At 68.9% G+C, this 57285-nt stretch carries 52 protein-coding genes (2 of these 52 only partly in view); 25 read left to right on the forward strand and 27 right to left on the reverse strand.

The annotated features are described in order from the left end of the window. The 3 genes in view from mtnA to mtnC are tightly spaced (each overlapping or abutting the next) and all read left to right on the forward strand, a layout consistent with a single transcriptional unit that may run on beyond the window. On the forward strand, window positions 1-481 hold the 3' portion of the coding sequence (gene mtnA, locus NM2_RS47495) for an S-methyl-5-thioribose-1-phosphate isomerase (RefSeq protein ID WP_084531046.1). 1430 nt of this gene lie to the left of the window's left edge; the window shows 481 of its 1911 coding nt (coding positions 1431-1911); the start codon falls outside the window, past its left edge; the stop codon is at window positions 479-481. After that, entirely contained in the window at window positions 478-1047 is a 570-nt protein-coding gene (locus NM2_RS15890) for a 1,2-dihydroxy-3-keto-5-methylthiopentene dioxygenase (RefSeq protein ID WP_067669241.1), read from the forward strand. The genes mtnA and NM2_RS15890 overlap by 4 nt, the downstream gene beginning before the upstream one ends. Continuing rightward, a complete protein-coding gene (gene mtnC / locus NM2_RS15895) occupies window positions 1044-1733 on the forward strand; it encodes an acireductone synthase (RefSeq protein WP_067669243.1) in 690 nt (229 codons plus the stop codon). Before NM2_RS15890 ends, mtnC begins: the two co-directional genes overlap by 4 nt. Window positions 1734-1839: 106 nt before the next feature. Here mtnC and NM2_RS15900 read toward each other — a convergent pair whose 3' ends face one another. The 3 genes from NM2_RS15900 to NM2_RS15910 are packed head-to-tail and all read right to left on the reverse strand — an operon-like array spanning window position 1840 to window position 3210. Further along, the gene (locus NM2_RS15900; RefSeq protein ID WP_067669245.1) at window positions 1840-2415 is read right to left on the reverse strand and encodes a GTP-binding protein; all 576 of its coding nucleotides are present in this window, start codon (window positions 2413-2415) and stop codon (window positions 1840-1842) included. 4 nt (window positions 2416-2419) lie between these two features. Next, the gene (locus NM2_RS15905) at window positions 2420-2794 is read right to left on the reverse strand and encodes a DUF742 domain-containing protein (protein WP_067669247.1); all 375 of its coding nucleotides are present in this window, start codon (window positions 2792-2794) and stop codon (window positions 2420-2422) included. Further along, window positions 2791-3210, reverse strand: coding sequence for a roadblock/LC7 domain-containing protein (locus tag NM2_RS15910; RefSeq protein ID WP_067669249.1), 420 nt, complete (start codon window positions 3208-3210; stop codon window positions 2791-2793). Before NM2_RS15910 ends, NM2_RS15905 begins: the two co-directional genes overlap by 4 nt. A gap of 164 nt (window positions 3211-3374) precedes the next feature. On the opposite strand from NM2_RS15910, the gene NM2_RS15915 reads away from it, so the two are divergent. Both NM2_RS15915 and NM2_RS15920 read left to right on the forward strand, forming a co-directional pair. Continuing rightward, window positions 3375-4004 (forward strand): LysE family translocator, encoded by a 630-nt coding sequence (locus NM2_RS15915; RefSeq protein WP_067669251.1) that lies wholly within the window; start codon window positions 3375-3377, stop codon window positions 4002-4004. Between the two features lie 136 nt (window positions 4005-4140). Continuing rightward, the gene (locus NM2_RS15920; RefSeq protein WP_067669253.1) at window positions 4141-5694 is read left to right on the forward strand and encodes a succinic semialdehyde dehydrogenase; all 1554 of its coding nucleotides are present in this window, start codon (window positions 4141-4143) and stop codon (window positions 5692-5694) included. 164 nt (window positions 5695-5858) lie between these two features. On the opposite strand, the gene NM2_RS15925 is transcribed toward NM2_RS15920, so the two are convergent. The 3 genes from NM2_RS15925 to NM2_RS15935 all read right to left on the reverse strand — a co-directional run bounded on the left by NM2_RS15925 (window position 5859) and on the right by NM2_RS15935 (window position 9207). Further along, a complete protein-coding gene (locus NM2_RS15925) occupies window positions 5859-6293 on the reverse strand; it encodes a DUF779 domain-containing protein (protein WP_067669255.1) in 435 nt (144 codons plus the stop codon). Next, a complete protein-coding gene (exaC, locus tag NM2_RS15930; protein WP_281182443.1) occupies window positions 6293-7813 on the reverse strand; it encodes an acetaldehyde dehydrogenase ExaC in 1521 nt (506 codons plus the stop codon). Before exaC ends, NM2_RS15925 begins: the two co-directional genes overlap by 1 nt. A 158-nt stretch (window positions 7814-7971) precedes the next feature. Next, complete coding sequence (locus NM2_RS15935; RefSeq protein WP_174575640.1) at window positions 7972-9207, reverse strand: helix-turn-helix domain-containing protein; 1236 nt, start codon at window positions 9205-9207, stop codon at window positions 7972-7974. Between the two features lie 108 nt (window positions 9208-9315). Here NM2_RS15935 and NM2_RS15940 point away from each other — a divergent pair, with 108 nt between their 5' ends. Further along, window positions 9316-10191 (forward strand): TIGR03621 family F420-dependent LLM class oxidoreductase, encoded by an 876-nt coding sequence (locus NM2_RS15940; RefSeq protein WP_067669259.1) that lies wholly within the window; start codon window positions 9316-9318, stop codon window positions 10189-10191. A gap of 18 nt (window positions 10192-10209) precedes the next feature. On the opposite strand, the gene NM2_RS15945 is transcribed toward NM2_RS15940, so the two are convergent. After that, window positions 10210-10530, reverse strand: coding sequence for a hypothetical protein (locus NM2_RS15945; RefSeq protein ID WP_067669261.1), 321 nt, complete (start codon window positions 10528-10530; stop codon window positions 10210-10212). A 104-nt stretch (window positions 10531-10634) separates the two neighbouring features. On the opposite strand from NM2_RS15945, the gene NM2_RS15950 reads away from it, so the two are divergent. Beyond that, window positions 10635-11378 (forward strand): M50 family metallopeptidase, encoded by a 744-nt coding sequence (locus NM2_RS15950; protein WP_084531048.1) that lies wholly within the window; start codon window positions 10635-10637, stop codon window positions 11376-11378. 9 nt (window positions 11379-11387) lie between these two features. Here NM2_RS15950 and NM2_RS15955 read toward each other — a convergent pair whose 3' ends face one another. Next, window positions 11388-12203 (reverse strand): SEL1-like repeat protein, encoded by an 816-nt coding sequence (locus NM2_RS15955; protein ID WP_067669263.1) that lies wholly within the window; start codon window positions 12201-12203, stop codon window positions 11388-11390. 302 nt (window positions 12204-12505) lie between these two features. Here NM2_RS15955 and NM2_RS15960 point away from each other — a divergent pair, with 302 nt between their 5' ends. Both NM2_RS15960 and NM2_RS15965 read left to right on the forward strand, forming a co-directional pair. Next, the gene (locus NM2_RS15960) at window positions 12506-14008 is read left to right on the forward strand and encodes an FAD-dependent monooxygenase (protein WP_067669265.1); all 1503 of its coding nucleotides are present in this window, start codon (window positions 12506-12508) and stop codon (window positions 14006-14008) included. A 132-nt stretch (window positions 14009-14140) separates the two neighbouring features. After that, window positions 14141-14692: a carboxymuconolactone decarboxylase family protein gene (locus tag NM2_RS15965; protein ID WP_067669268.1), complete on the forward strand. Its 552-nt coding sequence runs from the start codon at window positions 14141-14143 to the stop codon at window positions 14690-14692. Window positions 14693-14800: 108 nt separating this feature from the next. Here NM2_RS15965 and katG read toward each other — a convergent pair whose 3' ends face one another. Together katG and NM2_RS15975 are read right to left on the reverse strand one after the other, a co-directional pair. Continuing rightward, window positions 14801-17035 (reverse strand): catalase/peroxidase HPI, encoded by a 2235-nt coding sequence (gene katG, locus NM2_RS15970; RefSeq protein WP_067669270.1) that lies wholly within the window; start codon window positions 17033-17035, stop codon window positions 14801-14803. A gap of 37 nt (window positions 17036-17072) precedes the next feature. Then, window positions 17073-17492, reverse strand: a complete 420-nt coding sequence (locus NM2_RS15975; RefSeq protein ID WP_439956878.1) for a Fur family transcriptional regulator — start codon at window positions 17490-17492, stop codon at window positions 17073-17075. A gap of 313 nt (window positions 17493-17805) precedes the next feature. Here NM2_RS15975 and NM2_RS15980 point away from each other — a divergent pair, with 313 nt between their 5' ends. After that, window positions 17806-18846, forward strand: coding sequence for a fused (3R)-hydroxyacyl-ACP dehydratase subunits HadA/HadB (locus NM2_RS15980; RefSeq protein ID WP_067669272.1), 1041 nt, complete (start codon window positions 17806-17808; stop codon window positions 18844-18846). A 294-nt stretch (window positions 18847-19140) separates the two neighbouring features. Here NM2_RS15980 and NM2_RS15985 read toward each other — a convergent pair whose 3' ends face one another. Further along, on the reverse strand, window positions 19141-20037 hold the full coding sequence (locus tag NM2_RS15985) for an RNA polymerase sigma-70 factor (RefSeq protein ID WP_067669275.1): 897 nt from the start codon (window positions 20035-20037) through the stop codon (window positions 19141-19143). A gap of 163 nt (window positions 20038-20200) precedes the next feature. Between NM2_RS15985 and NM2_RS15990 the strand changes: the two genes are divergently transcribed. Then, window positions 20201-20896, forward strand: coding sequence for an NAD(P)-dependent oxidoreductase (locus tag NM2_RS15990; protein ID WP_067669277.1), 696 nt, complete (start codon window positions 20201-20203; stop codon window positions 20894-20896). A gap of 153 nt (window positions 20897-21049) precedes the next feature. On the opposite strand, the gene NM2_RS15995 is transcribed toward NM2_RS15990, so the two are convergent. Both NM2_RS15995 and NM2_RS49050 read right to left on the reverse strand, forming a co-directional pair. After that, window positions 21050-24484 carry a serine/threonine-protein kinase gene (locus tag NM2_RS15995; RefSeq protein WP_067669279.1) on the reverse strand — a complete coding sequence of 1145 codons (3435 nt, stop codon included), beginning with the start codon at window positions 24482-24484 and terminating at the stop codon, window positions 21050-21052. A 637-nt stretch (window positions 24485-25121) separates the two neighbouring features. After that, window positions 25122-25280 carry a hypothetical protein gene (locus tag NM2_RS49050; protein ID WP_157121118.1) on the reverse strand — a complete coding sequence of 53 codons (159 nt, stop codon included), beginning with the start codon at window positions 25278-25280 and terminating at the stop codon, window positions 25122-25124. 129 nt (window positions 25281-25409) lie between these two features. Here NM2_RS49050 and NM2_RS16005 point away from each other — a divergent pair, with 129 nt between their 5' ends. Further along, window positions 25410-26264, forward strand: coding sequence for a hypothetical protein (locus NM2_RS16005; protein ID WP_218025923.1), 855 nt, complete (start codon window positions 25410-25412; stop codon window positions 26262-26264). 296 nt (window positions 26265-26560) lie between these two features. On the opposite strand, the gene NM2_RS16010 is transcribed toward NM2_RS16005, so the two are convergent. Continuing rightward, window positions 26561-27127, reverse strand: a complete 567-nt coding sequence (locus NM2_RS16010; protein ID WP_245718056.1) for a hypothetical protein — start codon at window positions 27125-27127, stop codon at window positions 26561-26563. Between the two features lie 328 nt (window positions 27128-27455). Here NM2_RS16010 and NM2_RS49055 point away from each other — a divergent pair, with 328 nt between their 5' ends. Continuing rightward, window positions 27456-27818: an alpha/beta hydrolase gene (locus NM2_RS49055; protein ID WP_157121119.1), complete on the forward strand. Its 363-nt coding sequence runs from the start codon at window positions 27456-27458 to the stop codon at window positions 27816-27818. A gap of 140 nt (window positions 27819-27958) precedes the next feature. Here NM2_RS49055 and NM2_RS16020 read toward each other — a convergent pair whose 3' ends face one another. Next, complete coding sequence (locus tag NM2_RS16020) at window positions 27959-29227, reverse strand: MFS transporter (RefSeq protein ID WP_067669287.1); 1269 nt, start codon at window positions 29225-29227, stop codon at window positions 27959-27961. 424 nt (window positions 29228-29651) lie between these two features. On the opposite strand from NM2_RS16020, the gene NM2_RS16025 reads away from it, so the two are divergent. Continuing rightward, a complete protein-coding gene (locus tag NM2_RS16025; RefSeq protein ID WP_439956875.1) occupies window positions 29652-31643 on the forward strand; it encodes an APC family permease in 1992 nt (663 codons plus the stop codon). Between the two features lie 346 nt (window positions 31644-31989). Here the strand turns inward: NM2_RS16025 and NM2_RS16030 are convergent, their stop codons facing one another. From NM2_RS16030 to NM2_RS16055, 6 genes are all read right to left on the reverse strand, one after another. Continuing rightward, on the reverse strand, window positions 31990-32742 hold the full coding sequence (locus NM2_RS16030; RefSeq protein WP_067669289.1) for a class I SAM-dependent methyltransferase: 753 nt from the start codon (window positions 32740-32742) through the stop codon (window positions 31990-31992). A 55-nt stretch (window positions 32743-32797) separates the two neighbouring features. Continuing rightward, on the reverse strand, window positions 32798-35794 hold the full coding sequence (locus NM2_RS16035) for a crotonase/enoyl-CoA hydratase family protein (protein ID WP_067669291.1): 2997 nt from the start codon (window positions 35792-35794) through the stop codon (window positions 32798-32800). Between the two features lie 270 nt (window positions 35795-36064). Further along, on the reverse strand, window positions 36065-37303 hold the full coding sequence (gene mshC / locus NM2_RS16040; protein ID WP_067669387.1) for a cysteine--1-D-myo-inosityl 2-amino-2-deoxy-alpha-D-glucopyranoside ligase: 1239 nt from the start codon (window positions 37301-37303) through the stop codon (window positions 36065-36067). Between the two features lie 158 nt (window positions 37304-37461). Further along, entirely contained in the window at window positions 37462-38301 is an 840-nt protein-coding gene (locus tag NM2_RS16045; RefSeq protein ID WP_067669293.1) for an SCO1664 family protein, read from the reverse strand. A gap of 3 nt (window positions 38302-38304) precedes the next feature. Continuing rightward, entirely contained in the window at window positions 38305-38889 is a 585-nt protein-coding gene (locus NM2_RS16050) for a DUF3090 domain-containing protein (RefSeq protein ID WP_067669389.1), read from the reverse strand. 32 nt (window positions 38890-38921) lie between these two features. Then, on the reverse strand, window positions 38922-39695 hold the full coding sequence (locus NM2_RS16055; RefSeq protein ID WP_067669295.1) for a histidine phosphatase family protein: 774 nt from the start codon (window positions 39693-39695) through the stop codon (window positions 38922-38924). 291 nt (window positions 39696-39986) lie between these two features. Here NM2_RS16055 and NM2_RS16060 point away from each other — a divergent pair, with 291 nt between their 5' ends. The 4 genes from NM2_RS16060 (at window position 39987) to NM2_RS16075 (ending at window position 44921) form a co-directional block, all read left to right on the forward strand. Further along, window positions 39987-40946: an aldo/keto reductase gene (locus tag NM2_RS16060; protein ID WP_067669391.1), complete on the forward strand. Its 960-nt coding sequence runs from the start codon at window positions 39987-39989 to the stop codon at window positions 40944-40946. A 264-nt stretch (window positions 40947-41210) separates the two neighbouring features. After that, the gene (locus NM2_RS16065) at window positions 41211-42272 is read left to right on the forward strand and encodes a heme/hemin ABC transporter substrate-binding protein (protein ID WP_067669297.1); all 1062 of its coding nucleotides are present in this window, start codon (window positions 41211-41213) and stop codon (window positions 42270-42272) included. 647 nt (window positions 42273-42919) lie between these two features. Next, window positions 42920-44011 carry a FecCD family ABC transporter permease gene (locus tag NM2_RS16070; RefSeq protein ID WP_084531061.1) on the forward strand — a complete coding sequence of 364 codons (1092 nt, stop codon included), beginning with the start codon at window positions 42920-42922 and terminating at the stop codon, window positions 44009-44011. A gap of 73 nt (window positions 44012-44084) precedes the next feature. Next, entirely contained in the window at window positions 44085-44921 is an 837-nt protein-coding gene (locus NM2_RS16075; RefSeq protein ID WP_084531050.1) for a heme ABC transporter ATP-binding protein, read from the forward strand. A gap of 18 nt (window positions 44922-44939) precedes the next feature. On the opposite strand, the gene NM2_RS16080 is transcribed toward NM2_RS16075, so the two are convergent. From NM2_RS16080 to NM2_RS16090, 3 genes are all read right to left on the reverse strand, one after another. Further along, window positions 44940-47108 (reverse strand): MMPL family transporter, encoded by a 2169-nt coding sequence (locus NM2_RS16080; RefSeq protein ID WP_245718057.1) that lies wholly within the window; start codon window positions 47106-47108, stop codon window positions 44940-44942. A gap of 40 nt (window positions 47109-47148) precedes the next feature. Then, the gene (locus NM2_RS16085; protein ID WP_067669397.1) at window positions 47149-47691 is read right to left on the reverse strand and encodes a WKL family lipoprotein; all 543 of its coding nucleotides are present in this window, start codon (window positions 47689-47691) and stop codon (window positions 47149-47151) included. 245 nt (window positions 47692-47936) lie between these two features. Beyond that, window positions 47937-48302 (reverse strand): hypothetical protein, encoded by a 366-nt coding sequence (locus tag NM2_RS16090; protein ID WP_067669301.1) that lies wholly within the window; start codon window positions 48300-48302, stop codon window positions 47937-47939. 268 nt (window positions 48303-48570) lie between these two features. Between NM2_RS16090 and NM2_RS16095 the strand changes: the two genes are divergently transcribed. From NM2_RS16095 to NM2_RS16105, 3 genes are read left to right on the forward strand one after another with little or no spacing between them, the layout of a single operon-like run. Continuing rightward, a complete protein-coding gene (locus tag NM2_RS16095; RefSeq protein ID WP_067669303.1) occupies window positions 48571-49596 on the forward strand; it encodes a hypothetical protein in 1026 nt (341 codons plus the stop codon). Next, entirely contained in the window at window positions 49596-49862 is a 267-nt protein-coding gene (locus tag NM2_RS16100; protein WP_067669305.1) for a DUF5703 family protein, read from the forward strand. The genes NM2_RS16095 and NM2_RS16100 overlap by 1 nt, the downstream gene beginning before the upstream one ends. Window positions 49863-49867: 5 nt before the next feature. After that, the gene (locus tag NM2_RS16105) at window positions 49868-50968 is read left to right on the forward strand and encodes a quinone-dependent dihydroorotate dehydrogenase (RefSeq protein ID WP_067669307.1); all 1101 of its coding nucleotides are present in this window, start codon (window positions 49868-49870) and stop codon (window positions 50966-50968) included. Window positions 50969-50987: 19 nt separating this feature from the next. On the opposite strand, the gene NM2_RS16110 is transcribed toward NM2_RS16105, so the two are convergent. Further along, complete coding sequence (locus NM2_RS16110) at window positions 50988-51350, reverse strand: hypothetical protein (protein WP_067669309.1); 363 nt, start codon at window positions 51348-51350, stop codon at window positions 50988-50990. Window positions 51351-51935: 585 nt separating this feature from the next. Between NM2_RS16110 and NM2_RS16115 the strand changes: the two genes are divergently transcribed. The 4 genes from NM2_RS16115 to NM2_RS49060 all read left to right on the forward strand — a co-directional run bounded on the left by NM2_RS16115 (window position 51936) and on the right by NM2_RS49060 (window position 56472). Next, entirely contained in the window at window positions 51936-53393 is a 1458-nt protein-coding gene (locus NM2_RS16115) for a PfkB family carbohydrate kinase (protein ID WP_067669399.1), read from the forward strand. Then, window positions 53390-54043, forward strand: coding sequence for a GTP cyclohydrolase II (locus NM2_RS16120; protein WP_067669311.1), 654 nt, complete (start codon window positions 53390-53392; stop codon window positions 54041-54043). The genes NM2_RS16115 and NM2_RS16120 overlap by 4 nt, the downstream gene beginning before the upstream one ends. 171 nt (window positions 54044-54214) lie before the next feature. Continuing rightward, window positions 54215-56041: an AMP-dependent synthetase/ligase gene (locus tag NM2_RS16125; protein WP_067669401.1), complete on the forward strand. Its 1827-nt coding sequence runs from the start codon at window positions 54215-54217 to the stop codon at window positions 56039-56041. Window positions 56042-56280: 239 nt separating this feature from the next. Beyond that, window positions 56281-56472, forward strand: a complete 192-nt coding sequence (locus NM2_RS49060) for a hypothetical protein (RefSeq protein WP_157121120.1) — start codon at window positions 56281-56283, stop codon at window positions 56470-56472. A 194-nt stretch (window positions 56473-56666) separates the two neighbouring features. Here NM2_RS49060 and NM2_RS16135 read toward each other — a convergent pair whose 3' ends face one another. Beyond that, entirely contained in the window at window positions 56667-57209 is a 543-nt protein-coding gene (locus tag NM2_RS16135; protein ID WP_067669315.1) for a YbhB/YbcL family Raf kinase inhibitor-like protein, read from the reverse strand. Window positions 57210-57278: 69 nt separating this feature from the next. Continuing rightward, a protein-coding gene (locus NM2_RS16140; RefSeq protein ID WP_067669317.1) for a M20/M25/M40 family metallo-hydrolase crosses the window boundary here: on the reverse strand, window positions 57279-57285 show its 3' end. The gene runs 1334 nt beyond the window's last position; only the last 7 of its 1341 coding nucleotides appear in the window; its start codon lies beyond the right edge, outside the window; the stop codon is at window positions 57279-57281.

A 57285-nucleotide genomic window follows, 5' to 3' on the forward strand; every position in this document is an offset into this window, starting at 1 on the left:
CGATATGGTGTCGGTGCGGATCGCCGATTCGGTTCGCCTGCACGGGGATCGGCGCGCGTCGGCGGAGACCGCGATCCACACCGCGATCTACCGGGCGACCGATGCGGCGGCGGTGGTGCACGTGCATCCCGCACATGCGACCGCGTTGTCGATCGGCGCGGGCGAGGCGCGGGATGTGTTGCGGTTCAGCGGCTATGAGCTGATCAAGGGGCTCGGGGCGACCGAATCCGTGCGGGTGCCGGTATTGTCCAATCATGCCGACGTCACGCGGATCGGCGCGGAGGTGGAACGTCGTCTGCTCGCGGATCCGCAGTCCCCGCCGGTGTTGTTCATCGCCGGGCACGGCATCACCGCCTGGGGTGCGAGCCTGGCCCAGGCCCGTGATCGCGCCGAATGCCTCGAGGCGATGTGTGAGCTGGTGACGTTGACCGGCCGCCGGGAGATCGGTGTGCCGTCCGGTTTCGAGGAGGATCAGAAATGACTGTGCTGCAGGTGATGTCCGATGCCGACGCCGAACAGGTCGTGTTGCGTACCACCGACCCCGAGGTGATCGGTGCGGAATTGGCGCGGCGCGGCATCGTGTTCGACAGGTGGCCGCTGCCGGCCGATCAGCACGCGGCCACCGAGGACATCCTGGCCGACTATGCCTCGCGCATCGGCGATCTGAACGCCGAGGGCCGCTACCGGCACATCGACGTCGCGCGCATCCACCCCGACGAGGACGACCCGGCCTGGCCCGACACCGCGGCCGCCGCGCGCGGGAAGTTCCTGGCCGAACATCGGCACGCCGAGGACGAGGTGCGTTTCTTCGCCGGCGGGCGCGGCTGCTTCTACCTGCACCTGGACGGTGAGGTGGTCGCGGTGGTGTGCGAGGCGGGGGACCTGGTGTCGGTCCCGGCGGGCACGAAGCACTGGTTCGACATGGGCGTGCGCCCGGATTTCCTGGCGATCCGGTTCTTCGAGGAGGCCGACGGCTGGGTCGGCGATTTCACCGGTGACCGGATCGGGGAGAGTTTCCCGACGTTGGATGAGCTGCTCGCCGCGTGAACACCGCGATCGTCCTGGACATCGAGGGCACCACGAGCCCGACCCGCGCGGTGCGCGAGGACCTGTACGGCTACACCCGCGAGCGGCTGCCGCAGTGGCTCGCCGAACATCGCGACGATGCGGCCGCGCCGGTGCTGGCCGGGGTGCGGGAGCTGTCCGGGCGCGCGGCCGCGGGCTCCGGTGAGATCGCCGAGATCCTTTGCGGCTGGCTCGATTCGGACGTCAAGGCCGCACCCTTGAAGACCGCGCAGGGGCTGATCTGCGGGGAGGGATTCCGCACGGGCGCGTTGCACGGGGAGTTCTTCCCCGACGTGCCCGCGGCATTGTGGGCCTGGCATGCCGCCGACGCGAAGCTGTACGTGTATTCCTCGGGTTCGGTTCGCAATCAACGCGATTGGTTCACCTTCGCCCGTGGCGGGGATCTGTCCGGGCTGATCAGCGGCTGGTTCGATCTGGCGAACGCGGGCCCCAAACGCGAGCCCGGGTCGTACACGGCGATCGCCGCGGCGATCGGGGTTCGGGCGCAACGGATCCTGTTCGTGTCCGATCATCCCGACGAACTCGACGCCGCCGTGGCGGCGGGCTGGCGCGTGGTGGGTCTGACGCGGGCGGGGGAACCGAATTCGCCACGCCCGCCGCATCATTGGGTCGGTTCGTTCGCCGAGATCGATATCGAGGACCGGTAGTCGCGGGCGAGCAGGCCGGGTCGCGGCGGCAGCTGCCGGTCGTCGGATTCATCGAATATCATGCGCCACAGCCGGATACGGGACACATCTCGGCCGGGACCCCGCCTCAGCGCACGCCTGCGGCGGTGGCGCGGTGGATCAGGTGCTCGACCAGTGTCATCAGCACGGTTTTGCTCGACGCGCGGTCGCGCGCGTCGCACAGCACCACCGGCACCTGTGCGTCGAGGTCCAGGGCCTCGCGGACCTCGTCGGGCGTATAGACCGGGGCACTGTCGAAACAGTTGACCGCGACGGCGAAGACGAGTCCGCGGCGTTCGAAGTAGTCGATCGCGGCGAAGGAGTTCTCCAGCCTGCGGGTGTCGGCGATGACGATCGCGCCCAGGGCACCGCGCGCCAATTCGTCCCACAGGAACCAGAACCGGTCCTGTCCGGGGGTGCCGAACAGATACAGCACCAGGTTGTGGTCGATGGTGATGCGGCCGAAGTCCAGCGCGACGGTGGTGGTGGTCTTGGCTTCCACCCCGGACAGATCGTCCACGCCGCTGGACATCTCGGTGATCAGTTCCTCGGTGCGCAGCGGGGTGACCTCGCTCAGCGAGCCGACCATGGTGGTCTTGCCGACGCCGAACCCACCGGCGACGAGGATTTTGACCGAGGCGGCCAGGGCATTGGTATCGGGCACGGGTTCAGAGCTTTCGGATTCCGGCGAGGACCGCTCGCAGGATGGTCAGGTCGCCGGGGCCGGCATCGGTGTGAACCGGCGCCCGGAAGGTCAGGTGTCCCTCGGCGATGAGGTCCCCGACGAGGATCTTGGTCACCGCCAGAGGCAGTTTCAGCAGTGCGGAGACCTCGGCTACCGATTGCGGAGCGTGACACAGCCGCACGATGGCCGCGTATTCCGGTTCGCTGCGCCGCAGCCGGGGTGCGGCGTCGGCGGTGACCACGAGGGTGAGCATGTCCAGGTCGTGTCCGGCGCCGACGGTGCGGCCGCGGGTGACCGCGTAGGGGCGCACCAGCGGCCCGGCGTCGTCGTCGAACCAGGACTGACCGTGACGGGTCATGACGAGCGCTGCGGCGCGTGCATGGCGCCGCGGGTGCCGGTGGACAGGTAGCCGCCGAGGCGCTGCACCGTCAGGTTCATCTCGTAGGCGACCATGCCGAGGTTGGCGTCCTCGGTGGCCTGCAGCGCGATGCACGCGTTGTCCCCGGCGGCGGTGACGAACAGTACCGCGCGGTCGAGTTCGATCACCGCCTGGCGGACCCCGCCGCCGTCGAACCGGCTCCCGGCGCTGCGCGCCAGGCCGTAGAGGGTGGCGGACATGGCGGCGAAGTGTTCGGCGTCCTCGCGGCTCATCGTGGTCGACCGGCCGAGCACCAGCCCGTCGGTGGAGTGCACCACCGCGTATCGCACACCGGCCAGACGGTCCACGAGGTCGTCCAGCAGCCAGTTGAGATCCCCTGCGTTGGATATGCTCATCCTCGGCCTTCCTGACTCATGCAACTCGCCACAACATTACCGTTGTATGACGAAGTTGCGCCCCGTGCACGGACAATGGCCGACACGGGCCGCGTACTTGACAGCAAATGTCGAATATGCCTGGGGCGCTGCGGCGTTACAACGATTCGTATACTTCTTCGGTGATGTCGATTGCGCAGGTCTCGGGTGTCGGTGGAGCGATGCTGCTGGGCGCGATGTCCCCGGGCCCGGATTTCCTGATCGTCACCCGCAACGCGATGCTGTCGGGTCGCCGCGCGGGGGTGGCCTCGGGTGCCGGAGTCGCGCTGGGGGTGTTCGTGTGGGCGATGCTGAGCGGGCTGGGGGTGGCCGGGTTGCTGGCGGCCTCGGCCGTGGCGTTCACCGTGGTGAAACTCGCCGGTGCGGTGTACCTCTGCTATCTGGGAATCCGGGCGCTGCTGGCCGCGCGGCGCGGGGCCTACGACCTTGCCGCCGAGCGGGTTTCGGCGGATCCGGTGGGTGCGCGCGTCGGCTTTCGGCAGGGCCTGCTGAACAATCTGCTCAATCCGAAGGCGGCGGTGTTCTTCGTGGCGCTGCTCCCGCAGTTCCTGCCCGCGTCCCCGACGCTCGCGGACACCGCGCAGGTCGCGGTGTCGGCCACGACGGTGACGCTGGCGTGGTTCGTGGTGCTCGCGGTGGGGATCGCGACGTTGCGGCGGGTGTTCACCCGCCGCCGGGTTCGACAGGTGATCGATGCGGCGATGGGCACGCTGCTGGTCGGAGTGGGCGTTCGAATAGCGTTGCAGAGCAACTGAATCCGGTAATCCTCCGGGAGCTTCCCGGCGTCCGGCCCGAACCCGGGGCGGGTGCGGGCGGGCGATGGGCCGTGCGGCGGCGCGGCGCGCGGTAGATTGTGCGTATCGCGCGGTTACTCGTAAGTAGGAGGTTGTCATGCCCGTACCGGATCCCGCCGAATTCGCCCGCCTGTCCGGCTTCGCCGCGGTCGACTCCGCCGGGGTCCACGCGACGCGCACGATCACCGAGGTGTTCACCGGTCAGCCCCTGGGCGAGGTCCCGGTCGGCGCCGCCGACGACGTGACCGCCGCGGTGGAGCGCGCCCGCATCGCGCAGGCGCAGTGGGCCGCGCGTCCGGTCGCCGAGCGGGCCAAGGTGCTGGACCGGTATCGCGAGCTGGTGGTGCGGCAGCGCGAACAGCTGATGGACGTGATCCAGGCCGAGACCGGCAAGGCCCGCTGGGCCGCGCAGGAGGAGATCATGGGCCTGATGTTCGCCGCCCGCTACTTCTCCCGCGTCGCTCCCAAACTGCTTGCCCCGCAACGGGTTCGGGGTGCGTTCCCGCTGCTGAACCGCGCGTCGGTGCAGGCCCGGCCCAAGGGCGTGGTCGGGGTGATCGCGCCGTGGAACTATCCGATGCTGCTGTCGATCGGTGATGCGCTGCCCGCGCTGGCGGCCGGTAACGCGGTGATCGTCAAACCCGACAGCCAGACCCCGTACTCGGCGCTGGCGAATGTGGAGTTGCTGTGGCAGGCGGGGCTGCCGCGCGATGTGCTGCAGGTGATTCCGGGTCCGGGCGCGGTGGTGGGCACCCAGATCGTGCGGTCGTGTGACTATCTGATGTTCACCGGTTCCTCGGAGACCGGCCGCACACTCGCGCGCCAGTGCGGGGACCGGCTGATCGGGTTCTCCGCGGAACTGGGCGGTAAGAACCCGATGATCGTGGCGCGCGGCGCGGATCTGGCCAAGGCCGCCCGCGCGGCGGTGCGGGCGTGCTTCTCCAATGCCGGGCAGCTGTGCATCTCGATCGAACGTCTCTACGTGGACTCCACCGTCGCCGCCGAGTTCACCGATCTGTTCACCGCCGCGGTGCGGTCGGCGAGTCTCGGTGCGGCATACGACTTCTCGACCGATATCGGCAGCCTGATCTCCGCCGCGCAACTCGAGACGGTGACCAAACACGTCGCCGACGCGGTGTCCAAGGGCGCGACGGTCCTGGCGGGCGGGACCGCGCGCCCGGATCTGGGCCCGCTGTTCTTCGAGCCGACGGTGTTGTCCGGGGTGACCGACGAGATGGAGTGCGGCCGCAACGAGACCTTCGGCCCGCTGGTATCGATCTACCCGGTCTCGGGTGTCGAGGAGGCCATCGCGCGCGCCAACGACACCGAGTACGGCCTCAATGCCAGCGTGTGGGCCGCGAGCATCGCGGACGGTCAGCGCATCGCCGAACGCCTGCACGCGGGCACGGTCTGCATCGATGAGGGGTACGCCCCGGCGTGGGGCACCACGGCCGCGCCGATGGGCGGGATGGGCATCTCCGGGGTCGGCCGCCGCCACGGCCCCGACGGGCTGCTGAAATTCACCGAACCGCAGAGTGTGGTGGCCACCCGCTGGATGAATCTGGATCCGCCGTTCGGACTGCCGCAGAGCACCTGGCAGCCCGCGCTGATGACGCTCGCCCGCAGCATCCGGTTCCTGCCCGGACGCTGACCCGGGATCCGTGCGACCCGGCGGTCGCGCCCGTCCGGCCCCGGGAGGGTGAGTCCGGGGCCGGACGGGCAAGCCGTGGCTGCCGCACCCTCGCGACGTGCGAAAGAGCGGCAGCCACGGGCGGGTTCCGGCCCGGAGTGGACGCCGGTCCGGAACCACCGGAATCAGGATCGTGCGCCCGGCTCGCCGGACGGTTCCGCGCCCGTGCGCGGCGGATCCGCCTCGAGCTGTTCGACTTCGGCGTCGGTGAGCAGCCGGGAGCGGATCAGGAACCGCACCCCCTCGGGCGCCTCGAGGGAGAATCCGCTGCCGCGTCCGGGGACCACGTCCACGGTGAGGTGGGTGTGCCGCCAGTAGTCGAACTGGTCCGCGCTCATCCAGAACGGGGTCTGCCCGGGTAGTTCGCCCAGCAGCACATCGGCCGCACCGACCCGGAACTCCCCGCGCGGGTAGCACATCGGGGAACTGCCGTCGCAGCAGCCGCCGGACTGATGGAACATCACCGGACCGTGCCGGCCCACCAGCTCGTCGAGCAATTCGGCCGCGGCGTCGGTGATCCCGATCCGGTGCACCGGCGCCGCGTCGCCCGGATCGGGCATCAGAAGAATCCCTGCTTGTTCGGCGAGTAGTTGACCAGCAGGTTCTTGGTCTGCTGGTAGTGGTCGAGCATCATCTTGTGGTTCTCGCGGCCGATGCCGGACTTCTTGTATCCGCCGAACGCCGCGTGCGCGGGGTAGGCGTGATAGCAGTTCGTCCACACCCGGCCGGCCTTGATCGCCCGTCCGAGCCGGTACGCGGTGTTCATATCGCGCGTCCACACGCCCGCGCCCAGCCCGTACAGGGTGTCGTTGGCGATGCCGATCGCCTCGTCGACGGTGTCGTACGGGGCCACCGAGACCACCGGGCCGAAGATCTCCTCCTGGAAGATCCGCATGTCGTTGCGTCCCTCGAAGATGGTCGGCTCGATGTAGAACCCGTTCGGGTAGCCCTCCACCTTGCGCGCCTGACCGCCGGTGAGCACCTTCGCGCCCTCCTGACGGCCGATGTCCAGGTAGGACAGGATCTTCTCGTACTGGTCGTTGCTGGCCTGCGCGCCGATCATGGTGTCGGTGTCCAGCGGGTCGCCGCCGGTGATCGCGCGCGTGCGCTCGATGCAGCGGGCGATGAACTCGTCGTAGATCGAGGAGTGGATCAGTGCCCGCGACGGGCACGTGCACACCTCGCCCTGGTTCAGCGCGAACATCACGAAACCCTCGACGGCCTTGTCCAGGAACGCGTCGTCCTGCGCGGCGACGTCGGGCAGGAAGATGTTCGGGCTCTTACCGCCCAGCTCCAGGGTGACCGGAATGATGTTCTCGCTGGCGTACTGCATGATCAGCCGTCCGGTGGTGGTCTCGCCGGTGAACGCGACCTTGGCCACCTTCGGGCTCGAGGCCAGCGGTTTGCCCGCCTCGACGCCGAATCCGTTGACCACGTTGACCACTCCGGGCGGCAGCAGATCCGCGATCAGATCGATCACCAGCAGCAGCGAGGACGGGGTCTGCTCGGCCGGTTTGATGACCACGCAGTTGCCCGCCGCCAGCGCGGGGGCCAGTTTCCAGGCGGCCATCAGGATCGGGAAGTTCCACGGGATGATCTGGCCGACCACGCCGAGCGGTTCGTGGAAGTGGTAGGCGATGGTGTCCTGGTCGATCTCGGAGATCCCGCCCTCCTGCCCGCGCACCGCACCGGCGAAATACCGGAAGTGATCCACGGTCAGCGGCAGATCCGCGGCCAGGGTCTCGCGCACGGCCTTGCCGTTCTCCCACGTCTCGGCCACCGCGAGGCGTTCGAGGTTCGCTTCGATCCGGTCCGCGATGCGGTTCAGGACGTTGGCGCGTTCCCCAGCCGGGGTGGCGCCCCAGCCCGGCGCGGCGGCGTGCGCGGCGTCCAGTGCCGCGTCGATGTCCGCGGCGGTGGATCTCGCGACCTCACAGAAGGTTTCGCCGTCGATGGGGGAGGGGTTCTCGAAATACCGTCCCTCGGCGGGCGCCTTCCAGTCTCCGCCGATGAAATTGTCGTAGCGGCGGGCGAATTCGACGATGCTGCCCTCGGTTCCGGGCTTGGCGTAGATCATGATGCTCGCTTCGTGGTCGTCCGTCGCACGCGCAGGCCCTCATGCCGCTCACGCGGGTGCGATGCCCGCGCGAGCCGACGCGCGTACCACGGGAGTGATCCGGACGGCGTCAGTGTGGAACAGCATGGTTGGCAACAGGTTGGCGTCGCCCGGCCTTCTGCTCAGTCGGCCAGGGCGGCGTGCAGGCGAGCGGTCACCTCGGGACGGCGCGGATCTCCAGGCCGCAACAGCGCCAGCGCGTGCTCGTGTACCTGCACGTCCTCGGGGCAGCGGATGCCGAATTGCACCGCGTGCCCCGCGCGCGGGCTCTCGAGTACCGCGGTGCGCACCCTGACCGCGAGGTTCTCGCGCCACCGCACGATCCCGGGAGTGTCCGATCCGGGCAGCAGCGGCCCGCGATACATCCGCAGCGCCGCGGCCAGGTCCCCGGCGGCCAGCGCGCCCAGCAGATCCACCGCGTCGCAGGAGATCGGCCGGGTGAGCAGGTAGCGGCGGCTGGCGATCTCCCCGCCGGTGGCGTGGCGCAGATGTGACACATCGGCTTTGAGGGTGCCCGCGCCCACCGGCCGATCCCCGTAGATCGCGGTCTGCAACCGTTGCGGGGTGAACCCGTCGGGTTCGAGCGCGAGCAGGGTGAGGATCTCGAGTTGGCGGGGCCGCAGCCGCACCGGGCAACCCGCTCGCGACAGACGCGCCCCGCCCAGGCATTCCAGGCGGATGCCGGATTGTCCGGCGGGCAGATCCGGCGGCAGCTGCGATCGGATCGCCGTCGCCAGGGCCCGCACGGTGGACAACGCCAGCGGATGCGAGCGCTCCCAGCTGGTGGACAGGTCGATCACGCCAAGGCGGCGGCCGTCGGGGGCGTGGATCGGCGCGCTGTAACACACCCAGCTGTGCAGGGCGGCGATGAGATGTTCGGCGGAGAACACCGTGGCGGGCTGTCCGGTGCACAGGGCCAGCGACATCGCGTTGGTGCCCATGTGCGGCTCGTCCCAGCGGCCGCCGGGGGCGAAGTTGAGCTGTTCGGCGCGCCTGCGCAGGACCCGCCCGCCCGACACCCACAAGATGGTGCCGCGCTCGTCGGTGACGCACGCGGTGAACCCGGAATCGTCGGTGATGCTGTGCAATTCGTCGGCCAGCGCGGTCACCGGCGCGCGCAGCGGCGAATCCGCCCAGCGGATGGCGATCTCGGCGTCGTCGGCGGGTGCGGCGCGACGTTCGGGATCCACCGTGGTCAGCGAGCGCTGCCAGGACCGGGCGACCTCGCTGCGCAACATGGTGCGTTCGGAACCGGTGTGGGGGACCGGTTCCGGGGTCGGGGCGTGCGGGATCGCCCAACGTGCCCACTCCTGTTCCAGGGCGGCGCGCTGCTGGGTGAGGGTGCGCGACTGCGGCATGGTCACCAACCTCGTCGTCGGGCGAAGTCCGGGCGCTGCACCCCATGATTGCGCATACCGGACCCGGTCGCGGGGAAATTGTCGGACCCGGCTGGTACACAGGGAACCATGAGCTCACCGTTCCGGTTCGGCGTGAACATGTTCCTCACCGATTCCAAGAAATCCTGGGTCGAAAAGTGCCGCAGGGCGGAGGGTTCGGGCTTCGACGTGCTGGGCGTGGCCGATCATCTGGGTTTGCTGGCTCCGCTGCCCGCGATGCTGCTGGCCGCCGAGGCGACCGAGCGGGTGCGGGTGAACTCGTTCGTGCTCAATGTCCCGTTCTACAACCCGACGCTGCTGGCCCGCGAGATCGCCACCGTCGACCTGCTCACCGACGGCCGCGTCGAACTCGGCCTGGGCGCGGGGTACGTGAAGTCCGAATTCGAAGCCGCCGCAATCGAATTCCCGAGTGCGGGCCGCCGTGTCCAGCAGGTCGCCGACACCGCGAGAACCCTGCGCGCCACCTTCGCCGACCCGGACTACCGCCCGCGCCCGGCCCGCGCGGGCGGCCCGCCGCTGCTGATCGCGGGGTGGGGTGAGCGGATGCTGCGCGTGGCCGCCGAACACGCCGATGTGGTGGCCTTCACCGGCGGTGGCGCCACCGACAGCGGCCTGATCATCGCGGGCACCCCCGAGGAGCTGGACCAGCGCGTCGCGACGGTGCGTGAGCGGCTGGGCGAGCGTCGCGACACCACCGAATTCAACATCCTGATCCAGCAACTGGCAGCGCCGAACGAACGCGCCGCCCTGCTCGAACGCCTGGCCCCCAACCTGCCCGCCGGCGCGGCCGAGCGCGCCGAGGAGATCCCGATTCTGCTGGTCGGTACGCCCGAGCAGATGGCCGATCAACTCCGCGACCGGCGCGAACGCTACGGGATCAGCTACTTCACGGTCCTCGAGCCGAACATGGACAAGATGGCCCGCGTCATCGAACTGCTGCGCTGAACGCGGTGCGCCCGGGCCCTACTTGTTGAGGAAGATGCCCGCGACGTCGGCGTTCTTGATCGGAGTCGAGGCATTGCGCTGATTGCTGCACAGGAAGTTCACCGACGCGATCGTCAGATCCACCGTCGTGCCCGCCGGTTCGTGATCGTTGCCGGTCTGCTGCTTGATGAACTTCGTGATCGTCGTGCGCTGGGTGTCCTGATCCTGCTTCACATAATCGCTGCACGGGGTGTCGCCACCCTTGTTCAATGCCTTCTGGACATCGCTGCACCCGGTCAGAAGCGTTGCGGCAACACCCATCACGCCCACACCGGCAGCGGCCCATCGCAGGGACTTCATCGCGATCTCCTCTGCTGTACGCCGAGCCGACCCCGGCGATCCCGCCCGCCAGCTTAGGGTGTGGGCGTACTGCGCGCGGCGTAACGTACCGCTACCCTACGGCGGTGAGTTCGTCGCGCATCGCCGCACCGCTATCGGTTTCCTCGGTTTCGGATCAGCTGGGACTGGTCTCCGCGCACCCACCGCTGTGGGTCATCGCCGCCACCGCGGCCGTCGCATTGGTACTGGTGTTGTACTCCCCGGTGTGGCGGATCCTGCGCACCGCGGTCACCATCGCGCACGAGGGCGGGCACGCGCTCGTCGCGGTACTGACCGGACGCACCCTGCGCGGCGTGCGCCTGCACTCGGACACCTCCGGGGTCACCGTCTCGCGCGGAAAACCCTACGGCCCCGGCATGATCCTGACCACGATGGCCGGATATCCCGCACCGTCGCTGCTGGGCCTGGGCTGCGCGGTACTGCTGGGGATCGGGCGGCTGACGCTGATGCTGTGGCTGGTGGTCGCGGCGCTGGCGGTGCTGCTTCTGTTGATCCGCAACATGTTCGGCCTGCTCGCGGTGATCGTCGCCGGGGCGGTCGTATTCGTCGTGTCCTGGTACGGCGACGTGGTCGTGCAGGGCGTGTTCGGGTACGCGGTGGCGTGGTTCCTGCTGTTCGGCGGCCTGCGCGCGGTGGCCGAACTCCAGCGCGTGCACGTGCGCGGCGACGGCTCCGACGCCGACCAGCTCGCCCGCCTCACCCGGCTGCCCGCCATCCTGTGGGTGCTGGTGTTCGCCGCGGCGTCCCTGGCCTGCCTGGTCGGCGGCGGTCGCCTGCTGCTGACGCCCTGGCCGTTCACCACGGCCTGAAATACCGCTCTAGGGTCGCGATCCCTGCCCGGCGTACTCGCGCCACCGCCGCGCCTCACCCGGGCTCCCGCGCCGATCCAGCACCTCGGCCAGCCCCGTCATCGCGCGTACGTCACCGCGCTCGGCCGCGGCCCGCCACCAGCGTTCGGCCTCGTCGAACTCGGCGCGCCCGAACCGCACCGCGCCCAGGTCGTACGCCGCACCCACATGTCCCAGACCCGCCGCCTGACCCCACAGCGCACACGCCTGATCGGTCTCACCGCGCCCGTGCATCGCCACCCCGAGGTCGTACAGCGCCCCGCTGTAGCGCGACTCGTCCGTCGGCGCGGTGCGAATCCCCACCGCCACAACCAGTTCCGCGAAATCCGGCGCGCCGACACCCGTGCTGCACCGCAGCACCGGCGACCCGTCCTCGGACCGATCGGCCAGCACCCCGTATTCGCCCGTCCACGACACCGCGGTACCGTCCGCGCCCATCCAGACCGGTGTGAGCGTGAATCGCGCATCCGGTCCCGCACCGCACAATTCGACCTCCACACCACCGGACATCGCCTCGGTCCACACGTCCACCCCGCGCAGCCGCCGCCCGTCGAGCACCACATGCCCGCTCAACACCGACACCGCGATGCCCACACCGATCACTCCGGCCGGGGGAGCCGCGCGCCGCAGCGTCAAACTCAGCATCGTCGGATCCGCGCCCAGTGCCTCGCAATACATCGGCTGCACCACCTGCCCCTGCCACCGCACCGGCTCGGTTCCGCCGTACCGGTCGGCCAGCGAACCACGCGAAAGGTCTTGCTCGTCAAAGAGGTACGACCCGGTCATGGTGCCCGCCTCCTTTCGCCGAAGGTGTCCCGGAGAACTCGCGCCATGCCGCGATACCGGCACCGGAAATATCGAACCCCTTGCCCCCGAACATGTTTCCGGGAACGGTACCGATTCGGCCACTGCTCGAAACCAGCCGAGCGGTATGCGCGAAATGCGCCATTGCATTCGCCCGCAATACTATTCGCACGTTCGCACCCGGCGCGCGCGAACCGTCACCGCCATCGCGCGCAAGACCCCCGCGACGCCGGCGCAAGCCGCGTGCAAGGCCGGCGCAACCGCCACCGAGCACCGTGGCGGGCATGAGCGAAACATTCGACGTCGTCGTTGCCGGAGCCGGACCCGTCGGACTGATGCTCGCCTGCGAGCTTCGCCTCGCCGGTGCGCACGTCCTGGTCGTGGACCGGCTCCCCGAACCCGACCTCACGATCAAAGCGGGCTCGATCAACATTCCCACCGCGCAGGCCTTCGACCGCCGCGGCCTGCTGCCGCAGCTGATCGAACGGCACCGCGCGATCCTCGCGCGCCTGGCATCCGCCAACCCGGGGGCATCGGTTCCCAGGCCTGTGGTTCACTTCGCCGGAATCTGGGTCGACCAGAACGACGTCGAGGACACCGACCCCGCCTTCGCCGAACTCGGCCCCGCCGCGGAAGCCACCATCGTCCCGCAGCAGGGCATCGAGGAAATCCTCACCGCCCGCGCGGGCGAGCTGGGCGTACCGATCCGCCGCGGCACCGAACTCACCGGATTCACCGACGACAGCGACAGCGTCACCGTCTGGCTCGGCGACGCCGTCGTGCGCGCGAGCTGGTTGGTCGGCTGCGACGGCGGCCGCAGCACCGTACGCAAACTCGCCGGATTCGATTTCCCCGGCGTGGACCCGCTGATCACCGGACATCAGGCCATCGTGGAGATGCGCGGCGCGGAGGGCATGCAGCGCGGCTGGTCCTGCACCGACACCGGCATCTACGTGTACGGGCCGATGCCCGGGCGCATCCTGACCGTCCAATTCGACGGACCGCCCGCGGACCGCACCGCCCCGGTCACCGCCGCCGAACTCCAGCGCGCCCTGCGCGCGGTGTCGGGAATCGAGGTCGAGATCACCGCCGTGCACTCGGCCACCCGCTTCACCGACAACACCCGCCAGGCCACCGACTACCGCAAGGGCCGCATCCTGCTGGCCGGGGACGCGGCCCACGTGCACTCGCCGTTCGGCGGGCAGGGCCTGAACCTGGGCGTCGGCGACGCGGTCAATCTCGGCTGGAAACTCGCCGCCGTCGTCGCCGGACACGTTCGGGCCGATCTGCTGGACACCTACACCGCCGAACGTCACCCGATCGGGGAGTGGGTGCTGCACTGGTCCCGCGCGCAGGTCGCGATCATGCGCACCGACCCGCACAGCCGCGCCATGCGCGCGGTCACCGCCGAACTCCTGGCCACCCGCGACGGCGCCACGGCGATGGTGAAGAAGATCTCCGGACTCGCGCAGCGCTACGACCTCGGCGACACGCACCCCCTGCTGGGCCGTGTCGTCCCCGACATCGCCCTCGCCGATGGCACCCGCCCAGCCGAACACTGCATCGACGGACACGCCGTGCTGCTGGACCTCGCCGACACACCCGAGCTGCGCGGTATCGCCGCCCCCTGGCAGCGCGCGGTGCGGGTCGTCACCGCCAAACCCGTTGAACCACATGATCTCTCGGGCGTGCTGGTGCGCCCCGACGGCATCGTCGCCTGGGCCGCTCCCGACGGCGTCGCCGGTCTGCGTGAGGCTTTGGCCCGCTGGTTCGGCACCCCGGCATGACATCCGATCGCGCGGCCGCCGGTGCCCCGACGGCCGCCACTTCGCCCGCACACCCGACCAGAACTACTACAGAATGTAGTGGCATCGCGCTACGGTGAAACAACCACAAGCGCACACACGGGAGACAGCGACATGAGAGCGATCACCCGAACACGTCACTACATCCGGGCCCTGGCCGACGCGCGACGTCATCGCACCGACCTGCTCGGCTGGCTCATCCGCAGACCGTGGCTCCTGCTGGGCACCGGCACCTACGAAACCGCGCTCCTGCTCAGCAACCGCCTGGACCCGCGCCTGAAAGAGCTCGCCGAACTCAAAACCGCCGGTCTGATCGGCTGTGAATTCTGCCTCGACATCGGTTCCGCGCTCGCGCACTCGAGCGGACTCACCGAACGTCAGATCACCGACCTGCCCACTCACACCACCAGCGACGCCTACACCGATCTGGAAAAACTCGTCCTCACCCTCGCCGAGACCATGACCCGCACCCCGGCCGCCGCACTCGAACTCGAAGATCTGCGCACCCGCCTGCGTGCCACCCTGTCGGCAACCCAATACGCCGAACTCGCCGCCACCATCGCCTGGGAAAATCAGCGCGCCCGCCTCAACCAGGCGCTCGGCGTCCGTCCCACCGGCATGGCCGACGGCATGACCTGCGCACTGCCGCAACGATCCGGCAACTGACCCGAATTCCCTACCGGCACAGGGTAATCTGCGCCGGATCAGGGGAGGGCCGCACACAGCGGTGCCCCCGGACCGCGTCGGTCCGGGGGCACCGCCGGCGAAACCGGATCAGACCAGATCGAAGCGATCCAGGTTCATCACCTTCACCCACGCCGCGACGAAATCGTCGACGAACTTGCGCTTGGAGTCATCCTCCGCGTACACCTCGGTCAACGCCCGCAGCTGCGAGTTCGAACCGAACACCAGATCCACCCGGGTGCCGGTCCACTTCAACTCGCCGCTCGCGCGATCCTTGCCCAGATAGGTGCCGTCATCGGCGGGCGAGGGCTCCCACTTGGTGCCCATATCCGTCAGATTCACGAAGAAATCCGTGGACAGCACACCGGGCTTGTCCGTCAGAACGCCGTGCGTGGAGTTCTGATAGTTCGCACCCAGCACCCGCAGGCCGCCGACCAGCACCGTCAGCTCCGGCGCGCTCAACGTCAGCAGGTTCGCCTTGTCGATCAGCAGGTACTCCGCGGCCGAGCGGTTCGCCGCCTTGCCCAGGTAGTTGCGGAAACCGTCCGCCGAGGGCTCGAGCGCGGCGAAGGACTCCACATCGGTCTGCTCCTGCGTGGCGTCGGTACGACCCGCCGCGAACGGCACCTCGACCTCGAAACCGCCATCCTTGGCGGCCTTCTCCACCGCCGCCGAACCGGCCAGCACCACCAGGTCCGCGAACGAGATCTTCTTCCCGCCCGACTGCGCGGCGTTGAACGAATCCTGGATGCCCTCCAGCGCTCGCACCACCAGAGCCAGCTCGTCGGGCTCGTTGACCTCCCAGCCGGCCTGCGGCTGCAGGCGAATCCGGCCGCCGTTCGCGCCACCGCGCTTGTCACTGCCGCGGAACGACGACGCCGCCGCCCACGCGGTCGAAACCAGCTGTGCCACAGTCAGACCCGACTCCAGCACCTTCGCCTTCAACGCGGCCACATCCGCCGCGTCCACCAGCTCGTGATCCACCGCCGGAACCGGGTCCTGCCACAGCAGTTCCTCCGAGGGCACCTGCGAACCCAGGTACCGCACGACCGGGCCCATGTCGCGGTGCGTCAGCTTGTACCAGGCCTTGGCGAAATCGTCCGCCAGTTCCTGCGGGTTCTCCAGCCACCGGCGGGTGATCTGCTCGTAGACCGGATCGAACCGCAGCGCCAGATCGGTGGTCAGCATGGTCGGGGTGTGAGTCTTGCCCTCGACATGCGCGTCGGGCACGGTGCCCGCGCCGCCGCCGTCGACCGGAATCCACTGCCACGCACCGGCGGGAGACTTCTGCAGCTCCCACTCGTACCCGTACAGAATCTCCAGGAACGTGTTGTCCCACTTGGTCGGCGTCGTGGTCCAGATGCCCTCGAGGCCCGAGGTCACCGCATCCTTGCCCACGCCGGTGCCGTTGCCGTTCTTCCAGCCCAGGCCCTGCTCCTCGAGCGGAGCGGCCTCCGGCTCGGGACCGACCAGATCGGCGTTGCCGTTGCCGTGGGTCTTGCCGAACGTGTGACCGCCCACGATCAGCGCCGCGGTCTCCACATCGTTCATCGCCATCCGCGCGAAGGTCTCACGGATGTCCACCGCGGCCTTCTGCGGATCCGGATTGCCGTTCGGGCCTTCCGGATTCACGTAGATCAGACCCATCTGCACCGCGGCCAGCGGATTCTCCAGATCCCGCTCGCCGGTGTACCGCTCATCGCCCAGCCAGATGTGCTCCGGGCCCCAGTACACGTCCTCCTCGGGCTCCCAGCGGTCCTCGCGGCCGCCACCGAAACCGAAGGTTTCGAAGCCCATGTCCTCCAGCGCGACATTGCCCGCGTACACGATCAGATCGGCCCACGACAGGTTCTTGCCGTACTTCTTCTTCACCGGCCACAGCAACCGGCGCGCCTTGTCCAGGCTCGCGTTGTCCGGCCAGCTGTTCAGCGGCGCGAACCGCTGCATGCCCGCGCCCGCGCCGCCACGGCCGTCCCGCACGCGGTAGGTGCCCGCGGCATGCCAGGCCATCCGGATGAACAGCGGACCGTAGTGACCGAAATCGGCGGGCCACCAGTCCTGCGAGGTGTGCATGACATCGACGATGTCCTGCTTCACCGCGGCCAGGTCCAGGGTCTTGAACGCCGCGGCATAGTCGAAGTCCTCGCCCAGCGGGTTGGCCACGGGCGGGTTCTTCTGCAGGATCTTCAGGTTGAGCTGGTCGGGCCACCAGTCACGGTTACTGCCGCCCTCCGACGGGTACTTCAAGCGGCCGTGTACCACGGGGCAACCGCCCACGGCGGGCTCGGTGTTCGCCTCTGCAATTGGCGGATGTTCCTCAGCCACGGTATTCCTTTCGGGAGTGGGGTGATGCGGGCTGTTTTCAGATTCGAGATTGCGAACTGTGCTGGGCTGCAAGGCAATCGGGGCACAGACCCCAATACACGACCTCGGCCTCGTCCAGGACGAAACCGTTGGTGTCCGACGCGGTCAGGCAGGGCGCCTCGCCGACGGCGCAGTCGACATCGGCGATGACGCCGCAGGAACGGCACACGACGTGATGGTGGTTGTCGCCGACCCGGGTCTCGTAGCGCGCGACCGACCCCATGGGCTGGATACGTCGAAGCAGACCCGCGGCCGTGAGTGCGCGCAACACGTCGTACACGGCCTGGTGGGAGACCGTCCCGAGCGTTTCGCGCACTCGGCTCAGGATCGAGTCCGTATCGGAATGGGGTCGCTCGTGCACCGCGGCCAGAACCGCGATCCGCGGCGCGGTCACACGCAGAGCGGCACCGCGCAGCATGCGCTCGAACTCTGCTGTAGTGGACACATTCATAAGTATGACTCATTCAAGTCTTCATGGCGAGGGGATTCGCGGAAATTCCTCGATTCCGCCCACGGAACCCGAGCAGCTGTGACACGCGTCTCAAGATCAATGCCGCCGAGAGTACCGTTCTCAAACGCTCACGTCCGGATTATCAGCAGCCTGGAAGTGAACACTCGAGCAACCCGGGCCATCGAGCCCGGAGGCGGGCAACTCGCCGGAGGCGAGCATCGGCACGGCCCGTCGGATATCGTTCCGTGCGTTCGCTCCCTCGAAGAATGGCAGGTTCACAGTGAGTTCTGCGGTCGATACATCCGACGTCGCCTCACGGGTAGGGCACTACTACCGCGTCGACGGCACGTACGAAGTCGGCCGGGAGAAGGTGCGCGAATACGCGCGGGCCGTGCAGGACTACCACCCCGCGCACTGGCACGAAGCCGCGGCGACCGAACTCGGATACACCGGCCTGGTCGCACCGCTGACGTTCACCTGCATCCCGGCGATGGCGGCCAACCAGAAACTCTTCGAGACGGTGGTGGTCGGCTACGACACCTTCGTCCAGACCGAGCAGGTCTTCGAGCAGTACAAGCCGATCGTGGCGGGGGATGTGCTGACCACCGACGTCGAACTGACCTCGGTGCGGACCATCGCCGGAAAAGACCTGATCACCGTCACGAACACATTCACCGACCCGAAAGGCGAGGTGGTGCACATCATGCACACGACCGTCGTCGGCGTGACCGGCGAGGGCGTCGACCCCGACATCGTGCGGGCCGTCGACAACGTCATGGTGCACGGGGTGAACCTGCTGGGCCGCGGATCGCCGCAGACCGCGTCGGCGGACGAGACGCCGCTGCGCCCGGAAGCGGAGATGCGCTTCTCGGCCGAAGGCGCCGCGCGTATCCCTTCCACCGCGATGTCTTTCGACGACCTGGTCCTCGGCGCCGAACTCCCGATCCGCCAGGCCCGCATCTCCCGCGGCGACCTGGTCAACTACGCGGGCGCATCCGGTGACGCGAACCCGATCCACTGGAACGAGCGAATCGCCCGCCTCGCGGGCCTTCCCGACGTGATCGCCCACGGCATGCTCACGATGGGACTGGGCGCGGGATTCGTCTCGGCCTGGTCCGGCGACCCCGGCGCGGTGACCCGCTACGGAGTTCGTCTCTCCAACTACACCGTGGTCGACCTCAACGAGGGCGGCCGGATCGAGTACACCGGTCGCGTCAAATCCCTCGACCCCGAAACCCGCACCGCCGTCATCGCCATCGTCGCCAAGTCCGGCGGACGCAAGATCTTCGGCCTCGCCACCACCACCATGCGCTTCCGGTGATCCTGCGGCCCCCCGACCTCGGGTTGTCAACGGCCCGAAGATGAACCGCGGCCGGGTTCGAAAGTCGAATGGGGGATCGCCCACCCGAGCGCAGGATGAGCTCTTCAGCGCAGATTGACACGGCGACGGTGCGGAAACGAGGGCGCGCTCGAATTCTGCTGTGGCGCTGAAGATTTGGAAGAATATATGCCTGATTGCGGTGGGGTATCGATCCCCTGATCGAGCGCGACCAGGTCGACGCCACCATCTTGAAGGATCAGCGACAGCCCGATAATGTGCGCGAAGGAGCCGGGATCAACGGCCCAGTGCGGTTTCCTTGCGTAGGTGGTTGAGCTTATCCGGGTTGCGCACATAGTAGAGCCCTGTGACCAGCCTGTTGTCGATCCGCACCGCCACGACGCCGTCGATCTCTCCGTCGAGCCGGATGATCAGAGCGGGCCAGCCGTTGACCTGAGCCGGTTCGGCCGATGCCCGCCCGCCCATCCAGCCTGTGCCGCCGCTCAGCACACGCACCACGCGATCGGCGCCCATGATGGGTCGCAGCGTCGCCTGCTTGACTCCGCCGCCGTCGCCCAGGAAGACGACGTCCGGCGCAAGGATGTCGAGCAGACCCTGCAGATCGCCCGTTTCGACTGCTCGTTGGAAAGCTCCGAGCGCATGTCGCGCCTCGACCGCGGTCACGGCACCGCGTGGCTGGCGTGCGGCCACGTGCGCGCGGGCACGGTGCGCGATCTGGCGGATCGCGGCAGGGCTCTTGTCCACGGCGTGCGCGATCTCGTCATAAGCCAAATCGAACACTTCGCGCAACACGAACACCGCCCGCTCGGTCGGGGCGAGCGTCTCGAGCACCAGCAGCATCGCCATCGAGAGGTTCTCGGCCAGTTCGACATTCTCGGCGACGTCGGGCGTGGTGAGCAGTGGCTCGGGCAACCAGGGACCGACATAGAACTCCCGGCGCCGGCCGAGGGCGCGCAGTCGCCGGATTGCCTGCCGGGTGGCGATCCTGACCAGGAACGCGCGGTGATCGCGCACCGAACCGAGATCGACGGCCGCCCATTGCAGCCAGGTCTCCTGCAGGACGTCCTCGGCATCGGCGGCCGAGCCGAGCATTTCGTATGCCACCGTGAACAACAGGTTGCGGTGGGCGACGAAGGCCTCGGTCGCGGGGTCGGTGCGTTCGTCCTCGCTCATGTCGCGCTCCTTTTTGTGGACGATGTCGTTGCATCAGTGGCGCGCCCCGCCCGCTTTGTGACACCCGGACGCAGTGGCGCTCGTCACAGGGCCGTGCTGTCACAGGTCCGCGGTCGCCGGGCACTCGTGTTCGCCCAGTTACCCAGGAGAAAGGACACCCGTCATGCGTATCACCGTCTTCGGCGCCAATGGTCGTACCGGTCGCCTGCTCACCGCCCAGGCACTGGCCGCCGGGCATCAGGTCACCGCGGTCACCCGGCAGCCGAAATCGTTCCCGCTGCACCACGATCGGCTCGAGGTCATCCGCGCCGACGTGCTCGACCCGGTGACCGTCGATGTCGCCGTGACGCAGCGCGATGCGGTCCTGTCCACGCTCGGCGTTCCCCCTAGAAAGGAACCGATCAGCACCTATTCGGCCGGTACGGCCAATATCGTCGCCGCGATGCAACGCCACCGGGTGCGGCGCCTGGCCGTGGTCAGCTCCAGCGGAGTCGACCCGCACCCGTACACCGACGGCGGGATCCTGTTCAACCGGGTGCTACTGCCATATGTGACGCGGGTGCTGGGAAAGACGCTCTACCACGACATGCGGCGGATGGAAACGCTGATCCGCGCCACCGATCTGGACTGGACGATCGTGCGCCCCAACGGGCTCTACCATCTACCTACGGTCACCGACTACACCGTGGTCGAAGGCCACGCCGACGGCCGTTTCACCGCACGCGCGGACCTGGCGGCGAGCCTGCTGGCCGTGCTGGACGACGACCGCTACCTGCGCACCACGATCAGCGTCATCACCACTGCCGACAACCCGACCATGTTCCAGTGGATTCGTCGCGAAGCGCTGGCCGAACACTGAAGGATCGCAGACGGCTTCGACGCGGATATCTGTGCGCCGGGGCAGACATCTATACGGTGGTCACGTCCCGGTGAACCCGCGTGCCGCTCCCGAGGACGCCCACGGTCCATCGGTGATCGGGCGGCGGGAGTCACCGGGCGCTGCGCGGGACGGTCACGATCCGGCCGCACGCCGGGTACGGCGGGCGCTGTCCTCATCAGCGATCGCCCGGAACACCGATTCGGGCAGCGGCGGGATCGACGGGTCCGTCCCCGGATCGGTGAGCAGCGCCCACAGCGGTGGTCCCGCGTCGAGAATCGGTCTCAGGAGCCCGATCTCGGTCAGCCCGGCCGTCGTCGCCGCGGCCAGCCGGCGAGCTCGCGCGATCTGCCCGGTTTTCGACAGGCACTGCGCCAGTAGAAGATTCGCCGCCGCGAGCGCCCGGGGGCGGGCCTGATCGGTCATCTTGTCCGCCAGCTGCTGCGCCGCGGTGGCGGCCACTTCCGGCGCGATGCCCGAATCCGGCAGCAGGGCCAGCTGTATGAAGTTGTAGCGCATGGCATCTCGGGTCAACTCCCCGGTTCCGGTAGGTTCGCGCGAGTCGTCCGTGAGCTGGAGTGCGGACAGGCCGGTGCCGCCGAGACAGATCTGCTCTCCGATGATGTGCGCGGCCAGCCGCGGCAACCGCTGTTCCTCGGCGACACGCATCCCGGCCGCCAGCCGATCCCGCGCCTCCTCGAATTTGCCCAGTGCCGCTTTGGCCCGGGCGCCGGTCACATAACAGGCGATCATGAAATCGGGGGCCCCCAGCGTCGCGCCGAGCTCGAACGCGGCGTCCAGATAGGTCTCCGCCTCGGTGACTTCGTTTCTCTCGTAGAGGATTTCGCCGAGCAGAGCGCCTGCCAGCCGCGCGGCCAGCCCCGGCTTCCGGCGCCCGGTCATGGCAACGCGCATCGCCTTGCGCAGAAAATAGTCGGCGGCGCGGATGTCGAGTTGCTCATGCGCCGCGATGGCACTCATACAGTACGCGTACACCTTGCTGAGCTGGCTGCTGGGATCGGCCAGATACCGGGCCGCACGCTCCCTGCAGGTCTTGGCCGCCTCGAAATCGAAACGGGCGATATCCAGGTAGGCCGCGACGACCGCGGCCGCGGCGGTGTACCACGGCTCGAATCGATCGGGGTCGGCCAGTGGTGCGGCGATCAGTTCGGCGGTGCCCTCGGTCCGGTCGGCGAGCATCGCGCTGACCCCTTCGATGAGACGGCATCGATCACGCAGGTCCTCGGCTGCCCGGATATCTGCCGCCGCGTCGAGTGCGACGCTGGCCCGGCCGATGGCCGTACGCGCAGTGTCGTTCTGGCGCAGCGTCATAGCCGCCAGGGCGATGACGATCAGCAGGTGCGGCCGGTGTGCGGTGGCCTCGTCGGGGAGCGAATCGGCCAGCGCGAGAAGAGTGGTCGCCTGTCCCTGTTCGAGCAGGCGGAGCCCGGCGCTCTCGACCCATTGCGCGGCGCGTTCGTCGTCCCCGGCGATCAGGGCGTGGGTGACCGCGTCGCCGAGCTGATCGTGCTCGGCGAACCATTCGGCCGCCCGCCGATGCAGCTCGGGGATGCGTTCGCGGTGGGTACGTTCGAGGCGACGTTGCAGATAGTCGGCGAACAGGTGGTGATAGCGGAACCATTCGCCGTTCTCGTCGAGGCGGCGCAGGAACAGATTTCGTTCCTCGACCAGCTCGAGCATCGATTGCCCGTCGGTGACCTGCGCCAGGGTCGCGGCCAGGCCCGCACACACGCGCCGGGGGAGCGCGGTCGCCATCATGAACTCGACGAGTTCGGGTTCCAGCGAATTCAACACGTTCTCGGCGAGGAATTCGCCGATCGCGTAGTGGCTGCCGGAGATGGCGTCGAGAAGTTCGGCCGGATCGGCCTGGTCGTGTCGCAACGAGACGGCCGCGAGTTGCAGTGCGGCAACCCATCCCTCGGTGGATTCGGTCAAGCGGGCCGCCTCACGGCGGTCCATCGCGATGCCGCCGGTTCGCGACAGCAGCGCCTGTGCCTCCTCGGTGGTGAAACGCAGTGCGGCGGAATCGATCTCGACCAATTCGTCGTGCACACGCAGCGAACCCAGCTCGAGTCCGGATCTGGTCCGGGTGGTCACGATCAGCTGCAGGTGGTGGCAGGCCTGATCGAGCAGGAAGCGCAGGTCCGCCCGCGTCGCCTCGCTGGTGACCGCGTCCCAGTCGTCGATCACCACGGCCGTCTGCTGTTTGCGGCGGTGGATGTCGTTGATCATCGCGGTCAGCGCGAAACGTTCGCCCTCACTCCCGGCCTCTTGCAGCGCGAGCCCGATCTGGCTGTCGAACCCGGGATCCACGCGTTGGAGGGCGTCGATCAGGTGGGTGCAGAAGGTCACCCCGTTGTTGTCGTCGGAGCCGATCGTGAGCCAGGCGATACGAACCCCGGACTCGGCCAGCTGTTCGGCCAATTGCACTGCCGCGCAGCTCTTCCCGAAGCCCGCCGGGGCGTGGATCAGGGTGAGGCGTTTGCGTTCGCCCCGGCTCAGCAGACGTGCCAGGCGCGGGCGCGGCACCAACTCGCGCGGCGCTCGCATCGGGCGGAAGCGAGTGTTCGGCGCCGGGGGCACCGCGGCGCTGGGCCTGCTCGGCTCCGGGGCCGGGGCGTGCGCGAGGGCGCTGGAATCTCCACCGGCCGCCGCGGCGATCGGCATCTCGGTGACCGGAAATCCCATCCGGCGCTGCACCTGCCGGAGTATTTCACCGAATTCCGCGGCGGAGGCGGGACGCTGCGAAGGCTCCGGCGACATCGCCTCGGCCAGCGCGGGTCCGATCTCCTGCGGCAGTTCGGCCGAGCCCAGCGGATCTCGTGTGAGCCGGACGAAGTGGGACACGACGTTCTCTCCGGTCGAACGCTCGAAGGGAACGTGTCCGCTCAGTACCGTGAACAGCGTCGCGCCCAGGCCGTAGATGTCGGATCGAACGGTCGAGGACCGTCCGAGCAGGACCTCGGGTGCGGTGTAAGCCGGTGAGCCCGTGACCTCCCCGGTGCCGGTCTCGAAATCCCCGACCAGATGGGCTATCCCGAAATCGCACAACTGCGGCTCGCCGTAGTCGGAGATCAGGACGTTGGGGGGCTTGACGTCCCGGTGCAGAATTCCGCGCCGGTGGGCCGTCTCCAGCGCGCCGGCGAGTTTCACGCCGATCGCGAGCGCGCTCGCGGCATCCAGCGGTCCCGAGTCCTTGATCGCGTCGTGCAGTGAACCGCGCGAGCAGAAGGGCAGCACCAGATACGGCTCGCCGGTGGCGGTGACGTCCACGTGCAGGACGGTGACGATGTTGGGATGGCCGGAAAGCAGGCCCATACTGCGCTGTTCGCGCAGGAATCGCTCGAGATCGGCGTTCCCGTAGCCGGGTCGGAGCACCTTGACGGCCACCGGACGGGTCAGTGCCCGTTCGGTGCAGCGGAATACCGCACCGAAGCCGCCCCGACCGATCAGCTCCGCGTGCTCGAACCCTTCGGCTTCCAGCTCCGCTTCGATTCCGAGAATCGCATGTCGCTGGGTGCTCGACGGATTGTGGTCTACCGGGTGCATGCCACTGTCCTCGATGCGATTCGTGGATCAAGGATACGTCCGTCCGCGGCCGAATTGTGTGCTGTACGTTCGCCTGGGTACTCGGCCGCCGGATCGGTCAGTGCTGCGGCGGCGTGGGCGGCGGGCAGAAGATGCCGCAGGGATCGGCGGCAGTCAGGGGGAGATCACCGCCGCTGCGGAGGCGGTGCAGGATCCTCACCGTCCGTGCGGTTTGGATCACGGTTCCAGCCCGGAGCTGTCGAACCGGCTCACGCGGGCGGCATCGTCGATGGAGCAGATCATCCTGCCTCTGTAATGGGCGTGCGACGAGACAAGGGATGGAACAGATGTGACGTCCCGGCCATCACATCCACTCTACTTGACATAATGTCAATTATCGGCGCAATAACGTGGCCGGGCGGAGCGGGTAATTGCGTTGCTGCGCACCGATGTCCGACCCAGAAAGGGCGAGAGCGGTCCAGTTGGAGTTGAGAGGTGTCCGGCGGGATGCGGGGTTTTATCCAGAAATGCCTGCGAGTGTCCGGATTCTATTCACCGTCTGATGCATATTATGCACCCGCGGTAACGTCACAGTGACGTATGTGGCTGATGCTGCTCCGGCGTGTGCGGCTTTTGTGCCTAACTCGGTAGTTCGGCTTCATCCGCGTTGAATATGGATGTTCTCGGCCTGCTCGATAATCTTGTGGGTTGTCGGCGCGAGTTCGTGAATATCGCAACGACCCGCATCGACGCCATGGAAAATCTGCCACCACTGCCGTTTCACGATTTCAATCGCGATGGTCGCCGTGGTACGCAAAGAATGTAGAATCGAACCGGTTGCCCGACAGCAGATCCTGTCCCAAATGTTGTGGCACGTCTACGAATATCGTCATACCCGATTCATCGAAGCTACACAACACCGTGCTGACACCACCATGTGCGAGCGATGAAAGGTCTGCCGATGCTTATCAGACAGGTTGCCATCGTCCCTGATGACACTGACATAGAGATGGCGGAAATCCTCCGCGTGACCTCGGCCCTGCAAAAGCAAGTCACCCGTGACTTTGCGCCGATCTGGGAGGTTCATGCCACCGTTGATGGATTCGCCAGCCTGGAACAGGTACCTCTCGGATACTGGCCTGTCACGATTATGCGAGATGTCGAGGGAGCAGCGGGATTCCATACCGACAAGAATGGACAGCCTTTTGCCGTCGTAGAGGCCGGCGACAGTTGGTCGCTGACCGCCAGCCACGAAGTATTGGAGATGCTTGCCGATCCGTTTGGCAACCGGCTCATCGCCGGCCCCTCGCCGAAGCCCGGCCAGGGACGCGTGGAGTTTCTCGTCGAGGTCTGCGACCCGCCCGAGGATACGGACTTCGCGTACACCGTCAATGACGTCTTGGTATCCGACTTCTACACGCCTCGCTACTTCGACCCCGTAAGGAACGACGGTGTGCGATACAGCTTCAGCAATGCGATCTCCGAACCTCGGCAGGTGCTGCGGGGAGGCTATCTGAGCTGGCATGATTCAGTCAGCGATCACTGGTTCCAGCAGACCTTCTTCGGTGGAGCGGAACCCAGGACCAGAGATCTTGGCGTTCTCGCGCGGGAGGATCGCAGTTTGCGCGAAATAATTGATGAACTGACTCCCGAGACGAAGCGGCTGTCGACACTGCAGCCGGAGACGCCGCAGCTGACCGGCGCGATCACGGCCGCGGCCTCCTCGGGTCGTGCGTCTACGGCGCGTGCGGAATCGCTGCGCGCACATATCGCGGCGGTCAAGAGGCGCCGATCCGGGTAGAGTCCGCATTATGCAGGATTCCGCAGCAGACGCGGAGAGTCGGAGGCGACGCGCCGAGGAGATCCGGTCCGAGATCGAGGATCGGCGGCGGGGCGTCGACCGATTATCGGAGCCACCTTCTCCGAAAGAGTTCACCGACCGCGCGGCAACAGAGGCGCACGGGCAGCGCTGAGTCCGTTACTATTCGCCCACTCCCCCTGCCCCCCTTCATCGACGTAAATACGTCACTGTGATGATTTGGTAGATGCCAATGAGGGCGGGCCCGCAGGCCCGCCCTCGAAGTTCCAGGCGAGAAATCAGCTCGGCGACTTGGTCAGGTCGCCGTTCTCGTTCTCGGTGATCTCCACGCCTTGGCTCTTGGAGCTGCTCTCGGTCTGGCTGATCAGGGTGTTCAGCCCGTCGACGCCGGAACTGTCACCGCTCTTGAGCTTGTCGAAGGCCGATTGCACGGTGTCGCCGAGTTTGCCCAGCGGTACCGAGATCGTCTTGCACAGTGTGGGATTCGCCTTCGCGTCGACCAGTGCGAGGCGAACCTCGCGTTTGACGAACAACGCCGCCAGGCCGCCCTTGACGAATGCGGTGATGCGGCCCTTGGCGCCCTTCTTGAAGGTGCCCGCCTTCAAGGGCTTGTACAGCCACCGGTGGAACGCGCCGAAGGCCAGACCGCTGTGCGCGACGAATTTGGTCTTGGCGAAGGCCGTGGTGTTCGAGGTCGGGCAGGTGGTGTCCTCCGCCTTCGAATCGGCGGCGGTGCCGGTCGGGTCCGCCGGAATCGACTGATCCGTACCACTACCGGTCGCGTTCGACGACGAGCTCTTACAGCCGCCGACCAGGACCACCACCGGAATCAGTAAGAGAACCACTATTCGCATCAAACGACTCACGCCATACTCCCGACATCGGAACTGATCTATACCGGCCGTAGAGTACCCCAGCAATCGCTTGGCAATCCAGTGTTCGGTGGTGAAATCGTCGCTCGCCCTGCGCAACTCGTGATGTGTATCGCGTGCCTCGAGGAGCGCTGCCAATCGCGGCGCGTGCGTTCTGGGAACGAGCACAACTTCGGCGGAAGTGCTGGACCTGCGCAATTGCGCTGTTGTTCAATCGGTTCCACATTCAGGTGGCGTCGCTCCCGTGCGGCAGGGCGGACGTTCACTGCGTCCAGATCGGAGTGCGATGATGTTCGCGCGGATGTCCCGGGGTTTTCTGACGCTGACCGCCGCGCTGGCTGTCGTGGTGTGGGCCAACGGGTTTGCGGTGCCCGCGGTGGCCACGGCCGGTCCGGCGTCTTCGAAGCGGCCGGCCGTCGAGGACGGCTCGCATATCAGTGGCATTCGCCGATTGTCCGATCGGGTGCTGGACGTCGGCGTGTATTCGGCCGCGATGGCGACCGAGACTCGGTTGACGGTGTTGCGTGCGGTGGATCCCGATCGTCCGGCGCCGACGCTCTATCTGCTCAACGGTGCGAACGGCGGGTCGGACGGTAACTGGCTCGAGGGCGACGTTCGACTTCCGTGCGACGGGTACTCATTCCTGGGGCTATTGGCAGGATGACCTGCATCGCTCCTGGCCCGAGTTCGAGGCGGCGCTGACCGCAACGGGCGCGCAGAAGACCTCGGGCAACTGATCGTTCGGGACGTTCCACTACCCTGGTCCGGCCGTGTTCCGCGAGGTGCGGAACACGGCCGAGGGGGTCATGCGGTTTTCTGTTGCTCCACGACGGGGATTTCGCCGCTGGCCGGGACGTCGGTGCCGCGCAGGGAGGCGCCGCGGGTTTCGCGCAGGAAGAACCAGGCGATCAGGCCCAGGACGCAGGAGCCGACCATGAAGTACGCCGGGAACAGGTCCCAGTGGGTCGAGTCGATGACCCACTGGCTGATCAGGGGTGCGGTGCCGCCGAAGATGGCGGTGGACAGGTTGTAGGACAGGGCGAATCCGGCGTAGCGGACGTGGGTGGGGAAGATCGCGGGGAAGGTCGCGGAGATCGTGGACAGCTGCGGGACGTACAGCACGCCCAGGACGACGAATCCGACGATGGCCCAGCCGAGTCCCTTGCCCATCAGCCAGTACATCGGTACCGACAGCACGCCGAGTCCGACCAGGGAGATCAGCCACATGGGTCGGCGGCCGAAGTGGTCGGACAGCCCGCCGCACAGTGGCAGTACCGCGGCCATGACCAATTCTCCGATCAGGACCATGGCGGTGGTTGCGGTGTCGCTGACGCCGATGGTGCCGTGCAGGTAGGTGGGCATGTAGGCGAGCAGGGTGTAGTTGACGACGTTGAGCGCGATTACCAGGCCGCCGAGGGTGAGCAGCTCGCGGCGGTACTCGGTGATCAGTTTGATCAGGCCGCCCTTGGGGTGTTCCTGTTCGGCGACTTCGGTGAAGACCGGGGATTCGTCGAGTTTGCTGCGCAGGTACCAGCCGACGAGGCCGAGCGGGATGGCGATGAGGAACGGTACGCGCCAGCCCCACTGTTGCATCTGGTCGGTGGTGAGCAGGACCTGCATGAGCAGCACGATGGCCGAGCCGCCGATGAAGCCGCTGAGGGTGCCGAATTCCAGGAAGCTGCCGAGGAATCCGCGGCGGTTGTCGTCGACGGATTCGGCGAGGTAGGTTGCCGCGCCGCCGTATTCGCCGCCGGTGGAGAAGCCTTGGATGACGCGCAGGATGATCAGCAGGATGGGGGCGAGGATGCCGATGCTGTCGTGGCTGGGGATCACGCCGATGAGGCCGGTGACGGTGGCCATGAGCAGGATGGTGACGGCCAGGACGGCTTTGCGTCCGATGCGGTCGCCGAGGGGGCCCCACCACATGCCGCCGAGCGGGCGTAGGAGGAAGGAGATGGCGAAGCCGAGCAGGGTGCCGATGGTGCCCAGGGGTCCGGGGAAGAAGGCGTGGGTGAGGTAGGTGGCGGTGGCGGAGTAGACGCCGTAGTCGTACCACTCGGTGGCGTTGCCCATTGCGGCGGCGGCCACGGATCGTCGTTGTTGCGGTTGTGAGTCGCGGATTGTCACTCGCGAACTCCTCTCCCCGTGGTGTTGTTGCACCGCGCTGTCGCAGTGCGGAGAACTGATGTCGCCTTGCGGGTTACAGAATGGCAACGAATGCCACGTTTACCCGGTTTGGCACGGCGGCAAACGGAGAGACACTCCGAGAACGGGGTTATACACACCGGACGACCAGTGACTATACCCAATTTTGTGATGGTCGTCACACTTGCTGATTCTGGCACGATTGGCTAGGAACGGTCGCTGACGGACAACGTGCCCGATCACCCGCGCGCGGAGGTCATCGGGTGACGGACACCTCGACGACCCGTAACGACACGCCGTGCGGCCCCGCGTAGATTGACCCCGACGATGCCCAGTTTTCCGGGTCCTCCGGATGGACGCTCCCGAGGGGGACGACTACGTGACCACGACCGAGGAACGGCCGCGATCCGGATTCAGGACCTGGTTGCTGGAGGGGGCGGACGAGGATCGGTATTCGCGGCATCCCGGGCCGATGGTCAAGCAAGCCGAGGAGGCCCATCAGCGGTCGTGGTGGAAGGTGATGTGCCTGACCGGCGTGGACTACTTCTCCACGCTCGGCTATCAACCGGGTATCGCCGCGGTCGCCGCGGGCGTGCTGTCTCCCATGGCCACGCTGGTGCTGGTGGCGCTGACGTTGCTGGGCGCGCTGCCGGTGTATCGGCGGGTGGCGCGGGAGAGTCCGCACGGTGGCGGGTCGCTGGCGATGTTCACCGATGTGCTGCCGCGCTGGACCGGCAAGCTGTTCATTCTGGTGCTGCTGGGGTTCGCGGCCACCGACTTCGTCATCACGATGACCCTGTCCGCGGCCGACGGCGCCGCGCACATCGTGGAGAATCCGCTGGTCCCGCACTGGCTCGCCGGGCACGCGATGCTGATCACGCTGGCGTTGCTGGCGTTGCTGGCGGCGATCTTCCTCAAGGGGTTCGCCGAGGCGATCGGTATCGCGGTCGCGCTGGTCGGGGTGTATCTGGCGTTGAACGTTGTCGTGGCGGTGGTCGGGCTGTGGCATGTGTTCACCGCCTCGGGGCTGGTGGTGGATTGGACGCACGCGCTGACCGCCCAGCATGGCAGCGTCTTCGCGATGGTGGGTGTGTCGCTGCTGGTGTTCCCGAAGCTGGCGCTGGGCCTGTCCGGTTTCGAGACCGGTGTCGCGGTGATGCCGCAAATTCAGGGCGATCCCGGTGAGCCGGAAGGCGATCCGCAGGCGCGTATCGCCGGTGCGCGCAAACTGCTCACCACCGCCGCGTTGATCATGAGTGGGTTCCTGATCGTCACCAGTTTCATCACCGTGGTGTTGATTCCGGAGAAGGAGTTCCAGAGCGGCGGTTCGGCGAATGGTCGCGCGCTGGCCTATCTGGCGCATCACTATCTGGGGGATGTGTTCGGCACCGTCTACGACGTGTCCACCATCGCGATCCTGTGGTTCGCGGGCGCCTCGGCGATGGCGGGTCTGCTGAATCTGGTGCCGCGGTATCTGCCCCGGTACGGTATGGCGCCGGAGTGGGCGCGTACCACGCGGCCGCTGGTGCTGGTGTTCGCGGTGATCGCGTTCGGGATCACCTGGTACTTCGATGCCGACGTGGATGCCCAAGGCGGTGCGTACGCCACCGGTGTGCTGGTGCTGATCACCTCGGCGGCCGTGGCGGTGACGCTCTCGGCGGCGCGTAAACGCGAGGTCGGCAAGATGATCGGGTTCGGGATCGTCTCGGCGGTGTTCGTGTACACCACGATTCTGAACATCTTCGAGAAGCCCGAGGGTGTGCAGCTGGCTTCGCTGTTCATTCTGGCGATCATCGTGGTGTCGTTCGTCTCCCGGGCCCGGCGCGCGTTCGAGTTGCGGGCGATCGAGGTCGATTTCGACGACAAGGCCGCATGGCTGATCGACAAGATCGCCTCGAGCGGCACGATCCGTATCGTCACCCATGATCTCGAGGGTGTGGAGGATCGTGAGCCGGGCGAGTATCGGCAGAAGGAGGCCGACCAGCGGCTCGAGAGCCACATTCCCGCGCACGCGCCGATCCTGTTCCTCGAGGTGATCGTGCGCGATGCCTCGGAGTTCTCCACCGATCTGCATGTGCGGGCGATGGAGTTGGACTGCTACAAGATTCTGTCGGTCGAGGCCGCGGCGATCCCGAACTCGATCGCGGCGATCCTGCTGGCCATCCGTGACCGCACGGGGCTGAACCCGCACGTGTATTTCGAATGGACCGAGGGCAATCCGATCACGAACCTGTTGAAGTTCCTGTTCGTCGGCGAGGGTGAGGTCGCGCCGGTGACCCGGGAGATTCTGCGTCGCGCGGTGCCCGATCCGCATCAGCGTCCCCACGTGCACGTGGACAGCTGAGCTCTGCTGGGCGGTCGCCGGCGCACCCCGGCATCACTCCCCTGTCGGCGCTGCGGCGGATCGGTTGCGCCGCAGTAATTCCAGGGGAAGACTATCGACCGGGCAGGATGACCGAGGGTGAATCCATTGCCCCGCAATGATTTCCGGGGCAGCCGGGGCGAGACCCGCAGTGGCCGGGTGCGACCGCCGAGCCGGGGCCGAGTGGCGCAAGGGCGTTCGCGGACCCAGCGCCCGGCTCTCGCGCGAGAGGCGCTGGGCCGGGCGGGTCGCCGGTTGCAGCTGGATGCGCGACGAACAGCCGAACCTGTTGCGGCAAGGCCGAATGCGATACGCCGGCCTGGGTCGCTCAGCGGGGCAGGCGGTCGGTGCGCCAACATTGGGAAGTCAGCGGAACCTCCAGGGTGGGTGCGCCCGCGGCCTGGATCTCGAGCAGTTCGCGCACGCGGGTCAGGCGGGCGTGTTTCTCTTCGGCGTCCGCGATGATGAACTGGCTGTAGGTGCTCAGCCAGTCGACGATCTCGTCGTGGGTCATCGTGCGGGTGAAGGCGAACGAGGTGGTCTCCACCGGCCCGAACGGGCTGTGCTCGGGTAGGGCGAACCGGAATCGGCCGGCCAGGTGCTCCTGGCTGGGCTGGGGTTGTCCGGCGCGGCCGCGCTCGAGTTCGAAGACCCAGTCCACGGTGCGGTCGCGGTTGGTGCGCAACACACCCAGGCGTCCGCCCTCGCGCAGCACCCGGGCGATCTCCGGCACCGCGACCGGGTGGTCGAACCAGTGCCAGGCAGCGGAGACGAACACCGCGTCCACGCTCGCGTCCGGCAGCGGGATCGCCTCGGCGCGCCCGTCCAGCACCCGCACCTGGGGTGAGCGTCGCGCCAGGACCGTGCGCATGCGCTCGTCGGGTTCGACCGCGACAACGTCGGGCACGCGGGCGGCCAGCGCCCGGGTGAACAGGCCCGTCCCGGCGGCCAGATCCAGTGCGGTCGTGCAATCGGGCGGGATCAGCCAGTCCAGGGCCTGTTCGGGCGGGCCGGGCCGCATCCGGTCGTAGTCCTGGGCGATCGAGCCGAAGGAGGTCGCCCGTTCACGCTGTGCCGTCATGGGCCCCACGCTAGCGGGCGTTGCTGTGCGGTTCCTGCGTGTGCGGTGGGCGCGTTCAGCGCCCCTGCCAGACCGGGGGGCGTTTCTGCGCGAAGGCCAGCACGCCCTCGGCGGCGTCCTGGGAGGACAGTGCGGGTGCGGCGAGTTCGCCCTGCCGGGTGAACGCCTCGTCGGTGGGCCAGTCGGCGGATTCGTCGATGATGCGTTTGCTGGCCTGGATGCTCAGCGGGGCGTTCACCGCGATGCGCTCGGCCAGTGCCAGGGCCGCGTCCAGGGCGTGGCCGGGTTCGGCGAGTTCGTTGACCAGGCCCAGTTCCGCAGCGCGGGTGGCGGTGATCGGGTCGCCGGTCAGCGCGAGTTCCATCGCTATCGCGCGGGGGATCCGCTGGGCCAGGCGCAGCACGCCGCCGCCGACCGCGACCAGGCCGCGTTTGACCTCCGGGATGCCGAACGTCGAATCCTGTGCGGCGACAACCAGATCCGCGGCCAGTGCCAGTTCGCAGCCACCGGCCAGGGCGGGGCCCTCCACGGCGGCGATGAGCGGTTTGGTCGGTGGTTCGGCGGTGATGCCCAGCGGGCCGCGCCCCTCGGTGATCGGTACCTCGCCGGTGGCAGCGGCCTTGAGATCCATTCCGGCGCTGAAGTATCCGCCCGCGCCGGTGATGATGGCGACCTGTGCGGTGGGGTCGGCCTCGAAGGCGTCCAGGGCGCGTTCGATACCCAGCGCGGTGGCCAGGTTCACCGCGTTGCGCACCTGCGGGCGGTTGAGGGTGATGATGGTGACCGGGCCGCTGCGTTCGACCAGCACCGGCGGCGGTGGCGGCGGGGGCAGTTCGGTGCGTTCGCGGGTTTGCACGGTGATCTGCCCGTCCGAGACGGTCACCGGCAGGCCGAGCAGATCGTCGTCGACCAGGTCGCTGATCAGGTCGGATTGTGTGCTGCGCAGCAGGATTCGCGCGCCGTCGGGGGTCAGCAGGCTCAGTATCGCGGCTTCGGGTTCGCCGTCGCGGCCGAACGGGACCGTGTAGGCCTCGATCACCGCGGGGCCCTGGTGTTCGCTGCGGGCCGGGCGGGCGGGCGGGTTGTCGATGACGGGGGTCAGGTGCCGGTAGGGGGTGCGCGGCGGGGTGGCCGAGTAGACGCCCAGGGCGTGTTTGGTGACGTACCAGCCCAGTGAGGTGGACAGCCCGTAGGACTGCGGGTCCGCGCGCAGCGCGGTGACCAGGGAGGCGACCGCGTGGCCCCCGTAGTTGTTGCCGGGTCCGCCGCCGAAGGTGAGCCCGCCGGTCACCGACAGCGGGCGCTTCGGGTCCTCGAGTGCCAAGCCCAGCTCGCGCGCGGCGATCTGCACCGCCACCGGGAAGCAGGCGTACAGGTCGACGTGGGTGAGATCGTCCGCGTTGATTCCCGCGTGTGCGAGTGCGGCCGCGCCGAGGGTGCGGATGGCCGGGGAGGCGGCCAGTTCGCCGCGTTCGCTGGTGAACCATTCGTCGTGGCCCGAGGCGCCCGCGTGCAGGAATACCCACTTGTCCTGCGGGATTCCGGCGTCGTGCGCGGCCGCGGCGCTGGTCAGGATGATGCCGCTGGCCATGTCGACCTGCAGGTTGGCGCATTCGAGTTTGGTGTAGGGGGTGGAGATCATGCGGTTGTCCGCGGTGGGTGTGGCGATCTGCTCGGCGGTGAATTCCTGTGGCTGCCAAGCGTATTGGTTGGCCGCGCCGATGGTGGAGAAGCCGGACCACAGCCGGGCGATGGCCGCGGCGTGTTCGGCGGGGGTGCGGCCGAGGCGATGGCGGTTGGCCGATTCCAGCAGCGCGTACATGTTGATCGGCGCGATGAGCCCGGCGGCGGTCTCCGCGGCGTTGTTGGCGGGTTTGTCGATGCCGACGGTGCGGGTCGGGGTGGTCGCGGCGGTCTGGGCGGGCCAGCCCGGATCGATTCCGGCGCGCTGGGCCGCGGCCTGGGTGGCGCCGGCCTCGGTGCCGGTGACCAGCACGATGTCGTACTCCCCCGCCGCGATCGCGGCGGCGGCCTCGTTGAGCACCAGTTGGCCGCCGTCGCCGCCGAAGGTGCTGGACTGCACGGTGTCCACCGGGCCCGCGCCGACCCGTTCGGCGACCACCGCACCCAGATCGCGGTACTGCCAGGACGCGCACGCCACCGCGTAGACCGCGTCGGCGGCGCGCAGCAGGGACTCGTCCGTGCCGGTGTCCTGTGCTGCGCGGCGCAGTGCCTGCACCGCGAGCGTTGCCGGGTCTCGGTACTGCTGGTCGGGGGTGCGTTGCACCACCTGGCCCACACCGGCCAGCACAGGGGTCGAGGGATCTAGTTCGATACCGGATGCGGTGTGCAGCACGGGCTTTCGCGCGGTCTTCGTATCCACCGGTCCGGCCGCGGCGATCGCGGCGGGCAGCCGGTCGAGGGATTCGCGCATGGCCTCACCCAGGCTGCGGGCCACCGATCCGCCCAGCGGGCCGTCGATGGGCGGTCCGGCCACCCCGGCGTCGAAATCCACGACGGTCTGTTCGCCGGAGCCCGAGACGGTGATCCAGTAGCCCAGTCGCACCTGCTGCGGGGCCTGGCCGCGCAGTTCGAATCCGCGGTCCCCGGCCGCGACGACCGTCCAGGCGATCTCCACCGGCAGTCCCATGATCTGGGCCTGCTGGGTGAACTCCGCGCCCTCGCGGACCGCGCCGGGCGGATCGCCGCGCCAGCCGCCGTGCAGGACGAACCAGTCGCCGAGCCGGTTCAGATCACGCAGATACGCCGCGACGGTCTCCACCGGGGCGTCCACGAGCTGGTCGGCGTGGGCGATCTTGGCGAATTCGCTCAATCCGGCCGGTGCCAGCCGTTCGCGCCGCTCCTCCGCCGAGGAGGAGGCGGGGGTCGGCGGCGTCTGCGGGGCCGGTCCGGGAGCAGATGCCTTCCTGCTCGCCACCACGCCCGCGATCAGTTCGCGGGCGATCCGCGGGTTCTTGCGGACCATCGCGGCAAATTCCCCGCCCGCGCGCAGTTGTTTACGCACCGAACGGATTCGATCGACACCGGACACAGCTCACACCGTCCTATCTCCTCGAGCGAGTACGAGACTATGCGACGATGCGCGCCCTCGCCCGCCCCGGCTACCTTCGGGCATCGGAAGGCTGTACCGACCCCGGAGCCGATGACCACGCCCAGCCGCCCGAGTTCCGCGCCGATGCGCGCGTTCGTCCGCTGCCCCGCAACGCGCCGCCGAGTTCCGAGAGACAGCCGCGGCACGCACGGGCCGAATTCACCGCGGCTCCGATGGATCCGAACACCTCCGGCGGCGCGGGAGGTGTGGTTACAGTCCGATGCCCAGCAGGGCGTCCACGGCGGTGGCGATCGCGGCGGGCGCGGTGGTGTCCGGGCCGCCGTATTCGAGGGCTTCGCGGGCCCAGTTGTCCACCGCGGCAAGTGCTTTGGGGGTGTCCAGGTCGTCGGCCAGGTGCTGGCGCAGCCGCGCGACGGTATCGGTGGCGTCGGGGCCCGAGTCCAGGGCCGCCGCGCGCTTCCAGGTGTCCAGCCGCGAGAGTGCCTGTGCCAGAACCGGATCGGACCATTCGCGATCCTGCCGGTAATGCCCGGCGAGCAGGCCGAGGCGGATCGCGGCGGGATCCACGCCCGTGCGGCGCAACCGGGACACGAACACCAGATTCCCGCGCGATTTGGACATCTTCTCCCCGTCCAGGCCGATCAGGCCCGCGTGCACGTAGTGCCGGGCGAATCGGCGACCGGCCACCAGCGCCTCGGCGTGCGCCGCGGAATACTCGTGATGCGGGTAGATCAGATCGCTGCCCCCGCCCTGGATGTCGAACTCGGGGCCGATGCGGTTCAAAGCGATTGCCGCGCACTCGATGTGCCAGCCCGGACGGCCGTCCCCGAACGGCGAGGGCCACGACGGCTCGCCCGGGCGTGCCGCACGCCACAGCAGCGCATCGATCGGGTCGTGCTTGCCGGGCCTGGTGGGATCCCCGCCGCGCTCGGCGAACAGCCGGTCCATCGTGGCGCGGTCGTACCCGGACTCGTACCCGAACTGTTCGGTGGCGTCGTGGCGGAAGTACACATCCGGGTACTGCGCGTCCGGCACCACGTACGCCGCGCCCGAGGCCAGCAGTTTGTCCACCAGTTCCACGACCTCGCCGACCGATTCGATGGCGCCGATGTACTCGCGCGGCGGCAGCACCCGCAACTCGGTCATATCCTCACGGAACAGGGCGATCTCGCGGCTGCCCAGCTCACGCCAGTCCACGCCGTCGCGGTCGGCGCGTTCGAACAGCGGATCGTCCACGTCGGTCACGTTCTGCACGTAGTGCACCTCGTGCCCGCCGTCGCGCAGCACCCGGTTGACCAGATCGAAGGTCAGGTAGGTGGCCGCGTGCCCCAGATGGGTCGCGTCGTAGGGAGTGATGCCACACACGTACATGGTGGCGGTGGGGCCGGGGGTGACCGGGCGCACCTGCGCGTCGGCGGTGTCGAACAACCGCAACGGCGGTCCGGATCCGGGGACGGTCGGGACAGCGATATCGGACCAGGACTGCATCATTCGAGAGTAAAGGTTTCAGCGGCCCGTGCGCCCGCCGCCCCCGCGTACCGGTGCCGTGGCGCACTCGCGGGCACCTGTGCTCACCTGCGTCGGGGCACCGGATGCGCAACCGCAACCATTGCAATCTCGCAGGACCGAAAACCGGCGCGGCGAGCTCAGAACGCGGGCCAGGGAATCGGGCGCGACGTGCGCGGCAGCGGCATCACCGGATCATCGCGCAGCCGCCGCCCCCGGGTGAGCAGTGCGTCGATCTCCTCGTCGGTGATGTGCTCGGCCAGCGAATCACCGATCGTGCCCGGCAGGGCCTCGACGAAGGCGGTGATGTCGGTGATCAGCTCCTGCTCGACCGGCTCACCGGCCCACCCCCACAGCACCGTGCGCAACTTCGGTTCGGTGTGCAGGCAGATGCCGTGATCGACCCCGTACACCGTGCCGTCCAAGCCCTCGAGGGCGTGTCCGCCCTTGCGGTCGGCATTGTTCAGCAGCACATCGAGCACCGCCATGCGTTGCAGGCGCGGATCGTCCGCGTGCACCAGCGACACCTCGGCACCCGCGCCGTCGACCGCGCGCAGCACCTCCCGGAATCCCTCGGGCACCGCACCGGCGGGCACCAGATCCACCAGATCGAGGCGATCGCCGCGTTCGGTGTGGTTGTCCACCGATTCCACCCAGCGCTGCACCATGCCCGGCCCCAGCGGGCCTTCCCGCAGGATCGTCTCCGGGATCACCGTCCAGCCCAGCGCCCGCGACACCAGATAGGAGGCGACCTCGCGGCCCGCGAGGGTGCCGTCCGGGAAATCCCACAGCGGGCGTTCCCCGCGCACCGGTTTGTACACCACGCGCACACCCGCATCGGATGCCGATTCGCGGACCGTGCCATCGGGGCCGATCTCACACACCAGCGTCAGATTGCTGGCCGTGCTGACCCGCCCGATCACCGCCAGGTCACCGGCGTAGAACGGGTCGCACCCGCGCCCTGTGGTCGCCTCGCTCACCGGTCAGTCCTCGAGGTCGGCCGCACCGAAGATCCCGCCGCGCTTGTAGCCGTTGGTGCGCACACACATATGCCCCTTCGTCGACAGCGGTTCCCCGCACAGCGGGCACGGCGGCCGCCCGGCCGCTATCACCCGCGCGGACCGCAGCGCGAACTCCCGCGCCTGCGACGGAGTCAGGAACACCCGCACCGCGTCGGGGCCCTCCTCGGTGTCGTCCAGCACCACCGACTCGTCCACCTCGGTCTCGGTGATCGCCAGCAACTCCACCACCACCGCGTTGGCGTCCGCGTCCCAGCCCAGACCCATGGTGCCGACGCGGAACTCCGCGTCGATCGGGGTCTGCAACGGCCCGGTGTCGTTCACATCGTCCGCTTGGGGCGGCACACTCGCGCCGAACCGGCGCGCCACCTCGTCCAGCAGTAGACCCATCCGATCGGCTAGCACCTTGACCTGCTGCTTCTCCAACAGCACGCTGACCACCCGCGGTTCCTGAACGGCCTGCAGATAGAAGGAGCGATCGCCTGGTTCACCGACCGTCCCGGCGACGAAACGATCGGGGGTGCGAAACACGTGGATTGCTCGGCTCATCTGCACCTCCTGAAACCACACTGCACTACTTACTACAAAGAGTCGGGGCGTTGCGCATTCTCATTATCCGCATCCGGGGTTCGCCCGCCCGCCGCAGGACCGCCGCCCTCGGCCGGGGCGGGGCCGACCTCGCCGCCCGGAACCGGACCGGCCGGCTCGCGCGAGCGCTGCTCGGGAGTGGTCGCCAGCGCCGACAGGTCGGTGCCGGTGTCGTTGCTGCGCCACACCGACGGGCCTGCCGGGGTGTACCGCACGACACTGATCGAGGCCGGTTCCACCATCAGGCGCTGGAATCCGTCCAGATGGATGCCCAAGGCGTCGGCGAGCACCGATTTGATCACATCGCCGTGTGTGCACGCCACCCACAGCGCATCGCGGTCGTGCTGCTCGGCGAAGCGCCGATCGTGTTCCCGGATCGCGGCCACCGCCCGGTACTGCACATCGGCCAGGCCCTCCCCGCCGGGGAACACCGCGCCCGAGGCGTGCCGCTGCACCACCGACCACAGCGGTTCCTTCACCAGTTCGGACAGTTTGCGCCCGGTCCAGTCGCCGTAGTCGACCTCCACGAGGCGTTCCTCGGTCACCGGGTCCAGGGCCAGCTTTTCCGCCAGCGGGGCCACGGTGCGCGCGCAGCGCAGCAGCGGGGAGACCACGATGTGCTCGATCGGCAAGGGGGCCAAGCGTTCCGCCAACGCGCGGGCCTGTTCGCGGCCGCGTTCGGTGAGTTCCACTCCGGGGGTGCGCCCGGACAGCGTGTGGGCCGTGTTCGAGGTCGACACCCCGTGCCGGAGCAGGATCACCGTCATGCCCCCAGCCTAGGCGATCGCACCGTTCCGGCCACGCGACGAGCGGCACACGCACCCGATCCCGATTACGCTCACGGCGAATCCGGTTCCGGCGAAGACGATTTCGCTGCTCGGGCGGTGTGCTGGAGCACGCGCCGATGCGCGGCGCGCACCCGTTCCCGGAATTCGGGTGCGGGTGCGCGACCGCGACGCACACCCGACCGGAGGCTCCGGCGGTTCGCCGTGCCTTAGCCGCATCCGAACGGGTTGTGGCCCTAGGCTCTTGGATGTGACGGAAGTATGCGCACGGTGATGGAACAGCGGGCGGTCGGGCGCAGTGGCCTGCGGGTCTCCCGAATCGGCCTGGCCACCCACACCTGGGGCAGGGAGACCGACCCGGACGACGCGGCGGTACAACTGGTGGCGTTCGTCGAGGCCGGTGGCACGCTGCTGGACACCTCACCCGCCTACGGGGGCGGTGCCGCGCAACGCATCCTGGGCGAGCTGATCGGCGAACTGGTGCCGCGGCACGATCTGGTGATCAGCGGATGCGCCGGGATCACCCCGGTGCCGGTCACCGATCCGGACGGGGCACCGGCCGCGGAGCCTCGCTGGCGGGTGGACGCCTCGCGGCGCACCCTGCTGCGCCAGCTCGATCAGACCCTGACCGCGCTGGACACCGACCACCTCGACATCTGGAGTGTGGCGGCCTGGGATCCGCACACCCCGCTGGACGAGATCACCGCCACCGTGCAGGACGCGGTGCGCTCGGGCAAGGTCCGCTACGGCGGGGTGCGCGGACTGGACGCCTGGCAGCTGGCCACCATGGCGTGCACCGCGCCGATCACCGTCGCGCAGACCCCGTACTCGCTGCTCGCGCGCGGGATCGAACACGACATCGTGCCCGCCGCGCAGCATCACGGACTCGGGCTCATCGCGACCACGCCGCTGGCCTGGGGCATCCTGACCGGCAAATACCGGGACGGGGTGCCCGCCGATTCGCGCGGGGCGGACGAGGCCGGTGGCGCGCAGATCCGCGACCGCATCGACGAGCACGCCGACCGGGTGGTGGACGCGCTGATCACCGCCGCGGACGGCCTGGGCACCTCCCCGCTGGCCGTGGCGCTGGCCTGGGTGCGCGACCGGCCCGCGGTGGCCTCGCTGATCGTGGGGGCACGCGATATGGGCCAGCTCACCGGTGTGCTGGCCGCGGAGACCCTGGAGTTGCCGCGCGCGATCGCCGCGGCCCTGGACGACGTCAGCAGTATCTGACCGGTCCAGCCGAGCCGGTTCCGGCCCGCGATCCGCTCGCGGTTCCGAAGCGGTGGTCCCGTGGCCGGTCGCCGATCCGCGCCCTGGACACCGCATCCGGCGCCGGCAGTCGCGGGATCCGGGCCGCAACGAGCGTGCCTCGTTCCTGAACCGCGAGCTGCCAACCCGGCTCGCGCAACGATTCCGGCCCGATGCGGTCTGCCGCGCGGGATGACCGGCCGGGTCGATGTCCGGTGCGCGGGGACACCACTTAGGCTTGCCTTCATGAGCTGCCTCGCCCGGGTCCGATCGTCCCGCACCGCATCCGCGCGGCCGGTGCGCCGCATCGCGCCGGCCGTGTTCACCGTCGCGATGGTCGCGGTCCTCGGTGCGTGCGGGCCCTCCGGCGGGACCGGCAGCGCGACCCAGCACGGTCCGGCCACCGCGACGCTCACCGACACCAATCCGGTGCCGATCGGTCCCGCGCCGCATCCGGCGCTGCCGGTGACCGTGCACTCGTTCGACGGGTCCTCGGTGACCGTCACCGACGCCAGCCGCATCGTCGCGGTCGACCAGTACGGCACCCTGGCCCAGACCGTGTGGGCCCTGGGGCTGGGCGCGAACCTGGTCGGCCGCTCCACCGCCGCGGCGTTCCCGGCGGCCAAGGACGTGCCCAGCGTCGCGGGCGGCAGCGGCAGCATCAACATCGAGGCCGTTGCCGCGCAACGTCCCACGGTGTTCCTCACCGACACCGTCAGTGCCACGCCCACCCTGCGCGATCAGCTCAAAGCGCTCGGCATCACCGTGGTCTACTTCGATCCCGAGCGCACCCTGGCCGGGGTGGGCCCGCAGATCCAGGCCGTCGCCGCCGCGTTGGGCGTGCCGCGGGCCGGTACCGCCCTGGCCCAGCGCACCCAGCACGAGATCGACGCCGCGACCGCCGCTGTGCCGAAACAGAATCCGGCGCCCAAGATCGCGTTCCTGTACCTGCGCAGTACCGCCATCACCATGATGGCCGGACCGAAATTCGGCTCCCACGCGCTGATCACCGCCCTGGGCGGCACCGACGCCGGGCAGGCCGCCGGGATCACCGAGCCGTTCACCCCGATCACCAGCGAGTCGATGATCAGCGCGAATCCCGACGTGTTCCTGGTCATGTCGGACGGATTGCAGTCGATCGGCGGCGTGGACGGGCTGGCCAAGATCCCCGGCGTGGCACAGACCAACGCCGGGAAGAACAAGCGCGTCATCGATATGGCCGACTCGGTCCTGCTCAGCTTCGGCCCCAACACCGGCCGCATCCTCGCGGCCCTGTCCCACGCCCTGTACGGCACCCACCCGGCATGAGCGACCTCACCCCCCAGGACGTTCCGCCGACCCGGCCCTGTGATCGCGACACCCCCGCGGCGGCCGACCGCCCCGCGGCCGCAGCCGATGCGGACATGCAGCCGGCGCATCGAATCCCCACTGGTGACGAATCGCCCACGGCCACACCGGATCCGCATCCGGCTCGTGGGCACGCGCAGGTCACGCAATCCACTATGCTCGACAGCGCCGCACCCTCGGGTGCAGGCGAATCCACACCGACCGCCGACACGCCGACGCGCTCGCACGCGGCGGGCAGCGCCACGGCTACCCCGGTTGCATCGCCACGCAACGACGTTCACGCACAACACGATTCGGACGGCCAGGAACCCGAACCGCCCGCCGACGCTCCCGATTCGACCGGCGCCGACACCGCACCGCGGCGCACGTCCGGCGATAGTGCCTCCGCCGCGAGGTCGGCGGTAACCGATGCCGAGACGAGTACATCACACGCTGGCGGTCGGGCATCACAGCAGAATGCGGACGAGATCAATACAGCCGCAACAGGATCGGCCGCACAGCAACAGGCGACCGGGGAAAACGATACGGCCGCAGCGGAATCGGTGGCGCTCGACTCGACTGATGCGGCGGCATCGCACGTCGTAGCGCGGCAGCCGCGGGAAAACGTCGTGGCCGCTGCCGAACCAACCCACACGGGCGGTAGCGGTCCTGGAGCTCGGCGAGGGCGGCGCTCGCGGGTGACGATCGCATTCGTGGTGTCGGTCGCGTTGCTGGTGGGGTTGGCGTTGGTGTCCGCGGCGATCGGGCAGGTGCCCACGACGCCGCTGGAAGTCGCCGGGACGGTGTTCCACGAGATCGGGCTGGATTGGGGGCCGTTGCCGCATCATCCGGCCGGGCAGGTGACGTTGCTGCAGGTGCGTTTCCCGCGGGTGGTGCTGGCGTTGCTGGTCGGGGCCGCGCTGGCGACAGCGGGTGCGTTGTTGCAGGGGGTGTTCGCCAATCCGCTGGCCGAGCCGGGCGTGATCGGGGTGTCGGCGGGGGCGGCGGTCGGGGCCGGTGTGGTGATCGTGGTCGGGGGCGCGTTCGCCGCGGCGTGGTCGGTGGCCGCGGGGGCGTTCGTGGCCGGGCTGGGCACGACGCTGCTGGTGTATCTGCTCTCGCGTTCGGGGGGACGCACCGAGACGGTGACGTTGGTGCTGACCGGTGTGGCGGTCAACGCGTTCGCCGGTGGGTTGATGTCGTTCCTGCTGTTCACCGCCTCCAACGCGGCGCGCGATCAGATCGTGTTCTGGCAGCTGGGCAGCCTCAACGGCGCGACCTGGCAGTCGGTGGCGGTGGTGGCGCCGCTTACCGCCGTCGGCGTGCTGGCCGCGATACTCATGGCGCCGCGACTGGATCTGCTCGCGCTCGGGGAGGCCGCCGCGCGGCATCTGGGCGTGGACGTGGAACGGTTGCGGCGCAACGTGGTTCTGGTGGTGGCCGTGCTGGCGACCGCGGGGGTGGCGTTCACCGGCATCATCCTGTTCGTCGGGCTGATCGTGCCGCACGTGGTGCGCATGCTGGTGGGCCCGGCGCATCGGGTGCTGATCCCGCTCTCGGCGATCCTGGGCGCGGTGGTGCTGTTGGCCGCCGATATCGGCGCGCGCGATCTGGTCACCAACGCGGACCTGCCGTTGGGCATGCTCACCTCCCTGGTCGGTGGCCCGTTCTTCTTCTGGCTGCTGCGCCGCACCCGCGCCCGCTCGGGAGGCTGGGCATGAGCCGCGCGCTGCCGTGCCGTCCGGGGCCCGAGCCGGTGGGATCCGGTGTGTGGAAGGAGTGCCGATGAGCGGGATGTCACGCGCGCTCACCCGGGTTCTGGCGCGATCCCACGGAATCCCGGAGGATCCGCCGCCGGGCACGGTGACAGTGTGTGCCCGGGAGGTGAGCGTGGATCGCGGCGGACGGCGAGTGCTGGATCGTGTGGGTCTCGAGGTGGTGGCCGGGCGGATCCTGGCGCTGGTCGGGCCGAACGGCGCGGGCAAGTCCACGCTGCTGGCGGCCCTGGCCGGGGAACTCGAACTCGCCACCGGCACAGTCGAACTCGACGGCCGCGAGCTGGCGCACTGGGCCGTGGTGGACATGGCGCGCCGCCGCGCGGTGCTGCCGCAGACGCACAACGTCGGATTCCCGTTCACCGCCCGCGAGGTCGTCACCATGGGCCGGGCCCCGTGGGCGCGTACCCCGCGCCAGAGCCAGGATCTGACCGCGGTCGATGCGGCCATGGCCGCCACCGATGTCACGCATCTGGCCGAACGCCCGTTCCCGGCGCTGTCCGGTGGTGAACGCGCGCGGGTGGCTCTCGCGCGCGTGCTGGCCCAGCGCACCACCACGCTGCTGCTCGACGAACCCACCGCCGCACTGGATCTGGGACATCAGGAGGCGGTGCTGCACCTGGCCCGTCAGCGCGCCGCCGCGGGGGCCGCGGTCGTGGTGGTGCTGCACGATCTCGGTATCGCGGCGGCCTACGCCGACAGCGTCGCGGTGTTGCAGGACGGTCGCCTGGCCGCGGCCGGCCCGCCTCGGGAGGTGCTGACCACCGAACTGCTCACCCGCGTCTACCAGCATCCGGTGGAGGTGATCGACCATCCGGTCACCGGCGCGCAACTGGTGCTGCCGCTGCGGCGCTGAAACGGGGGCGCGAAAAGCTCAGCGCCACACCAATTTCAGCACCGCCGGGGTCAGCAGCAGCCGGATCACCGTGGCGTCCAGAACCAGCGCGGCGATCATCCCGTACGCGATGTACTTCATCAGCACCAGATCCGAGAACCCGAACGCGCCGGTGACCACGATCAGGATCGCCGCCGCCGAGGTGATCACCCCGCCGGTGTGGGCGATGCCGTAGCGGATCGCCTCCTGCGGTGGCGCGCCGCCCGCGCGGGCCTCGGTCATCCGGGACTGCAGGAACACCTCGTAGTCGGTGGACAGCCCGAACAGCACCGTCACGATCAGCACCAGCACCGCGAACATCAACGGCCCCGGGGTGAACTCGAACAACCCCGCCCCGTGCCCTTCGACGAAGATCCAGGTCAGCACGCCCAGTGTCGCGCCCAGGCTCAGCGCGCTCATCACCACCGCCTTCACCGCCAGGACCAGCGACCGGAACGCCACGTACATCAGCGCGATCGCCGCGCAGATCAGGATCGCCGCCAGCAGCGGCAGTCCGTCGATCAGGCCGCGGATACTGTCGCGCTCGAGCGCCGGAACCCCCGCGACCATCACCCGCACCCCGGGTGGCTGCGGGATCGCGCGCAGGGTGTCGATCGCCGCGTCGGGATGCTGCTGATCGACCAGTCCGGCCGAGAGCACGTTGATGCCGTGGGTGGTCGGGGCGGACGGCTCGAACGGCCCGGTCAGCCCGGGCGCGAAATTGGCCTGGAACCGGATGTCCGAGAGCTGCTGCGGATTCGCCCCGACCACGACGAGTTTGAGCGGCTGGGTGCGGAAGTCCGGGAACAGCCGGTCGAAGTCCTGCTGCGCCACCCGCGCCGGATTGTCCGAGGCCAGATACCGTTCGCTCAATCCGCCGAATTCGATGTCCCGGAACGGGATCAGCAACACCAGCAGTCCCAGCACCACCGGCACGATCACCCGCACGGGACGGCGCATCGCGAACAACGCCAGATCGGAGAAGAATCCCTGCCCGCGCTGATCGCGCAGCGTCCGGGAGATCTCGACCGGTTCGGCGTTGCGCACACTGGCCAGCCGATGCCAGCCCCACAGGTCGATCCGTGTGCCGATGATGCTCAGCAGCGCCGGAAGCGCGGTCACCGACAGCACCGCGGCCAGCAGCACCGCGCTGATCCCGCCGTAGGGCACCGAGCGCAGCACCTGATGCGGGTAGATGAACAACGCGCCCAGGCTCACCGCGATGATCGCCGCGGAGAACAGCACCGTGCGTCCCGCGGTCGCCACGGTGCGGGCGGTGGCCTCCTCCACGGTGCGCCCGGCGGCGAGTTCCTCCCGGAACCGGGTCACCGCGAACAGCCCGTAATCGATCGCCAGGCCCAGACTCACCAGGGTCACCACGGCGCTGGCGAACACGTTCACATCGATCACGCCGGTCAGCAGCCGGATGATGCCCTGGGTGCCCAGCACCGTCATCCCGCCGATCAGCACCGGCAGCAGCGCGCCCACGACGCCGCCGAACACGAAGAACAGCAGGATCGCCACCAGTGGCAGCGCGATCAGCTCCGCGCGGCGGATGTCGTGCTGCATCCCCAGATTGATGCCCTCGACCACCGGTTGCAGCCCGGCCAGTTGCACCGTCGTGCCGCCGGGTCCGCGGCCGGGCTCGCCCGCACCGAGTTGATCCTCGATGGCCAGATAGTTGTTCACCGTTTCGGTGTCCTGCCCGCGCAGCCCGATACTGGCGAAGGCGTGGGTGCGGGCGGAGTCGGCGAACCGGCCCATCATCGGGCCGTCGAAATAGCTGTCGATCTTCTTGATCCGGTCCGGATACCGGGCGTGCAGGTTCGCCAGCGCGCTGGCGATCGCCTCGTGCACGGCCGGATCGTCCAGGGTGTGCCCCGGCGGGGCGGTGTACAGGACGATCACGTCGGCGTCGGTGTCGCGCCCGAAGGTCTGATCGGCCAGTTGCGAGGCGACCACCGATTCGCTGTGGTCGTCGAACCAGCCGCCCTGGGTCAGGCGGGGTCCCAGATCTCGCCCGTAGAACCCGGACACCGCGACCAGCAGGACGAACACCGCCAGTACCGGACAGCGGTGGCGGTGCACGAACCGGCCCCACCGCAGCGACAGCTCCCGCACCCGGCCCGGTCCGGTGTGCGGTGGTTCGGTGCCGGTCTGTCGGGTCACTGTGCGGTTCAATCGTTTTCCCGTTCCGCCCGGTCCCGGATCAGCCGCAGGCCGGGGTCTGGTAGTCCGCCGAGCGCAGGATGCCGCACAGGTCGGTGCGCGAGATCTTCCAGGTGCCGTCGACATCGATGAAGTGCATGACGGTGGTGCGCACGTTCTCCCCGGTCCCGTCCTTGTCCAGGCGCAGGGTCGCGGTCAGCGTGCCGTCGTGGTTGTCGAACACCGGATCCACCACCCCGTACACCGCGCGGGGATGTTCGTGCAGCGCCTTGTACATGTCGGGGATGGCCGTGGCGAACGCCTCGCCGTCCTGGATCAGGTTCGTGCGATCACTGTCCGGCAGTGCGGGATCCAGGGCGCGTTTGAGCTGGGTGTCCAGCTGGGCGGCGGTCGGGATCGGCGGCTGCGAGGCGGAACTGGCGGCCGCGGCCTGCGAGGAGGCGCTCAGCGCGGCGTACGCCGAGGATCTGGCCGCGGCCACCGACGCCTCGTCCGGATCGTTGCTGCATGCCGCGCTCAGCACGGCCAGTGCGGCCAGCACACCGCCGATCCGTACGCACCGGGCCGTTCCTCGCACTGCCATCGCCATCCTCACGGCCTCGAAGTTAATCGTACTTCTCACTGTCCCACCAGTCCGTCATGCGGATTTGCCATCGCCTGCGGCTCGATGCGGCTGGGCTCTGGTCCACACCAAGGTAGGGGAACCGTCCCGCGCGCAGACCCCCGGGCGGTCCGGCGTGTTCCCGGCCCCGAGCGGGTGCGCACACCTCCCTGGGCGACTTGCGCCACCGCGGCCGGGTGAAACGGGATGTGTTGGGGCCCAGGCGATCACATGCTGTCGATGACCGCGCTCAGGCGCAGCAGCAGCGCGCGCACCGTGGTGGGCTCGCGGCGGGCGCCCGGGCCGTCGGGGAGCACCGGCGCGGCGGCGGGGATCAGATCGTGCACCAGCGCGATGACGCTGCGTTCGTCGTCCAGGTCGATATCGGTGACCCGGGTCCGCGCGACGGCGATCACATCCTCCGGGCCCGGGACCTGCGCGTGCGCGCCGGTGCGGTAGATCTCGAGCCGCAGCGTGCCGCGCACCGTGCGGAACGCGAACGAATGCCCGTCCTCGGTGGTGCCGAACCCGTGCGCGAACGCGCCGACGGTGATGTCCTCGACGGAAAAACCGTACGCTGGTTCTGTGCTCAACCGAATCTCCTGATCGGGCCGTATGCGCCTGATCAACCGTAACGCCGGGCACCGGGGAACTCGCGCCGCCGTGCGTTCCCGGGCGGGTCCGCGACGCGCCCACCGGCCCGGAACCACCCCGGCGAGCCGGTCCGGTCCGCGATCATGGTCAGATAAGAAAGCTCGCATGAGCGGGACGGGACATCCGCGGCGACCATCGGGTCACCGCGTACGGTCCCGTGGCGGTGCCGGATATCGCACCGGTGGCAGGTGAGAAGGAGTTCGGAGTATGCGCGCTCACGGTGTGAGCCGATCGGTGGGCGCGGCGGCGCTGGCAGCGGTCGCCGCGGCGGGTCTGCTGAGTGGTTGCGCCAAACATGCCAGCGACACCACACCCGCGGCCGCACCCGCCAGCGCCGCGCTCGCCCCGGCCCAGCACACCGCCCCCGCGGGCACGGTCAGCCCGTCCGGGCCGATCGCGGCACTGCTCGCCGAACCCGCCACCGGACGCCTCGTGCTGCTGGACGGCGATGGTGTCACCGTGCGCATCCAGGACCCCACCGGTGGTGCCCCCGAACGCACCCTCACCCTGCCCGCCCGCACGAACGCGCTGGCGCCCGGACCGGCCGGTCAGGTCCTGGCCGCGGCCGGAAGCCAGATCCTGCACATCGACGTGGCCGCGGCCACCACGCACGCCACCGGCGTGGACGGGCAGGTCCGCTCGGTCGCCCAGCGCCCCGACGGCACCGAGGCCGCGGCCCTGGCCGATGGCCGGGTGCTCATCGTGGCCGCGGACGGACATGTGGTGCACACGATCTCCCGGATGGGCGGCGGTGACGAGATCGCCGCGCCCGGCGACGCGGTCGCGGTGCTCGACCGCGCCCAGACCACCCTGACCCAGATCGACTTCGCCCGCGCCCGCCCGGGACTGGCCCTGCGCGCCGGGCAGGGCGCGACCAACGTCATCACCGACCATTTCGGGCGAATGCTCCTCACCGACACCGCCGGCGGGGCGCTGCTGGTGTACACCGCCGATCCGCTGGTGATGCGGCAGATGTTCCCGCTGGGCTCGGCGCCCTACGCGCTGGCCTATGATCAGCGGTCCGAGACCGTGTGGGTCACCCTCACCGCCAGCAATCAGATCGCCGGGTTCGACCTGTCGACGGGTATACCGGTGGAAGTGGGTCGCTACCCGACGGTGCGCCAGCCGAACTCGGTGACGGTCGATTCCCGTACCGGCGACCTGTTCGTGGGGTCCGCGACCGGCGACGGTCTGCAGCGGATCGGCGCGGACGAGAGGAAGAGAGGGCAGTGATGGCTCGGGCCTCTGCGCACCGTTCACCCGGCAGGCGGTCGATCCCGGCGAGCTGGGAGGAGATCAGCGACGACGGGGAATGGGAATACATACCGCTGCGATTACCCCCGGAGATCAATCGGGTGACCGCATCGATCAGGCTGTCCATCCAGGCCGAATACGGCGGCTGGGAACTCTCGCGGGTCCGCGCCTACACCGACGGCAGCCGCCGCGTGCTGCTGCGGCGGCGCAAGACCTCCCTCCCGGTGCCGGAACCGGGGATGTGAGCCGCATGTATTCCCTGCTGCTGCGCCTGATGTTCCTGCTACCACCCGAACGAATCCACCACTTGGCCTTCGCGGCGATGCGTCTGGCGACCCGGTTCGCGCCCGCCCGCGCGGTCATCGCGCGCCTGGCGGTCACCGGCGATCCGATCCTGGCCACCACCGCGTTCGGGGTGCGGTTCCCCGCGCCCGTCGGTCTGGCCGCCGGGTTCGACAAGGACGGCGAGGGTGTGGACGCCTGGGGCCCACTGGGTTTCGGCTTCGCGGAGGTCGGCACCGTCACCGGTCAGGCGCAGCCGGGCAATCCCGCCCCGCGGCTGTTCCGGCTGCCCGCGGACCGCGCGCTGATCAACCGGATGGGATTCAACAACCAGGGTGCGGCCGCGGCGGCACAGCGACTGCGCCAGCGGCGCCCCGGCGGTGTGCCGATCGGCGCCAACATCGGCAAGACCAAGATCGTGCCCGCCGAACAGGCCGCGCAGGACTACGTCACCAGCGCCCGGGTGCTGGGCCCGCTCGCCGATTTCGTCGTGGTCAACGTCAGCTCGCCCAACACCCCCGGCCTGCGGGACCTGCAGGCGGTCGAATCGCTGCGCCCGCTGCTGGCCGCGGTGCTGGACTGCCTGGCCCACAGTGGTAGCGCGCGCACCGTGCCGGTGCTGGTGAAGATCGCCCCCGACCTGTCCGACGAGGACATCGACGCGGTCGCGGATCTGGCCGTGGAACTGGGCCTGGCCGGAATCGTGGCCACCAACACCACCGTCGGACGCGAGGACCTGCGCACCCCGGCCGAACAGGTCGCCGCGATCGGCGCGGGCGGACTGTCCGGACCGCCGGTCGCCGGCCGCGCCCTCGAAGTGCTGCGCCGCCTGTACGCGCGGGTCGGCGACCGGCTGGTGCTGATCTCCGTCGGCGGTATCGAGACCGCCGACCAGGCCTACGAACGCATCCTGGCCGGTGCGACCCTGCTGCAGGGGTACACCGGATTCATCTACGGCGGACCGCTGTGGACCCGCCACCTGCATCGCGGGCTGGCCGCGCGGCTGCGTGCGGACGGCTACACCGATATCGCCCAAGCGGTCGGCGCGGGCCACACCGCGCGCACCTGAGCAGGCCCGGCCGGGCCTGTCACCGACTCGGCGTCATCCACCCGGACGATATCGGTTCGGCCTCGCGCGGGGCGGGAACTCCCACATGCTGCCGCAGCCGCTCGAACATCCGATGCGCCAGCAGCAGCACCGCATGCTCGTACCGCACCCCCAGGGTGGCCGAATGCCAGGACACCTGCCGATGCGCCTCGGTGTCGTGGACCACGGCCGGGTCGCTGAGCAGCTCGTCCAGCTCCATGCCCGCACGGGCCTGGTCGATGGTGAGCCGGTGATCGGGCAGCCAGCTCAGCCGCCAGACCGCCGCGCCCGCCGCGGCGACCCGCCACGCGTGCTCGGGTGTGCGATCGCTGAGCATCGCCCATTCGGTCGTCTCGATGGTCACGAGGTTCTCCTCTCGTGTGCCGCCGGGCAGTCGGATGCTGCACCGGGGCGGGGCTACCCACGCCATCGGCTCGGACCGCCGACGATGTGCTGTGTAGATGGGACCTGTGATCGGATGACGAACCGCCCCGACGGACGGCCGTGCGATGTCCGGCTCCCCGGCGAGCGTGCGCGCCGAGGCGATCGCCGACCAACGATCGATCGCCGGAACCGCGGATCGAGCAGATTCCCGCCGTGCGGGCCGAATCGAGATGGCCTGTGCGGGAACCGATACCGGACATGCGGAATCGAAACGGCCTAGATATGGGCACTGACCACGACGGCGTCGGACTCACCGTCGACTCGGATCGATCGTCGCCGGCGGATACACCGCCTGTGCCGAATCGCTCCCAGCATGATGACCTCCCCGGAGCAGAATCGCTCGAGATCGCCGATTACAGTATGGCACTTGCCGTTCCGGAGCGGCAAATGTCGCGATAAGTTGGGAATTGCCGGAATCGACCGCCGATAAACCGGCAATCACCGGTTCGTCGATCGGCATCCGCATCGGCGAGCGCAGCGCACCGGAACGGAGGTGGTCGGTCCCATGGCGGGAAACGACGCGGCGATCGAGGCCGTGCGCAACGTGCTGTCCCGGCTGCGCAAACGCCGCGGACTGCGCTCGAATCGCTTGGACAGCACCGAGATCGACGCCGCGGCCCTGCTGGGCCTGCGCGTCATCGGGCAGCACGCGGAACGCCTCGGGCTGCGCCGCCAGGACGCGGCGGTCCCGGTCATCCGCGAGATGGTCCGGCGCATGCCCCCGACCGACCGCCTCATCGCCGACGCCGAACTGGCCCTGGGCCTGCTCGATGACACCCCCTCCGACCAGATCGACCCGCACCGCCTCTACGCGCCGGATCTCGGCGCGCGCCGAGAATACCTGTGCGAACGCTGGCGGCAACTGCACGAGGCGGTGCGGGCCGAGACGATCCCGCCCGCGCCGACGCTCAGCCAGTTGCGCAGAAATCCCGAGCACCGCGCGTTCGCCGAACTCGCCCGGCTCCTGGTCGACGGCACCACCTACGGATCGCACCCGCCCGAGGGCGCACCGGCCCCGCACCACCCGCACGAGGTCCGCGGCCGGGTCACCGTCGTGGGCGATGCGGTGATCGACCATCTCTACCGCGTCGAGCAGATCCCCCAGGCGCACAGCACCGTCACCGGCAGTTTCATCGCCCACCCCGGCGGCAAGGGCCTCGCGCGCGCGGTGGCGCTGGCGCGGCTGGGGATCGAGGTGCACCTGATGGCCGCGGTCGGCGACGACGAGGCCGGTCGGCAGATCCTGGACTTCCTGCACGAACAACAGATCCGCACCGATCTGATCAAGATCGTCCCGAGCAGCCCGACACCGGTCACCGCCGTGATCGTCGCCCCCTCCGGAGAACAGGCCATCATCGCCTGCAAGGCCGACCCCGCCGTGCTCACCGCCGAGGATCTCACCGGCCCCGCCGCGCACCGGGCCCTGCGCGACGCGGACGCGGTGCTGATGAGCTTCGAACAACCCGTGCCGATCCTGGAACACGTCCTGGCCACCGTCGGCGCACTCGAACCCCGGCCCACCCTGATCGTGCACGCCGCACCCCCGGTGTCCCGCCCCGAGCGGCTGTATCCGCATCTGCGCGTGGTGGACTTCCTCATCGGCAGCGGCGAGGAGCTGCGCCTGCTGACCGGCAGCACCGAGGCGGCCTGGCAGTTGCGCATGCACGGCGTGCAAACCGTCTGCACGATCGACGATTTCGGCTGTTCGGTGCGCTCGGACCGGTTGAGCGTGGACATCCCGCCGTTCCCGGCGCTGCTCACCGGTTCGCCCGGTGCTCATGCGGCGTTCTCCGCCGCGCTGGCGTATCGTCTTCTGCGGTCGCGGCAACCCGCCGATACAGGCGACTTCACCTGGGCGACAGCCGCGATGGTAGCCACGCAGTCGCTCGACGATGTTCCCAGTGCCATGCCGCCGGCCGACCGGATCGACCACATCGTGAAACTCGCTTCGGAGGAACGTTGACCACTGCCCTTCCCGCGCCCATCGGACCCCCCGGGGACACCGAGCACACCTTCAGCCGCGGGGGCCGTGAACTGCCGTTACAGGTGCACGAGATCAGCGGCGTCACCGACCAGGGCCACATCCTGGTCTTCGGCCGCCCGGCCGAGAACTGCCTGGTCCGCATCCACTCACGCTGCCTGTACGGGGAGTCGCTGGGATCGGACGACTGCGACTGCGGGCCCGAACTGGCCAAGAGCCTGGACCTGATCCAGGACGCCGGCGCCGGAGTGATCGTCTACCTCGAACAGGAGGGCCGCGGCGTGGGCCTGCTGGCCAAGGCTCGCGGTTACCGGCACAGCGAACAATCCGGCGCGGACACCTTCACCAGCTATGAGGCCCTGGGCTACCCCGCCGACGCCCGCACCTACACCGCAGCCGCGGAAAGTCTCTACAAACTGCTGGTGAGTCTCGGAATCGGCCGAATCCAACTGCTCACCAACAACCCGGCCAAAGCCGCCGCGGTCACCGAAACCGGCCTCGCGGTCACCGTCGTGCCCCTGCGCACGACCGTGCTGAGCGAACGCGCCGGCAACTACCTCGACGCCAAACGCCGATTCCGCCGCCACTGGATCCCCACCGACGACGCCCCCTGGGCGCCGGATCTGTCCTGACCTCCGGTGAGCGCGTGGCCGATACGATGAGTGAGCCGCGTCACTGTGTGACGTGACGCCGGAGTCGCGATCGGCCATATGATCACCGACACCCTGTGGGTCGAGCTCGTTTGCGCACACCGCGCGGAGCGTCGCCTCGGCTCGGCCCGCACGAGGTACCGGGACAGGGATATGACGACTCAGATCAGCTACACACATCAATCCGGCGTCGTGGTGCGCACCGTGCCGCAGGCGTTCCAGGAAACCCTGCGGCTGCGCCCGCACCAGGTGGCCCTGCGCACGGTCGGCGGAACCGTCCAGATCACCTGGGCCGACTACGATCGCCGGGTCCGCGCGATCGCGGCCGGACTGGCCGGACTCGGCGTGCGCCACGGCGATACGGTCGGCATCATGCTCACCAACCGGCCCGAATTCAATCTGGCCGACACCGCCGCACTGCATCTGGGCGCGACACCGTTCTCGGTGTACAACACCAGCTCACCCGAGCAGATCGCGCACGTGTTCACCAACGCGGGCAATATGGTCGTCATCACCGAACACGCGTTCCTGGACGCGGTGCGCGGCTCGGGAATCGAGCTCGAACACATCGTGCTGGTCGACGGCGCGGCCGAGGGCACCGTCCCGCTCGCGCAGCTCGAGGCGAATCCGGCGCCCGATTTCGACTTCGAGACCGCTTGGCGCGCGGTGCGGCCGCACGATCTGGCCACCCTCATCTACACCTCCGGCACGACCGGCCCGTCCAAGGGCGTGGAACTCACCCACGAGAACGTGATCGCCCAGATCACCGGCCTGCAGGGACCGATGCGGCTGGGCCCGGACGACCGCGCGGTGTCCTACCTCCCGGCCGCCCACGTCGCGGACCGGATCTCCGGGCACTGCATGAACCTGTTCACCGGCATGACGATCACCTGCGTCCCCGACGCCCGCCAGATCGCCGCCGCGCTGCCCGACGCGCGCCCCACCACCTTCTTCGGCGTCCCGCGGGTGTGGCAGAAACTCCGAGCCGGGATCGATGCGAAACTCGCCGCCGAACCCAGCGCCCCGCGTAGAGCGCTGGCGAACTGGGCCATCGGCGTCGGAATCGCCGCCGCGCGAGCACGATTGGCTCATCGAGGCGGCAATCCTGTTCTGGCGGTGCAACATCGGATCGCCGACGCACTGGTGCTGTCCACCCTGCGCCGCGCACTGGGCTTGGACGAATTGCGCGTCGCGTCCTCCGGCGCGGCGGCCATCCCGCCCGAGACGCTGGAATACCTTCTGGGACTGGGGTTCACGGTCACCGAGGTCTGGGGCATGTCCGAAACCAGCGGCGTGGGCACCTACACCGAACTGGACGCCCCGCGCCCCGGATCGGTGGGCCGGGTCATGGACGGGGCACAGGTACGCCTCGGCGAGGACGGCGAACTGCTGATCCGCGGGCCCATCGTCACCCACGGCTACCGCGGTATGCCCGAGAAGACCGCCGAGGCGCTCGACGCCGAGGGCTGGCTGCACACCGGTGACATCGCCACCATCGCCGAGGACGGTTACGTCACGATCGTGGACCGCAAGAAGGAACTGCTCATCACCGCGGCGGGAAAGAACATCTCCCCCACCAACATCGAGAACGCCGTCACCTCCGCGTCCTCCCTCATCGCGCAGGTCGTCGCGATCGGCGACGCGAAACCGTACGTCAGCGCGCTGATCGTGCTCGATCCCGACGCCGCCGCGATCCGCGCGAACACGCTCGGCACACCTGAGGCCGGACTAGCCGAACTGTCCGCGCACCCGCGGATCCTCGCCGAGATCCGTACCGCGGTCGAATCCGGCAACGCCCGGCTCTCACGGGTCGAGCAGATCAAACGATTCCGGATCGTGCCGCGGTCCTGGGAGCCCGGCGGCGAGGAGATCACCCCCACCCTCAAACTCAAACGCGCACCCATCGCCGGCAAATACGCCGCCGAGATCATTGGCCTGTACACCGACCCGGTCCCCGAGGGCGTGGTCACCCTCGGCTGAGCAGCGAAATCCCATGGCGCGCTACGGTGTGGCGATTGATCCCGTTCGGGCGACGACTTTGGTCCCTCGTTGACCGGGGTGAGCGGCAGTAACCTTGTAGTACCCCTTTCCCCAACGGCGTGGAAAGGATTCCCGGCCGCGCGGGCAACCGCGGCCGGGCCCGTAGCTACGGAACAGTTCTCCACAGCTGAAGGGTCTCACCAGGACCTTTCAGGCGCGCCATTCAATGGAGGTGGATCATGTCGAAGAAAATGATCACAGCCGTGGCCGCCACGACAATCGCCCTGCCGCTGCTCGGCGCCGCAGCCCCGGCCGCCTCCGCGGCCGCGCCGGTCACGCAACCCACGACAGCGGCGGCCAGAACCGCGACACCGGTGCTCGGATCGGTCGCCATCTGCGTGCCGGTCGGTATCGTCACCATCTGCATCTGATCCCAGAAACGATCCGGCCGCGGCGACAGGTCCGCGGCCGACCTCGGCGCGACCCAGGAGTTCGACCGCGCACCCAGACCCACGGGCCGATTCCGGGAGCGCGGCCGGAACAGCTGAGCAGTACGCGCACACCGGGCCGAAACACAGTGTGCCCCGGGCAGTTCGCCCGGGGCCACAAGCTGCGAAAGAACCGTTCAGTCGGCGATCTCGTAGGTCGCGACGATCTGCGCGCGGGCGATGGCGTGCGAGAACAGGTTGAAGCCCAGGAACGCGGGCGTCGCGTCCGCGCCCACCCCCAGGCTCTCCACGTCCACCGCGTGCACGGTGATGAAATACCGGTGGTAGCCGTGCCCGGCAGGAGGTGCGGCACCGACGAACCCGGCGAAACCGCCGTCGTTGCGCAACTGCACCGCCCCCGCGGGCAGCGTGCCGCCCGAGCTGCCCGCGCCGCTGTCCAGCGAGGTGATCGCGGCCGGGATATCGGCCACGGCCCAGTGCCAGAAACCCGACGCGGTCGGAGCGTCGGGATCGAACACGGTGACCGCGAAACTCTTGGTCTCGGCCGGGAAACCCGACCACGACAGTTGCGGGGACACATCCTTCCCGCCGGGCACGCCGAACGCGCCGCTGGCCTGCTCGATGGCGAACGTGCTGCCGTCGGTCACATCGTCCGAGGTCAGCTCGAACGTCGGCAGTTGCGGCAGCGACGCGTACGGGTTGTAGGAATAGTCGGGCACAGGGCCGTCCTTTCGTCGTCGAGATCCGAAACGCACTGGGCCGCACCGGCCCGGATCACGCTCGAATCGTCAGCTG

It is taken from the genome of Nocardia miyunensis NBRC 108239, from assembly GCF_001613065.1.
GTDB lineage: Bacteria > Actinomycetota > Actinomycetes > Mycobacteriales > Mycobacteriaceae > Nocardia > Nocardia miyunensis.

Bases quoted from the DNA above. Each gene is read 5' to 3' on its own strand.
- NM2_RS15890 (WP_067669241.1), top strand. From the start codon at position 478: ATGACTGTGCTGCAGGTGATGTCCGATGCCGACGCCGAACAGGTCGTG.
- NM2_RS15905 (WP_067669247.1), bottom strand. From the start codon at position 2,794: ATGACCCGTCACGGTCAGTCCTGGTTCGACGACGACGCCGGGCCGCTG.
- NM2_RS15910 (WP_067669249.1), bottom strand. From the start codon at position 3,210: ATGAGCATATCCAACGCAGGGGATCTCAACTGGCTGCTGGACGACCTC.
- NM2_RS15915 (WP_067669251.1), top strand. From the start codon at position 3,375: ATGTCGATTGCGCAGGTCTCGGGTGTCGGTGGAGCGATGCTGCTGGGC.
- NM2_RS15920 (WP_067669253.1), top strand. From the start codon at position 4,141: ATGCCCGTACCGGATCCCGCCGAATTCGCCCGCCTGTCCGGCTTCGCC.
- NM2_RS15925 (WP_067669255.1), bottom strand. From the start codon at position 6,293: ATGCCCGATCCGGGCGACGCGGCGCCGGTGCACCGGATCGGGATCACC.
- NM2_RS15935 (WP_174575640.1), bottom strand. From the start codon at position 9,207: ATGCCGCAGTCGCGCACCCTCACCCAGCAGCGCGCCGCCCTGGAACAG.
- NM2_RS15940 (WP_067669259.1), top strand. From the start codon at position 9,316: ATGAGCTCACCGTTCCGGTTCGGCGTGAACATGTTCCTCACCGATTCC.
- NM2_RS15945 (WP_067669261.1), bottom strand. From the start codon at position 10,530: ATGAAGTCCCTGCGATGGGCCGCTGCCGGTGTGGGCGTGATGGGTGTT.
- NM2_RS15955 (WP_067669263.1), bottom strand. From the start codon at position 12,203: ATGACCGGGTCGTACCTCTTTGACGAGCAAGACCTTTCGCGTGGTTCG.
- NM2_RS15960 (WP_067669265.1), top strand. From the start codon at position 12,506: ATGAGCGAAACATTCGACGTCGTCGTTGCCGGAGCCGGACCCGTCGGA.
- NM2_RS15965 (WP_067669268.1), top strand. From the start codon at position 14,141: ATGAGAGCGATCACCCGAACACGTCACTACATCCGGGCCCTGGCCGAC.
- NM2_RS15975 (WP_439956878.1), bottom strand. From the start codon at position 17,492: ATGCTGCGCGGTGCCGCTCTGCGTGTGACCGCGCCGCGGATCGCGGTT.
- NM2_RS15985 (WP_067669275.1), bottom strand. From the start codon at position 20,037: ATGAGCGAGGACGAACGCACCGACCCCGCGACCGAGGCCTTCGTCGCC.
- NM2_RS15990 (WP_067669277.1), top strand. From the start codon at position 20,201: ATGCGTATCACCGTCTTCGGCGCCAATGGTCGTACCGGTCGCCTGCTC.
- NM2_RS15995 (WP_067669279.1), bottom strand. From the start codon at position 24,484: ATGCACCCGGTAGACCACAATCCGTCGAGCACCCAGCGACATGCGATT.
- NM2_RS16005 (WP_218025923.1), top strand. From the start codon at position 25,410: ATGAAAGGTCTGCCGATGCTTATCAGACAGGTTGCCATCGTCCCTGAT.
- NM2_RS49055 (WP_157121119.1), top strand. From the start codon at position 27,456: ATGTCCCGGGGTTTTCTGACGCTGACCGCCGCGCTGGCTGTCGTGGTG.
- NM2_RS16020 (WP_067669287.1), bottom strand. From the start codon at position 29,227: ATGGGCAACGCCACCGAGTGGTACGACTACGGCGTCTACTCCGCCACC.
- NM2_RS16025 (WP_439956875.1), top strand. From the start codon at position 29,652: ATGGACGCTCCCGAGGGGGACGACTACGTGACCACGACCGAGGAACGG.
- NM2_RS16030 (WP_067669289.1), bottom strand. From the start codon at position 32,742: ATGACGGCACAGCGTGAACGGGCGACCTCCTTCGGCTCGATCGCCCAG.
- mshC (WP_067669387.1), bottom strand. From the start codon at position 37,303: ATGCAGTCCTGGTCCGATATCGCTGTCCCGACCGTCCCCGGATCCGGA.
- NM2_RS16050 (WP_067669389.1), bottom strand. From the start codon at position 38,889: ATGAGCCGAGCAATCCACGTGTTTCGCACCCCCGATCGTTTCGTCGCC.
- NM2_RS16055 (WP_067669295.1), bottom strand. From the start codon at position 39,695: ATGACGGTGATCCTGCTCCGGCACGGGGTGTCGACCTCGAACACGGCC.
- NM2_RS16060 (WP_067669391.1), top strand. From the start codon at position 39,987: ATGGAACAGCGGGCGGTCGGGCGCAGTGGCCTGCGGGTCTCCCGAATC.
- NM2_RS16065 (WP_067669297.1), top strand. From the start codon at position 41,211: ATGAGCTGCCTCGCCCGGGTCCGATCGTCCCGCACCGCATCCGCGCGG.
- NM2_RS16075 (WP_084531050.1), top strand. From the start codon at position 44,085: ATGTCACGCGCGCTCACCCGGGTTCTGGCGCGATCCCACGGAATCCCG.
- NM2_RS16085 (WP_067669397.1), bottom strand. From the start codon at position 47,691: ATGGCAGTGCGAGGAACGGCCCGGTGCGTACGGATCGGCGGTGTGCTG.
- NM2_RS16095 (WP_067669303.1), top strand. From the start codon at position 48,571: ATGCGCGCTCACGGTGTGAGCCGATCGGTGGGCGCGGCGGCGCTGGCA.
- NM2_RS16100 (WP_067669305.1), top strand. From the start codon at position 49,596: ATGGCTCGGGCCTCTGCGCACCGTTCACCCGGCAGGCGGTCGATCCCG.
- NM2_RS16105 (WP_067669307.1), top strand. From the start codon at position 49,868: ATGTATTCCCTGCTGCTGCGCCTGATGTTCCTGCTACCACCCGAACGA.
- NM2_RS16115 (WP_067669399.1), top strand. From the start codon at position 51,936: ATGGCGGGAAACGACGCGGCGATCGAGGCCGTGCGCAACGTGCTGTCC.
- NM2_RS16125 (WP_067669401.1), top strand. From the start codon at position 54,215: ATGACGACTCAGATCAGCTACACACATCAATCCGGCGTCGTGGTGCGC.
- NM2_RS49060 (WP_157121120.1), top strand. From the start codon at position 56,281: ATGTCGAAGAAAATGATCACAGCCGTGGCCGCCACGACAATCGCCCTG.